Source organism: Enterobacter nematophilus (assembly GCF_026344075.1).
GTDB classification, from domain to species: domain Bacteria; phylum Pseudomonadota; class Gammaproteobacteria; order Enterobacterales; family Enterobacteriaceae; genus Enterobacter; species Enterobacter nematophilus.
This window is the reverse complement of the sequence record NZ_JAPKNE010000004.1, coordinates 115,343-172,578: the sequence shown is the minus strand read 5'-3', so window position 1 is coordinate 172,578 and position 57,236 is coordinate 115,343. Positions and strand designations below refer to the sequence as shown.

Annotated in this window: 52 protein-coding genes and 1 riboswitch (2 of these 53 running past the window's edge); of the genes, 31 read left to right on the top strand and 21 right to left on the bottom strand. The window is 56.7% G+C overall.

Translation table 11 applies throughout. The features are described from left to right. The 4 genes from polB to araB all read right to left on the bottom strand — a co-directional run. Positions 1–2,113, bottom strand: partial view of a DNA polymerase II gene (gene polB / locus OSH03_RS13330; protein ID WP_266179280.1) — the 5' portion only. 245 nt of this gene lie to the left of the window's left edge; 2,113 of the gene's 2,358 nt are visible here — the first part of the coding sequence; the start codon lies at positions 2,111–2,113; its stop codon lies beyond the left edge, outside the window. A gap of 74 nt (positions 2,114–2,187) precedes the next feature. After that, positions 2,188–2,883, bottom strand: a complete 696-nt coding sequence (gene araD, locus OSH03_RS13325; protein ID WP_266179279.1) for an L-ribulose-5-phosphate 4-epimerase — start codon at positions 2,881–2,883, stop codon at positions 2,188–2,190. A 47-nt stretch (positions 2,884–2,930) separates the two neighbouring features. Beyond that, positions 2,931–4,433, bottom strand: coding sequence for an L-arabinose isomerase (gene araA, locus OSH03_RS13320; protein WP_266179408.1), 1,503 nt, complete (start codon positions 4,431–4,433; stop codon positions 2,931–2,933). Between the two features lie 10 nt (positions 4,434–4,443). After that, positions 4,444–6,153: a ribulokinase gene (araB, locus tag OSH03_RS13315; RefSeq protein ID WP_266179278.1), complete on the bottom strand. Its 1,710-nt coding sequence runs from the start codon at positions 6,151–6,153 to the stop codon at positions 4,444–4,446. Positions 6,154–6,490: 337 nt separating this feature from the next. Here araB and araC point away from each other — a divergent pair, with 337 nt between their 5' ends. Both araC and OSH03_RS13305 read left to right on the top strand, forming a co-directional pair. After that, a complete protein-coding gene (gene araC / locus OSH03_RS13310; protein WP_061099250.1) occupies positions 6,491–7,336 on the top strand; it encodes an arabinose operon transcriptional regulator AraC in 846 nt (281 codons plus the stop codon). Positions 7,337–7,464: 128 nt separating this feature from the next. Beyond that, complete coding sequence (locus tag OSH03_RS13305; protein ID WP_266179277.1) at positions 7,465–8,232, top strand: DedA family protein; 768 nt, start codon at positions 7,465–7,467, stop codon at positions 8,230–8,232. Positions 8,233–8,354: 122 nt separating this feature from the next. Here OSH03_RS13305 and thiQ read toward each other — a convergent pair whose 3' ends face one another. From thiQ to sgrR, 4 genes are all read right to left on the bottom strand, one after another. After that, a complete protein-coding gene (gene thiQ, locus OSH03_RS13300; protein WP_266179276.1) occupies positions 8,355–9,056 on the bottom strand; it encodes a thiamine ABC transporter ATP-binding protein ThiQ in 702 nt (233 codons plus the stop codon). Beyond that, positions 9,040–10,650, bottom strand: coding sequence for a thiamine/thiamine pyrophosphate ABC transporter permease ThiP (thiP, locus tag OSH03_RS13295; protein ID WP_266179275.1), 1,611 nt, complete (start codon positions 10,648–10,650; stop codon positions 9,040–9,042). Before thiP ends, thiQ begins: the two co-directional genes overlap by 17 nt. Next, positions 10,626–11,609: a thiamine ABC transporter substrate binding subunit gene (thiB, locus tag OSH03_RS13290; protein WP_266179274.1), complete on the bottom strand. Its 984-nt coding sequence runs from the start codon at positions 11,607–11,609 to the stop codon at positions 10,626–10,628. The genes thiP and thiB overlap by 25 nt, the downstream gene beginning before the upstream one ends. A 31-nt stretch (positions 11,610–11,640) precedes the next feature. Then, a riboswitch (TPP riboswitch) is annotated at positions 11,641–11,741 on the bottom strand. Positions 11,742–11,777: 36 nt separating this feature from the next. Then, positions 11,778–13,433, bottom strand: coding sequence for an HTH-type transcriptional regulator SgrR (gene sgrR / locus OSH03_RS13285; RefSeq protein ID WP_266179273.1), 1,656 nt, complete (start codon positions 13,431–13,433; stop codon positions 11,778–11,780). A gap of 88 nt (positions 13,434–13,521) precedes the next feature. On the opposite strand from sgrR, the gene sgrT reads away from it, so the two are divergent. The 3 genes from sgrT to OSH03_RS13270 all read left to right on the top strand — a co-directional run bounded on the left by sgrT (position 13,522) and on the right by OSH03_RS13270 (position 15,342). Beyond that, on the top strand, positions 13,522–13,674 hold the full coding sequence (gene sgrT, locus OSH03_RS13280) for a glucose uptake inhibitor SgrT (protein ID WP_116342480.1): 153 nt from the start codon (positions 13,522–13,524) through the stop codon (positions 13,672–13,674). A 120-nt stretch (positions 13,675–13,794) separates the two neighbouring features. Next, the gene (locus OSH03_RS13275) at positions 13,795–14,973 is read left to right on the top strand and encodes a sugar efflux transporter (RefSeq protein ID WP_061099243.1); all 1,179 of its coding nucleotides are present in this window, start codon (positions 13,795–13,797) and stop codon (positions 14,971–14,973) included. A gap of 216 nt (positions 14,974–15,189) precedes the next feature. Continuing rightward, positions 15,190–15,342, top strand: a complete 153-nt coding sequence (locus OSH03_RS13270) for a Hok/Gef family protein (RefSeq protein ID WP_042319272.1) — start codon at positions 15,190–15,192, stop codon at positions 15,340–15,342. A gap of 91 nt (positions 15,343–15,433) precedes the next feature. Here the strand turns inward: OSH03_RS13270 and leuD are convergent, their stop codons facing one another. The 5 genes from leuD to leuL all read right to left on the bottom strand — a co-directional run bounded on the left by leuD (position 15,434) and on the right by leuL (position 20,293). Continuing rightward, entirely contained in the window at positions 15,434–16,039 is a 606-nt protein-coding gene (gene leuD, locus OSH03_RS13265) for a 3-isopropylmalate dehydratase small subunit (protein ID WP_003856384.1), read from the bottom strand. Between the two features lie 10 nt (positions 16,040–16,049). Continuing rightward, entirely contained in the window at positions 16,050–17,450 is a 1,401-nt protein-coding gene (gene leuC / locus OSH03_RS13260; protein WP_266179272.1) for a 3-isopropylmalate dehydratase large subunit, read from the bottom strand. A gap of 2 nt (positions 17,451–17,452) precedes the next feature. Continuing rightward, positions 17,453–18,544 carry a 3-isopropylmalate dehydrogenase gene (leuB, locus tag OSH03_RS13255; protein ID WP_266179271.1) on the bottom strand — a complete coding sequence of 364 codons (1,092 nt, stop codon included), beginning with the start codon at positions 18,542–18,544 and terminating at the stop codon, positions 17,453–17,455. Beyond that, positions 18,544–20,115 carry a 2-isopropylmalate synthase gene (gene leuA / locus OSH03_RS13250; protein WP_266179270.1) on the bottom strand — a complete coding sequence of 524 codons (1,572 nt, stop codon included), beginning with the start codon at positions 20,113–20,115 and terminating at the stop codon, positions 18,544–18,546. The genes leuB and leuA overlap by 1 nt, the downstream gene beginning before the upstream one ends. A 91-nt stretch (positions 20,116–20,206) precedes the next feature. Then, entirely contained in the window at positions 20,207–20,293 is an 87-nt protein-coding gene (gene leuL / locus OSH03_RS22200; RefSeq protein ID WP_071786497.1) for a leu operon leader peptide, read from the bottom strand. A gap of 609 nt (positions 20,294–20,902) precedes the next feature. Here leuL and leuO point away from each other — a divergent pair. The 23 genes from leuO (at position 20,903) to mutT (ending at position 48,077) form a co-directional block, all read left to right on the top strand. Further along, positions 20,903–21,847 (top strand): transcriptional regulator LeuO, encoded by a 945-nt coding sequence (gene leuO / locus OSH03_RS13245; RefSeq protein ID WP_061099238.1) that lies wholly within the window; start codon positions 20,903–20,905, stop codon positions 21,845–21,847. Positions 21,848–22,227: 380 nt separating this feature from the next. Beyond that, entirely contained in the window at positions 22,228–23,952 is a 1,725-nt protein-coding gene (ilvI, locus tag OSH03_RS13240; RefSeq protein ID WP_253540694.1) for an acetolactate synthase 3 large subunit, read from the top strand. Between the two features lies 1 nt (position 23,953). Continuing rightward, a complete protein-coding gene (ilvN, locus tag OSH03_RS13235) occupies positions 23,954–24,445 on the top strand; it encodes an acetolactate synthase small subunit (protein ID WP_266179269.1) in 492 nt (163 codons plus the stop codon). Between the two features lie 179 nt (positions 24,446–24,624). Then, positions 24,625–25,632, top strand: coding sequence for a catabolite repressor/activator (cra, locus tag OSH03_RS13230; protein WP_014168621.1), 1,008 nt, complete (start codon positions 24,625–24,627; stop codon positions 25,630–25,632). 598 nt (positions 25,633–26,230) lie between these two features. Further along, positions 26,231–26,689: a division/cell wall cluster transcriptional repressor MraZ gene (gene mraZ / locus OSH03_RS13225; protein ID WP_014882537.1), complete on the top strand. Its 459-nt coding sequence runs from the start codon at positions 26,231–26,233 to the stop codon at positions 26,687–26,689. Between the two features lie 2 nt (positions 26,690–26,691). Continuing rightward, complete coding sequence (gene rsmH / locus OSH03_RS13220; RefSeq protein ID WP_028015503.1) at positions 26,692–27,633, top strand: 16S rRNA (cytosine(1402)-N(4))-methyltransferase RsmH; 942 nt, start codon at positions 26,692–26,694, stop codon at positions 27,631–27,633. Next, positions 27,630–27,995, top strand: coding sequence for a cell division protein FtsL (ftsL, locus tag OSH03_RS13215; protein ID WP_006173860.1), 366 nt, complete (start codon positions 27,630–27,632; stop codon positions 27,993–27,995). Before rsmH ends, ftsL begins: the two co-directional genes overlap by 4 nt. A 15-nt stretch (positions 27,996–28,010) precedes the next feature. After that, positions 28,011–29,777, top strand: a complete 1,767-nt coding sequence (locus OSH03_RS13210; RefSeq protein WP_028015504.1) for a peptidoglycan glycosyltransferase FtsI — start codon at positions 28,011–28,013, stop codon at positions 29,775–29,777. Next, a complete protein-coding gene (gene murE, locus OSH03_RS13205; protein ID WP_266179268.1) occupies positions 29,764–31,251 on the top strand; it encodes a UDP-N-acetylmuramoyl-L-alanyl-D-glutamate--2,6-diaminopimelate ligase in 1,488 nt (495 codons plus the stop codon). The genes OSH03_RS13210 and murE overlap by 14 nt, the downstream gene beginning before the upstream one ends. Further along, positions 31,248–32,606, top strand: coding sequence for a UDP-N-acetylmuramoyl-tripeptide--D-alanyl-D-alanine ligase (murF, locus tag OSH03_RS13200; protein WP_151413491.1), 1,359 nt, complete (start codon positions 31,248–31,250; stop codon positions 32,604–32,606). Before murE ends, murF begins: the two co-directional genes overlap by 4 nt. After that, the gene (mraY, locus tag OSH03_RS13195; protein WP_008501985.1) at positions 32,600–33,682 is read left to right on the top strand and encodes a phospho-N-acetylmuramoyl-pentapeptide-transferase; all 1,083 of its coding nucleotides are present in this window, start codon (positions 32,600–32,602) and stop codon (positions 33,680–33,682) included. The genes murF and mraY overlap by 7 nt, the downstream gene beginning before the upstream one ends. 2 nt (positions 33,683–33,684) lie before the next feature. Continuing rightward, entirely contained in the window at positions 33,685–35,001 is a 1,317-nt protein-coding gene (gene murD, locus OSH03_RS13190) for a UDP-N-acetylmuramoyl-L-alanine--D-glutamate ligase (RefSeq protein ID WP_061099233.1), read from the top strand. After that, positions 35,001–36,245, top strand: a complete 1,245-nt coding sequence (gene ftsW, locus OSH03_RS13185) for a cell division protein FtsW (protein ID WP_061099232.1) — start codon at positions 35,001–35,003, stop codon at positions 36,243–36,245. The genes murD and ftsW overlap by 1 nt, the downstream gene beginning before the upstream one ends. After that, positions 36,242–37,306 (top strand): undecaprenyldiphospho-muramoylpentapeptide beta-N-acetylglucosaminyltransferase, encoded by a 1,065-nt coding sequence (gene murG, locus OSH03_RS13180; protein ID WP_248178389.1) that lies wholly within the window; start codon positions 36,242–36,244, stop codon positions 37,304–37,306. Before ftsW ends, murG begins: the two co-directional genes overlap by 4 nt. Before the next feature lie 56 nt (positions 37,307–37,362). Beyond that, complete coding sequence (murC, locus tag OSH03_RS13175) at positions 37,363–38,838, top strand: UDP-N-acetylmuramate--L-alanine ligase (protein ID WP_028015510.1); 1,476 nt, start codon at positions 37,363–37,365, stop codon at positions 38,836–38,838. Continuing rightward, the gene (locus OSH03_RS13170; protein ID WP_266179267.1) at positions 38,831–39,751 is read left to right on the top strand and encodes a D-alanine--D-alanine ligase; all 921 of its coding nucleotides are present in this window, start codon (positions 38,831–38,833) and stop codon (positions 39,749–39,751) included. Before murC ends, OSH03_RS13170 begins: the two co-directional genes overlap by 8 nt. 1 nt (position 39,752) lies before the next feature. Then, complete coding sequence (gene ftsQ / locus OSH03_RS13165) at positions 39,753–40,595, top strand: cell division protein FtsQ (RefSeq protein ID WP_045259458.1); 843 nt, start codon at positions 39,753–39,755, stop codon at positions 40,593–40,595. Beyond that, positions 40,592–41,848, top strand: coding sequence for a cell division protein FtsA (gene ftsA / locus OSH03_RS13160; RefSeq protein WP_006173845.1), 1,257 nt, complete (start codon positions 40,592–40,594; stop codon positions 41,846–41,848). Before ftsQ ends, ftsA begins: the two co-directional genes overlap by 4 nt. A gap of 63 nt (positions 41,849–41,911) precedes the next feature. Beyond that, entirely contained in the window at positions 41,912–43,063 is a 1,152-nt protein-coding gene (gene ftsZ, locus OSH03_RS13155; protein WP_008501978.1) for a cell division protein FtsZ, read from the top strand. A 101-nt stretch (positions 43,064–43,164) separates the two neighbouring features. Beyond that, positions 43,165–44,082 (top strand): UDP-3-O-acyl-N-acetylglucosamine deacetylase, encoded by a 918-nt coding sequence (lpxC, locus tag OSH03_RS13150; protein ID WP_061099229.1) that lies wholly within the window; start codon positions 43,165–43,167, stop codon positions 44,080–44,082. A gap of 280 nt (positions 44,083–44,362) precedes the next feature. Further along, complete coding sequence (gene secM, locus OSH03_RS13145) at positions 44,363–44,866, top strand: secA translation cis-regulator SecM (protein ID WP_061099708.1); 504 nt, start codon at positions 44,363–44,365, stop codon at positions 44,864–44,866. A gap of 58 nt (positions 44,867–44,924) precedes the next feature. Further along, complete coding sequence (gene secA / locus OSH03_RS13140; RefSeq protein WP_116342514.1) at positions 44,925–47,630, top strand: preprotein translocase subunit SecA; 2,706 nt, start codon at positions 44,925–44,927, stop codon at positions 47,628–47,630. 57 nt (positions 47,631–47,687) lie between these two features. After that, positions 47,688–48,077: an 8-oxo-dGTP diphosphatase MutT gene (gene mutT, locus OSH03_RS13135; RefSeq protein ID WP_061099227.1), complete on the top strand. Its 390-nt coding sequence runs from the start codon at positions 47,688–47,690 to the stop codon at positions 48,075–48,077. Positions 48,078–48,114: 37 nt separating this feature from the next. Here the strand turns inward: mutT and yacG are convergent, their stop codons facing one another. The 3 genes from yacG to coaE are packed head-to-tail and all read right to left on the bottom strand — an operon-like array spanning position 48,115 to position 49,682. Next, positions 48,115–48,309, bottom strand: coding sequence for a DNA gyrase inhibitor YacG (gene yacG, locus OSH03_RS13130; protein ID WP_028015516.1), 195 nt, complete (start codon positions 48,307–48,309; stop codon positions 48,115–48,117). A 9-nt stretch (positions 48,310–48,318) separates the two neighbouring features. After that, complete coding sequence (zapD, locus tag OSH03_RS13125) at positions 48,319–49,062, bottom strand: cell division protein ZapD (protein WP_028015517.1); 744 nt, start codon at positions 49,060–49,062, stop codon at positions 48,319–48,321. Then, complete coding sequence (gene coaE, locus OSH03_RS13120) at positions 49,062–49,682, bottom strand: dephospho-CoA kinase (RefSeq protein ID WP_266179266.1); 621 nt, start codon at positions 49,680–49,682, stop codon at positions 49,062–49,064. Before coaE ends, zapD begins: the two co-directional genes overlap by 1 nt. Positions 49,683–49,910: 228 nt before the next feature. Between coaE and OSH03_RS13115 the strand changes: the two genes are divergently transcribed. After that, on the top strand, positions 49,911–50,954 hold the full coding sequence (locus tag OSH03_RS13115; RefSeq protein WP_061099225.1) for a GMP reductase: 1,044 nt from the start codon (positions 49,911–49,913) through the stop codon (positions 50,952–50,954). Positions 50,955–50,995: 41 nt separating this feature from the next. Here the strand turns inward: OSH03_RS13115 and hofC are convergent, their stop codons facing one another. From hofC to nadC, 4 genes are all read right to left on the bottom strand, one after another. After that, positions 50,996–52,180: a protein transport protein HofC gene (gene hofC, locus OSH03_RS13110; protein WP_266179265.1), complete on the bottom strand. Its 1,185-nt coding sequence runs from the start codon at positions 52,178–52,180 to the stop codon at positions 50,996–50,998. Further along, complete coding sequence (gspE, locus tag OSH03_RS13105; RefSeq protein ID WP_266179264.1) at positions 52,170–53,552, bottom strand: type II secretion system protein GspE; 1,383 nt, start codon at positions 53,550–53,552, stop codon at positions 52,170–52,172. The genes hofC and gspE overlap by 11 nt, the downstream gene beginning before the upstream one ends. 10 nt (positions 53,553–53,562) lie before the next feature. Beyond that, complete coding sequence (ppdD, locus tag OSH03_RS13100) at positions 53,563–54,000, bottom strand: prepilin peptidase-dependent pilin (protein WP_151413496.1); 438 nt, start codon at positions 53,998–54,000, stop codon at positions 53,563–53,565. Positions 54,001–54,174: 174 nt separating this feature from the next. Next, positions 54,175–55,068: a carboxylating nicotinate-nucleotide diphosphorylase gene (gene nadC, locus OSH03_RS13095; RefSeq protein ID WP_266179263.1), complete on the bottom strand. Its 894-nt coding sequence runs from the start codon at positions 55,066–55,068 to the stop codon at positions 54,175–54,177. An 87-nt stretch (positions 55,069–55,155) separates the two neighbouring features. Here nadC and ampD point away from each other — a divergent pair, with 87 nt between their 5' ends. Then, complete coding sequence (gene ampD, locus OSH03_RS13090) at positions 55,156–55,707, top strand: 1,6-anhydro-N-acetylmuramyl-L-alanine amidase AmpD (protein ID WP_266179262.1); 552 nt, start codon at positions 55,156–55,158, stop codon at positions 55,705–55,707. Positions 55,708–55,716: 9 nt separating this feature from the next. Further along, positions 55,717–56,571 (top strand): beta-lactamase regulator AmpE, encoded by an 855-nt coding sequence (gene ampE, locus OSH03_RS13085; RefSeq protein ID WP_266179261.1) that lies wholly within the window; start codon positions 55,717–55,719, stop codon positions 56,569–56,571. Between the two features lie 18 nt (positions 56,572–56,589). Here ampE and OSH03_RS13080 read toward each other — a convergent pair whose 3' ends face one another. After that, on the bottom strand, positions 56,590–57,236 hold the 3' portion of the coding sequence (locus tag OSH03_RS13080) for a glycoside hydrolase family 43 protein (RefSeq protein WP_266179260.1). Its footprint extends 304 nt past the window's final position; only the last 647 of its 951 coding nucleotides appear in the window; the start codon falls outside the window, past its right edge; the stop codon is at positions 56,590–56,592.

The following is a 57,236-nucleotide window of genomic DNA, read 5'->3' as shown; positions in this document are numbered from 1 at the left end:
CGTGCGGAGGAACGTTACGCTGGTACTCCGCCAGTGGGCGGCGCAGGCGTTTGCGATACACCAGCTGGTCATCCAGCTCGCCGGCCATCAGGCTGGCGATGGTGTCGCGCACGTAATCCTGATACGGCTCGTTGCGGAACACCCGCAGGTAGAGCGTCTGCTGGAACTGCTGGGCCAGCGGCGTCCAGTCGGTGCGCACCGTCTCCAGGCCTTTAAAGACCATTCGCTGCTTTTCACCCTCCTGAATCAGCCCGGCGTAGCGCTTCTTGCTGCCCTGGTCCGTACCGCGGATGGTGGGCATTAAAAAGCGAGCGAAATGGGTTTCAAATTCCAGTTCTAATGCGCTGGTTAACCGCTCTTTTTGCAAATGTTCCTGCCACCAGTCGTTTACGAAGGCCACCAGTTCTTTGCCGATTCGCGAGGCGTCGTCTTCGGAATGTGCTCCCTTAAGCCACACAAAGGTTGAATCCGTGTCGCCGTAGATAACGTCATAGCCCCGGGATTCAATCAGCGCTTTGGTCTGACGCATGATGTCGTGCCCGCGCATGGTGATAGACGACGCCAGACGCGGATCGAAGAAGCGGCAGGCGCTGGTCCCCAGCACGCCGTAAAAGGCGTTCATGATGATTTTCAGGGCCTGCGAGAGCGGCTTGTTGCCGTGGCGTTTCGCCTCGTCGCGGCCGTGCCAGATGTTTCCCACAATTTCGGGCAGGCAGTGTTTTTCCCGCGAGAAGCGGGCCCCGAGATAACCTTCGGTGCTGTGCGCATCGTCTGGCTGCGCCATCCCCTCTACAAGCCCCACCGGATCAATCAGAAACGTGCGGATAATCGACGGGTACAGGCTTTTGTAGTCCAGCACCAGCACCGAGTCATACAGTCCTGGGCGGGAGTCCATCACGTAGCCGCCGGGGCTGGCCTGCGGCGGCACGTCTCCGAGGTTGGGCGCAACGTAGCCGGCACGGTGCATTCGTGGAAAATAGAGGTGGCTAAAGGCGGCTACCGAGCCGCCGTGCCTGTCAGCAGCGAGGCCATTCACCGTCGCGCGCTCCAGCAGGAACGGCATGATCTCGGTTTTGTGGAAAATCTGCGTCACCAGCTCGCAGTCTTTCAGGTTATAGGTGGCGAGCGCCGGTTTGTCTTCGTTGAAGCGTCGGTCAATCTCGTCCATGCGGTCCCACGGATTGTCGATGGATTTGCCTTCACCGAGCAATTCCTGCGCTACCGCTTCCAGAGAGAAGGAGGAGAAATTCCAGAAGGCGGATTTCAGCGCCTCGATGCCGTCGATAATCAGGCGGCCGTTGGCCTGCGCAAAGAACACGCCGTTCTTAAAGCCGTGCTCGCGCCACTCCAGCTCCGTATTTCCGCGCCCGAGCATCAGCGGGATGCGATAGCGCTCGGCGTGTTTTTGCAGCACGCGCAGGTCAAACTGCACCACGTTCCAGCCGATCAGCACGTCCGGATCGTGCTCGGCAAACCACTGGTTAAGCTTCTCCAGCAGCTGCGGGCGGCTGCTGACGTACTCAAGCTGAAAATCCAGCGCGGACGCATCGCCGTTCGGCGGCCCGAGCATATAGACAACCCGCTGCCCGCAGCCTTCAAGACCGATGCAGTACAGTTCCCCGTGACGGGTGGTTTCGATATCCAGGGAGACCCACTTTAGCGGCGGTCGATAGTGCGGATTAGGCTTCAGGCGAGCGTTGATGAGGGTGCCGTTTTGCTCAGCGCCGTCTACCCAGACGGGCGCGGTTATAAACCGCTCCATCAGAAAGCGTTCCGGCGGCCGTATATCCGCTTCGTAGAGCGTCACGCCCGCTTCGCGGAGCAGCTTTTCATAGCGCATCAGCTGGCGATGGGCGCGACAGTAGAGGCCGTAAACCGGCTGGCGGTGGAAATCTTTCAGTTCAAGCGGGGTAATGCGCCAGCCGTTTTCGTCGCGCAGCAGCTGCTTCACTTTTTCGACGTGTGCTTCAGGGATAAACGCCACGGATTCCTGCGGCGGCAGCGTAACGTGCAGCGGGCCGTTGTCCGTCGCCAGCCAGAATGCGACCTCGGTGCCCTGAGGGGTATCCCGCCAGTGTCGGGTCAGTAAAAAACCTTCTTGCGCCTGCGCCACGCCGCTATCCCATAAAACAAAACCAGGCCTGATTATAGCCTGGTTGAATGTTTTACGCTGGGGATATATACAGTTTATTGTCCGTAATAGGCCTTCGCGCCGTGCTTGCGCAGGTAGTGTTTATCCAGCAGGGTTTGCTGCATATCCGGCAACTGCGGCGCGAGCTGGCGACAGAAAATCCCCATATAGGCCACCTCTTCGAGCACGATCGCGTTATGCACCGCATCTTCCGCGTTTTTCCCCCAGGCAAACGGGCCGTGGGAGTGCACCAGCACGCCGGGCATCTGCGCCGCGTCGATTCCCTGTTTCTCGAAGGTTTCGACAATCACGTTACCCGTTTCCCACTCGTACTCGCCGCCGATCTCCGCATCGGTCATCAGGCGCGTGCAGGGTATGGTGCCGTAAAAGTAATCCGCATGGGTGGTGCCGGTCGCCGGGATGGACTGACCCGCCTGCGCCCAGATGGTCGCATGGCGAGAATGGGTATGCACAATGCCGCCGATGGTCGGGAATGCCTGATACAGCAGGCGGTGGGTGGGCGTATCGGAGGAGGGCTTTTTGTTACCTTCCACCACTGCACCCGTTTCGATACTGACCACCACCATATCTTCAGCGGTCATCACCGTGTAATCCACGCCGGAAGGCTTGATCACGAACACGCCTTTTTCCCGATCAACGGCGCTCACGTTACCCCAGGTGAGGGTCACCAGGTTGTGTTTCGGCAGCGCCAGGTTGGCTTCGAGCACCTGACGTTTGAGATCTTCTAACATCGTTGTCTCCCTGCCCGGTGAGCGCAGCGCCACCGGGCATTTCGTACTTAGCGTTTTGAACCGTAATAAACTTCGTTCCAGCGCAGCACGTCTTTGAAGGCAGGCAGGCGGGTGTCGTTATCAATCACGGTCAGTTCGATATCGTGCAGCTCGGCGAACTGACGCATGTCGTTAAGGTCCAGCGCGTGGCTGAAGACGGTATGGTGCGCACCGCCGGCCAGGATCCACGCCTCTGACGCGGTTGGCAGGTCCGGCTGCGCTTTCCACAGGGCGTTGGCGACCGGCAGTTTCGGCAGAGAATGCGGGGTTTCAACCGCATCGACGCAGTTCACCAGCAGGCGGAAACGATCGCCGAGATCGATCAGGCTGGCGTTGATGGCCGGGCCGGTACGGGTGTTGAAGATCAGACGAGCCGGATCCGCTTTGCCGCCGATGCCGAGGTACTGCACGTCGAGGATCGGTTTCTCTTCCACCGCAATCGAAGGGCACACTTCCAGCATGTGCGAGCCGAGCACCAGGTCGTTGCCGTTCTCGAAGTGGTAGGTATAGTCCTCCATAAAGGAGGTGCCGCCCTGCAGACCGGTCGACATCACCTTCATGATGCGAAGCAGAGCGGCAGTTTTCCAGTCGCCTTCGCCCGCAAAGCCGTAGCCCTGCTGCATAAGACGTTGTACCGCCAGGCCCGGCAGCTGTTTCAGGCCGTGGAGGTCTTCAAAAGTGGTAGTAAAAGCGTGGAAGCCGCCCTGTTCCAGGAAGCGCTTCATGCCCAGCTCGATGCGCGCCGCATCCAGCACGTTCTGGCGCTTGTCGCCGTTGATTTGTGCCGCAGGGGTCAGGCGGTAACTGCTTTCGTACTCGTCCACCAGCGCGCTCACGTCGCTGTCGCTGATTTCATTTACCACCTGCACCAGGTCGCCCACCGCCCAGGTATTCACGGAGAAGCCGAACTTGATCTGCGCCGCGACTTTATCACCGTCGGTGACCGCCACTTCACGCATGTTGTCGCCAAAACGCACCACTTTCAGGTGACGGGTGTCCTGCTTAGAGACCGCCTGACGCATCCAGGAGCCGATGCGCTGTTGCGCTTTGCCGTCCTGCCAGTGGCCGGTGACCACCGCGTGCTGCTGGCGCATGCGCGCGCCGATGAAGCCGAACTCGCGGCCGCCGTGCGCGGTCTGGTTCAGGTTCATGAAGTCCATATCGATGCTGTCCCACGGCAGGGAAGCGTTGAACTGGGTATGGAACTGCAGCAGCGGTTTGTTGAGGATAGACAGGCCGTTGATCCACATTTTGGCCGGTGAGAAGGTGTGCAGCCACACCACCAGGCCAGCGCATTTATCGTCGTAGTTGGCGTCACGGCAGATATTGGTGATTTCGTCCGGCGTGGTGCCCAACGGTTTCAGCACCAGCCTGCACGGCAGTTTGGCTTCCGCGTTCAGCGCGTTAACCACGTGCTCCGCGTGTTTCGTTACCTGCTGCAGCGCTTCCGGTCCGTACAGATGCTGGCTGCCAATCACAAACCACACTTCATAGTTATTAAAAATGGTCATCATCGTGTCCTTAATGGGTCAGGGTTGCCGTAGTGTCCGCGGTGCTTTTGGCCGGGGCGGCGACAGGGAGATAGTGAAGCTCGGCGCTTTTTGCCCATTGCTGGTAGCGCTGATAAAGCTGTTCAAAGCGTTGTGCCTGCCGTGCACGCGGCTGGAGCGTGTTTTCGACGGCGCTCGCCATATGCCGCTGTGCGGTCGGGATATCGGCATGAACGCCTGCGGCTACGGCAGCGAAAATCGCCGCGCCCAGCGCGCAGCACTGATCGGAGGCCACAATCTGCAGCGGACGGTTCAGCACGTCGCAGCAGGCCTGCATGATCACCGGGTTTTTACGGGCGATACCGCCCAGCGCCATCACGTTATTCACGTCGATACCCTGTTCGGTGAAGCACTCCATAATGGCGCGCGCGCCGAAGGCGGTGGCGGCAATCAGACCGCCGAACAGCGCCGGGGCGTCGGTCGCCAGGTTGAGATCGGTAATCACCCCTTTCAGGCGCTGGTTGGCAAACGGCGTGCGGCGACCGTTAAACCAGTCCAGCACCACCGGCAGATGATCGAGAGTCGGGTTTTTTGCCCAGGCTTCGGTGAGCTGCGGCAGAAGCTGCTTTTTGCTGTCGGCAATCTGGGTTTTCAGTTCAGGATGCGCCGCCGCCAGCTGGTCCAGCGGCCAGCCCAGCACGCGGCCAAACCAGGCGTAGATATCGCCAAACGCGGACTGACCGGCTTCAAGGCCGATAAAGTCCGGCACCACGCTGCCGTCAACCTGGCCGCAGATGCCTTTCACCGCGCGGTCGCCGACGCTGGCTTTATCCGCCGTCAGGATGTCGCAGGTGGAGGTGCCGATAACTTTGACCAGCGTGTTGGGCTGTGCGCCCGCGCCCACGGCGCCCATATGGCAGTCAAACGCGCCGCCGGAGATAGCCACGTTCTGCGACAGGCCGAGGCGTTTTGCCCACTCTTCACAGAGCGTGCCGACCGGAATATCGGCGGTGAAGGTGTCGGTAAACAGCGGATATGTCAGGTTCTTGTTGATGATCGGGTCGAGCTCGTCGAAGAACGCAGCCGGAGGCAGGCCGCCCCAGCTTTCATGCCACAAGGATTTATGCCCGGCGCTGCAGCGTCCGCGGCGGATGTCCTGCGGGCGGGTGGTGCCGGAGAGCAGGGCGGGCACCCAGTCGCACAGCTCAATCCAGGATGCCGCCGCCTGCGCAACGGTTGCGTCGGCACGGGTGACGTGGAGGATCTTGGCCCAGAACCACTCGCTGGAGTAGATCCCGCCGATGTAGCGCGAGTAGTCGGTTTTGCCCGGCTGGTGGCATAAACGGGTAATGGCTTCGGCCTCTTCCACGGCGGTATGGTCTTTCCACAGCACGAACATGGCGTTCGGGTTGTCGGCAAACTCCGGGCGCAGCGCCAGCACGCGGCCTTCGGCGTCCACCGGGGCAGGCGTTGAGCCGGTGCTGTCGACGCCAATGCCCACGACATCGGCCCGCTGTGCGTCCGTCAGTTCGGCCAGTACGGTTTTAATTGCCGCTTCCATCGACTCGATGTAGTCGCGCGGGTGGTGGCGGAACTGGTTGTTCGGCGCATCGCAGTAGCGCCCCTCTTGCCAGCGCGGGTACCACTCAACGCTGGTTGCTATCTCCTGGCCGGACGTACAGTCCACTGCCAGCGCGCGAACCGAGTCGCTGCCAAAATCGAGGCCAATTGCAATTGCCATGGTGTTGCTCCATCCAAAAAACAGGTATGGAAGAACATTAGAGACTGGGGGCGAAAATCGTCAGGCAGGATCCGCTAATCTTATGGACTAAATTGCTGTTACGACGGAAAGTGTGACGCCGTGCAAATATTCAATGTGGACATTTCTGCCGCACTTATAGACACTTTTGTTACTGCTTATCTGCCCGTACTGGCGGAGAAATCAGGGGGAAAGGCTGAAACATGGCGGACGTAAAAGAGGCGTGATGCTTTTGGGATCTTTTCGCGGGCCATTTTTAACCTGCTTTTAGTGATATGGACAATTGGTTTCCTTCAGGACCCTTGGGAGAACTGAATCTATGGCCGAACCGCAAAACGATCCCCTGCTGCCGGGATACTCGTTTAACGCGCATCTTGTGGCGGGACTGACCCCTATCGAGGCTGAGGGATATCTCGATTTTTACGTCGACCGACCGCTCGGGATGAAAGGATATATCCTGAACCTGACCGTGCGCGGGGAAGGGGTGATCAAAAACGGCGATCGGCAGTTTATCTGCCGCCCCGGCGATATGCTGCTGTTCCCGCCAGGGGAAATCCACCACTACGGGCGTCACCCGGACGCCAAAGAGTGGTATCACCAGTGGGTCTATTTCCGTCCGCGCGCCTACTGGCAGGAGTGGCTGTCGTGGCCGGCCATTTTCGCGCAAACCGGTTTTTATCGTCCGGATGAAGTGCATCTGGCACAGTTTCGTGAGCTGTTCGCGCAGATTATTGAGGCGGGGCAGGCCGGGGGACGCTACGCTGAACTGCTGGCGATCAACCTGCTTGAGCAGGTGCTGCTGCGCCGCATGGAGGCCATCAACGAATCCCTTAACCCGCCGCTGGACAACCGCGTCCGCGACGCCTGCCAGTACATTAGCGACCATCTGGCCGACAGCCAGTTTGATATCGCCAGCGTCGCCCAGCACGTCTGCCTGTCGCCGTCACGGCTCTCGCATCTGTTCCGCCAGCAGTTGGGTGTCAGCGTGCTGAGCTGGCGTGAGGATCAGCGCATCAGCCAGGCGAAGCTGTTGCTCAGCACCACCCGGATGCCTATCGCGACCGTCGGACGCAACGTGGGCTTTGAAGATCAGCTCTATTTCTCTCGCGTGTTTAAGAAGTGCACCGGCGCCAGCCCCAGTGAATTCCGCGCGGGATGTGAATAATCGGTAAAAAAAGCTAAACATACAGGTGAATGCAGAAAGCAACCTGTAAACTATTCAGACAATTGTTGCCTTGACGCAGTGCAGGGCGCTAAGCAGAATCGCTGATTCGTTTTCTGACCGGAATAGTTATGCAGGCATTGCTGGAACACTTTATTACCCAGTCCGTTATGTACTCGCTCATCGCCGTGGCGCTGGTGGCGTTTCTGGAATCGCTGGCGCTTGTTGGGTTGATCCTGCCCGGCACCGTGATGATGGCGGGGCTCGGTGCGCTTATCGGCAGCGGCGAGGTCAATTTCTGGCAGGCGTGGCTGGCCGGGATTATCGGTTGCCTGATGGGGGACTGGATCTCCTTCTGGCTGGGCTGGCGCTTTAAGAAGCCGCTGCACCGCTGGTCGTTTATGAAAAAGAACAAAGCCCTGCTGGATAAAACCGAACATGCCCTTCACCAGCACAGCATGTTCACCATTCTGGTAGGCCGCTTTGTCGGGCCGACGCGCCCGCTGGTGCCGATGGTGGCGGGGATGCTGGATCTGCCTGTCGCAAAATTCGTGGTGCCGAACATTATCGGCTGCGTATTCTGGCCGCCGTTTTACTTCCTGCCGGGGATCCTGGCCGGTGCGGCCATTGATATCCCTGACGGCATGCAAAGCGGTGAGTTTAAGTGGCTGCTGCTTGGCACGGCGGTGATGCTGTGGCTGGCTGCATGGCTCTGCTGGCGGCTATGGCGCAGCGCGAAAGCCAGCGTCGATCGCCTGACGCGCTATCTCCCGCGCGCGCGCCTGCTCTGGCTGGCCCCGCTGACGCTGGGCCTTGCGGTGGTGGCGCTGGTGGCGCTGATTCGCCACCCGCTGATGCCGGTGTACGGTGAGATCCTGTTGAAGGTGGTGAGCCGTTAAGGCCTTTTCCCTCTCCCACGGGAGAGGGCATCAGACCGCACAAGGTAAAAGCAAAACGGCAACTGGTTGCCGTTTTTGGTGTTTGTACCCTCTCCCCGTGGGAGAGGGCCAGGGTGAGGGCATCAGACCGCACGAATGCCTAACAATGAAGACGCCCCCGCTTTACCACTCAGAAGCTCTTCCGTTTCCCCATCCCACAAAATACGCCCCTCCGCGATCACCACCGATCGCGGCGCAATCCTTGCGGCATCTTCAATGCTGTGCGACACCATTAGCATCGCGATCTGCTCGCGCTGGCAAACCTCCTCCACCAGCGAGAGCATCTCCTGGCGCAGGGCCGGGTCGAGTGCCGAGAAGGGTTCATCGAGCAGCAGCAGCGGCTGCTCCCGCACCAGACAGCGCGCCAGCGCCACGCGCTGTCGCTGGCCGCCGGAAAGCTCGCCGGGCAGTCTGTCGATGAAGGCGGAAAGCCCCATTTGTTCGGCGATTGCCGCCAGCTTCTGCCGCTGCGCAGCATTGAGTTTTAACCCCGGATCCATCCCCAGCGCGATGTTCTGCCACACCGTAAGATGATTAAACAAATTGTTTTCCTGAAACAGCATTGATACCGGACGTTTAGCCGGAGGGGCGAGGGTGAAATCACGATTATCGATGGCTATCGACCCGCTGGCCGGCTGCAAAAAACCGGCAATTAAATTGAGCAAGGTGCTTTTGCCGGCGCCGCTTGGGCCAAGCACCGCGATCCGCTCGCCCCGCTGAACGGTAAGGGTGAAGCGCATTGGCAGGTGCTCGTAAAGCCAGGTTACATCAGTCAGTTTTAACATCGCGCCCCGGGAGTTTTTCGATAATGGTAAATAAGGCAAAGCACAGCACCAGCAGCAATAGCGCCGTGACCGCGCCATCCTGGCTGCGATAGGAGCCAATTTGCTGGTAAAGCCAGAACGGCAGCGTGCGGAAATCTTCGTTGCCAAACAGGGCTACCACGCCAAAATCGCCAATCGACAGCACGCAGGCGAAGGCCAGCGCCTGGGCGAGCGGCCGCTTCAGGGCGCGCAGCTCTACCACTTTCAGCCGCCGCCAGCCCGTAATGCCAAGGGACTGACACAGGATGCTGTACCGGCTGTTCACATCCCGCATCGGGTTTTCCAGCACCTTAAGCGCATACGGGATGGCCATTAAGGCGTTGGTAAATATAACGATGCCGTCGGCCCTTTCCGGCAGGCCGATGGTGCTGTTAAACAGCAAAAAGAAACCGGTCGCCAGCACAATACCCGGCATCGCCAGAATCAGCATGCCCGTCAGCTCCAGCGCTTGTCCGGCTTTACGAGCATGACGCGCGTAGAGCTCGCGGCTGCTCCACAACAGCATCATGGTCAGGATCACACAGACCAGCCCGGCTGCCAGCGCGATGTGTAGCGAGGTCCACGTCGCTTGCCACAGGACGGGCTGTTGCAGGACGGACATAAGATTAAGGTTTAAACCATCAACGATGACGGCCAGCAGCGGCGGCAGCAGTAGCAGCAGCGCCAGCGCGATCAGTATAAAATCCGAGATGCGGCTGTGCAGGCTGTCCTGCGGATCGCGCCAGCCGGTGATTTGATTACTGCCAGCGGGAATGGCTTTGCTCAGACGCTGGCTCAACAGCACCAGCGCCAGGCAGCACGCCATCTGCACCATCGCCAGCAGCGCGGCGCGGCCCGGATCGTAGTCGTAGCTTAAGGCCTGATAGATCGCCAGCTCAATGGTGGTAGCCTGCGGTCCGCCGCCGAGCGAAAGCACGGTGGCAAAGCTGGCGAAGCAGAGCATAAAGATCAGCGCGGCAACAGGGGCAATCTGGCGTCGCAGCCACGGCCATTCGACAAAGCGGAAGAACGACCAGCCGCGCATGCCGAGCTGGGCGGCAATCTGGCGCTGCTCGCCGGGTATGTTCTCCAGCGCCTGCAAAAAGAGGCGCGTCGCCATCGGCATATTGAAGAAAATGTGTGCCAGCAGAATGCCCTTCAGCCCGTAGGGAGAGAAGGTCCACTCCAGCCCCAAAGATGCGAAGAGCGAGGCCAGCCAGCCCTGACGACCGTAGACGCTCAGGATGCCAAAAACGGCCACCAGAACCGGCAGGATCAGCGTCATAGCGCACAGGCGAAGCAGAGCCTGCCTGCCGGGAAAACGCCGTCGGTATAGCGCCCGCGCGAGGAAAATGGCCGGGATCGCAGACAGCAGCGCAGAAAGAAACGCCTGCCAGAAGGAGAACAGGATAACGTGCCAGAGATAGCTGTCGTGCCAGAGCGCGAGCAGGTCGCTCTCTGGCGCGTTAAACCACAGTGCAAGAAATGCCCCCAGGCTGACCACCACCATCAGCATGGCGGCGAGCAGGCCGGGGATTAACCAGCCGGGAATTAACGGCTGACGGCGCGTTGCCATTCACTTACCCATGCTGCACGCTGCGCGGCGACCTGCTGCGGCGTAAATTCCAGCGAGGTTGTTGGCTTGGTCAACAGCTCGAAGCCTGCCGGTAGCGCAACGTTGGTGACCGGATACATCCAGTTGCCCGCTGGAATGGCGTTCTGGAACGCCGGTGAAACCATAAATTTCAGGAACTTCTCCGCCAGTTCAGGCTGTTTGCTGGCGGCGGTGCGGGCCGCCACTTCCACCTGCAGATAGTGCCCTTCAGCAAAATTCGCGGCGGCGTAGTTGTCTTTCTTCTCGGCGATAATGTGGTAGGCCGGAGAGGTGGTGTAGCTCAGCACCAGGTCGCTTTCCCCTTTCAGGAACAGGCCGTAGGCTTCGCTCCAGCCTTTGGTGACGGTGACGGTTTTAGCGGCTAGCTTCTGCCACGCTTCCGGCGCGTTATCCCCATAGACTTTCTGCATCCACAGCAGCAGGCCCAGGCCCGGCGTGCTGGTGCGCGGATCTTCGTAAATCACGCGCCACTTCTGGTCGCTTTCCACCAGCTCTTTCAGGCTTTTCGGCGGGTTTTTCAGCTTATTTTTGTCGTAAACAAAAGCAAAGTAGCCGTAGTCGAACGGCACGAAGGTGTCATTTTTCCAGCCGCCCGGCACGTTGACGGCATCTGCCGCCACGCCGCTTTTGGCAAACAGTTTGGTTTGCGTCGCGGCTTCCAGCAGGTTGTTATCCAGCCCAAGCACCACGTCGGCCTTGCTGTTTTTCCCTTCCATGCGCAGACGGTTGAGGAGCGATACGCCATCTTCCAGCGCCACGAACTTCAGTTCGCAGTCGCAGTCGGCTTCAAAGGCTTTTTTCATCACCGGGCCAGGGCCCCAGTCGGCGGAGAAGGAGTCGTAGGTGTAGACCGTCAGGACGGGTTTCGCGAAAGCAGGCAGCGCAAACAGCGCCAGCAGGGGAAGAACGTTTTTTAACACTTTGCACCTCAGGGTTGAGTGGCAAAGGATTTTGAGCGACAGCCTCAAATCCCTTCGCCGGCGTTATCCGGATCAGGTTCGACGGGTATTATCTCAGCGCACATCTGTGATGCAGCACCCCGTTGAGAACGGCGCTATTGTAATGATTTGGTGAATATTACGAAAGCGTTATGGCTCCGGCGGCGCAAACCAGGCGGATTTAAAATCAAACCAGCCCAGGGTGTTCATCCGCAGGCCGCGCATGCTGCGCTGTCCCTGGATCAGCAGCCAGTGGTGGATCAACGGTACGATCGTCTGTCCGGCCAGGAGCTCCTGGCACCACGCGGCCAGATCCATTTCGCCTGCCCGCCACTTCGCGGCGTCCTGCTGCCAGTCCCGCTTGATACAGTGCTGAATGAGGGGCACTTCGTACAGGTGAGAAAAGAGCGAGAAATCCAGCGGCAGCGTAAAGTTGGCGCTGTTGAGCCAGATATCGCTGACGACATCCCCGCGGTGCCATTCATCGTAATCGACTTCCTGAATCGCCAGCGTCACGCCTTCGGCCGCCAGCAGCTTGCTCATGATCTTCGCGATAAAACGGTGCTCAATGTGATCGCGATAGTAGCTGAGGGTAATGGTCTCCAGCCCGGCGGGTTTTTCACTGCGCACCGGCTGAGCATGGTGCCAGCGCGGAAGCAGGCCATATGCCGGGAACCACCAGGTCTGGTATTGATCCTCGGCGTGATAAATCAGGTTCGCCGGGGCCAGAACATGGCTGATCCACCTGCGGACGTCGTGGTTTGCTCCGCGGTGGCTGCGGCTGTCAAAGAGCAGGTAGTAACAGCCCTCCTCCAGGCGACTTTCGAACGCCTTTTCGCTTGTTGTGGGCCCCTCCAGCGTCAGGCCGGCGCTCAGCTCTTCGTTGAGATCCGGTAACACCCAGACGTTCACTTCGTCGATCAGCGCCCGATAGCCAAAGTAGTCATCAAAGGCGCGGATCTTGAGCTGATTGTTGTTATTGCGCGACACGGCGTAGGGGCCCGTGCCAATCGGCAGGCTGGCAAAATTGTTCAGCGATCGCCATTCGCCGGGCAGGATCATTGAGGGCACATAGCCCAGCAGCCACGGCAGCCATTTGTCCGGCTGAGACAGTTCAATGTCCAGCGTCCAGGCCGTGGGGGAGTGGAGCCGCGAGACGTGCGAATAGAGCGGAAGCGTGCGGGCGCGCTCCAGAGAGGCGATGACGTCACTCATCTCCAGCTCGCGGCCATGGTGGAAGTGAATGCCCGGGCGTAAAAAGAAACGCCAGTGCAGGGGGGAAAGCTGCTGCCAGTGGTGCGCGATATCCGCTTCCAGTTCCCCATTTTCCTCATTTATTTTCGTCAGACCGCTGAATATCTGCCGGGCCATGTGGGTTTCAGAACGTCGCAATGCCGTGCCGGGCAACAGGTTTTTCATCGGCCGATAGTAGAGCACCCGCAGAATGTGGCGGCCCTGACGAAAGCTGCGCCCCAGATGCGAGACCAGCATCTGGCGCACGGCGGCCTTGTCGCCCACCAGCTGCACCAGCTGATCGATGCGGTCCTGCTCCAGCAGATCCTCCGCCCGCTGCTGCTGTAGCGCCAGACCGGTATAGAGGAAGGTCAAGCGTGAGCGCTTGCCGCGTCCGGCCTCGGCCTCCCAGCTTAGCCAGCCTTGCTGCTGCATGGTGTTGAGTAACGTGCGCATATGGCGGCGAGAGCAGTTGAGGAGTTCTGCCAGCTCGTTAAGCGTGGTCTCCTGCGATTGACCCTCGCAGCACTGCCACAGGCGGATGAATTGTTGTTGCAGTCGACCGGATGGCATAAAAGAGGAACACCTGACAAAAAATCAGCAATTTATTAATCCCTATATTAAGCCAATAATTCTTCCCGATGAAGTGAGGAGGTAAATTATGAAGAGGTCTACCGCACGTCAGTTTTATCAGCAGTACTTTTCAGCGACAAAAGGATCGTCCTGGCTGGCCCGCCAGTGTGCAGAGCAACGGCTGAAAATATTGGAAGAACTGATGCAGTGGGACGTTACGAAACCGACCTCTTCCCGCTAACTCGCCTCGATCATGTGTGACTGAGTATTGGTGTTTATCACCCGCCAGCAAAATGTTTTTGCTGGCTTTTTTCGTTTATTCTTTCACCCAATTTCGATTCGCTTTCACAAGGACTTGCGCATGCTGTGGTTGATGACGATGGGGCGCCGCCTGAATGGCGTATATGCCGCTTTTATGCTGGTGGCCTTTATGATGGGCGTGGCGGGGGCCCTACAGGCGCCGACGCTGAGCCTGTTTCTCAGCCGCGAGGTGGGGGCGCAGCCGTTTTGGGTTGGCCTGTTTTATACCGTCAACGCGATTGCCGGGATCCTCGTAAGTCTGGGGCTGGCGAAACGATCGGACAACCAGGGCGATCGCCGCAGGCTGATCCTCTTTTGCTGCGCGATGGCCGTGGGCAACGCGCTGCTTTTTGCCTTCAATCGTCATTACCTGACGCTTATCACCTGCGGCGTGCTGTTGGCCTCTCTGGCGAACACTGCCATGCCGCAGCTGTTCGCGCTGGCCCGTGAATACGCCGACAGCTCGGCGCGAGAGGTGGTGATGTTCAGCTCGGTGATGCGCGCGCAGCTCTCGCTGGCGTGGGTCATCGGCCCGCCCCTGGCGTTCATGCTGGCGCTGAACTACGGCTTTACGGTCATGTTTTCTATCGCGGCAGGCATTTTTATTATCAGCCTGGCGCTGATTGCCTTTGCGCTGCCGTCTGTCGCCCGGGTTGAGCAGACGACGGATAAGCCCATCACGCAGGTGAGCGGCTGGCAGGATAAAAACGTGCGGATGCTGTTTATCGCCTCCACGCTGATGTGGACCTGCAACACCATGTACATCATTGATATGCCGCTGTGGATCAGCAGCGATCTGGGCCTGCCGGACAAGCTTGCAGGGATCTTAATGGGGACCGCTGCCGGGCTGGAAATTCCGGCAATGATTCTGGCGGGATACTACGTTAAGCGCTTCGGAAAGCGTCGGATGATGATCGTTGCCGTGGCGGCCGGGGTGCTGTTCTACGCGGGGCTGCTCCTTTTCCATTCGCGTGAAGCGTTGCTGGTGCTGCAGCTGTTTAATGCCGTGTTTATTGGGATCGTTGCCGGGATCGGCATGCTCTGGTTCCAGGATCTCATGCCCGGCCGCGCCGGCTCCGCGACTACGCTGTTCACCAACAGCATTTCGACGGGCGTTATTCTGGCGGGGGTGATTCAGGGCGCGCTGGCGCAAAGCTATGGCCATGCCTCGGTTTACTGGATGATTGCGGCGATTTCGGTGGTGACGCTTGGGCTGACCTGCCGGGTCAAGGATGTTTGATTCTGGAAGGCGGCTTCACGAAATGAAACGATTTTCTGACAGGAGCAGAGAAGGCGCATAAAGTGCGTGGCGGGTGCTTGAGGCTGTTTGCCTCAGGCTTTCGCAAGAGGCAAACAGTGGAGAGTCCCACATCAAAAAACTGATGGGGAGACCAACTTCACAACCCACATTGCGAGGTTAGTCTCTTCATTGCCGAAAAGCAATAAGGAGGCTGGAATGCCAAAACGTGCTCTGCTGTTAGGTTTGTTTCTGATCTGTACGACGCTATTGATCTTCACCTGGATGGTGCGTGATTCGCTGTGTGAGTTGCACTTCAGACAGGAGAAAACAGAGCTGGCGGCAGTGTTGGCTTACGAAGCAAAACGTTAGCGGTATTGGCGGGGAGATTTCCCCGCCTCTCCAGAGTGGTTGAGCCTCAACGCACCCTTATCAATGGCCCGCATCCTGCGGGCCATTGCCTTTAGCCCATAAACGCAGGCTGTTTTTTCTCGTACGCTGAGATGGCGTCCTCGTGCTGGAGCGTCAGGCCAATGCTGTCCAGACCGTTCAGCATGCAGTGGCGACGGAAGGCATCAATGCTGAAGCTGTAGGTCTTATCCCCGGCTTTCACCACTTCCGCTTCCAGATCCACCTCAAACGATATGCCCGGATTTGCCTGCACCAGCGCAAACAGCTCATCGACCTGCTCGTCGCTCAGCGTCACCGGCAGCAGCTGGTTGTTGAAGCTGTTGCCGTAGAAGATATCCGCGAAGCTCGGGGCGATAACTACCTTAAAGCCGTAGTCGGTCAGCGCCCAGGGCGCATGCTCACGCGAGGAGCCACAGCCGAAGTTTTCCCGCGCCAGAAGAATTGATGCACCTTTGTATTCCGGGAAGTTCAGGACGAACTCCGGGTTTGGCACTTCGCCTTTGTCGTCCAGAAAACGCCAGTCGTTGAACAGGTGTGCGCCAAAACCGGTGCGGGTCACTTTCTGCAAAAACTGCTTAGGAATGATCGCGTCCGTATCGACGTTAGCGGCGTCCAGCGGGACAACACGGCCCGTATGTTGGGTAAATTTCTCTGCCATGATTGTCTCCTTATTTCAGGCTGCGAATATCGGCGAAATGACCGGTTACTGCCGCAGCGGCGGCCATTGCCGGGCTGACCAGGTGGGTGCGTCCACCCCGGCCCTGACGGCCTTCAAAGTTACGGTTGCTGGTGGAGGCGCAGCGCTCGCCCGGATTCAGGCGGTCGTTGTTCATCGCCAGACACATTGAGCAGCCCGGCAGACGCCATTCGAAGCCTGCTTCGATAAAGATCTTATCCAGTCCTTCCGCTTCCGCCTGGGCTTTCACCGGACCGGAGCCTGGAACCACCAGCGCCTGTACGCCCGGCGCCACTTTGCGGCCTTTCGCAATCTCTGCCGCCGCGCGTAAATCTTCGATGCGGGAGTTTGTGCAGGAACCGATAAAGACTTTATCAATGGCGACGTCGGTCAAAGGTACGCCTGGCTTCAGCCCCATGTAGGCCAGCGCTTTTTCCGCGCTGGCACGCTCGACCGGATCGGCGAAGGACGCCGGGTCCGGGATGCTGTCGTTGACGGAAATCACCTGGCCCGGATTGGTACCCCAGGTGACTTGCGGCGCAATCTCTTCCGCCTGCAGCGTGACAACGGTATCGAAGGTCGCTCCGTCGTCGGTCTTCAGGGTTTTCCAGTACGCGACCGCGTCGTCAAAATCCTGACCTTTCGGCGCGTGCAGACGGCCTTTCACATAGTTGAAGGTAGTTTCGTCCGGTGCGACCAGGCCTGCTTTAGCGCCCATCTCAATAGCCATATTGCACAGGGTCATACGACCTTCCATGCTCAGCGCCTGAATGGCTTCACCGCAGAATTCCACCACGTGACCGGTACCGCCTGCGCTGCCGGTTTTGCCGATGATGGCGAGAACGATGTCCTTCGCGGTAATACCCGACGCGGCTTTACCCTTCACTTCAATTTTCATGGTTTTGGCGCGGCCCTGTTTCAGGGTCTGCGTCGCCAGAACGTGCTCAACTTCCGAGGTGCCGATGCCGAACGCCAGCGCGCCAAATGCGCCGTGGGTCGCGGTATGGGAGTCACCGCAGACGATGGTCATACCCGGCAGGGTAATACCCTGCTCAGGCCCCATCACGTGGACAATGCCCTGATACGGATGGTTCAGGTCGTACAGCTCAACGCCAAACTCGTTGCAGTTCTTAATCAGCTCCTGCATCTGGATACGCGCCATTTCACCGGACGCATTGATGTCTTTGGTTTCGGTCGAGACGTTGTGATCCATGGTCGCGAAGGTTTTACCCGGCTGGCGCACCGGGCGCTTGTGCGCGCGCAGGCCGTCGAAGGCCTGCGGAGAGGTCACTTCGTGCACCAGGTGGCGGTCAATGTACAGCAGCGGGGTTTCGTTTGGCGCCTCGTAGACAACGTGGGCGTCAAATAACTTTTCATATAAGGTCCTGGCCATGATTACACCCCTTCAGCGACATAGCGGGCAATGATGTCGCCCATTTCATCAGTACTAACTGCTGCCGTACCGCGCGCTAAGTCACCGGTACGGACGCCTTCTTCTAACGCCCGGTTAATGGCGTTTTCAATTGCGGTTGCTGCGTCGCCTGCATCGAGGCTGTAGCGCAGCAGCAGAGCCAGAGAGAGGATCTGCGCAATCGGGTTCGCAATGTTTTTACCGGCGATATCCGGCGCGGAGCCGCCCGCCGGCTCGTACAGGCCAAAGCCTTCTTCGTTCAGGCTGGCGGATGGCAGCATGCCCATAGAGCCGGTAATCATCGCGCACTCGTCAGACAAAATATCGCCGAACAGGTTGGAGCAGAGCAGCACGTCAAACTGGGACGGATCCTTAATCAGCTGCATCGTTGCGTTGTCGATGTACATGTGCGACAGCTCAACGTCCGGGTACTGCTTAGCGACTTCACTGACGATCTCGCGCCACAAAATGGACGACTGCAGCACGTTCGCCTTATCAATAGAGGTCACCTTATGGCGGCGCTTGCGCGCAGACTCAAAGGCGATATGGGCGATACGTTCAATTTCGAAACGGTGATACACCTCGGTATCAAACGCTTTCTCATGCTGGCCGTTGCCTTCGCGACCCTTTGGCTGACCAAAATAGATGCCGCCCGTCAGCTCACGCACGCAGAGAATGTCGAATCCGTTGGCCGCGATATCCGCGCGCAGCGGGCAAAACTCTTCCAGCCCCTGATACAGCTTCGCCGGACGCAGGTTGCTGAACAGCTTAAAATGTTTACGCAGCGGCAGGAGCGCGCCGCGCTCTGGCTGCTCTGCCGGCGGCAGATGTTCCCATTTCGGGCCACCGACGGAGCCAAACAGCACGGCATCGGCATTTTCGCAGCCTTCAACGGTGGCTTTCGGCAATGGCGTTCCGTGGTTATCAATCGCAATACCGCCCACGTCGTAGTGGCTGGTGGTAATCTTCATCGCAAAACGCGAGCGAACGGCTTCCAGTACTTTCAGCGCCTGTGCCATCACTTCCGGGCCAATACCGTCACCCGGCAACACAGCAATATGGTAATTCTTCGACATTACACGGTTTCCTTGTTGTTCTCTTTATTCTGAGCTTTGCGTTGCAACTCTTTTTCGACTTCAGCGGCGCGCCAGATGTTGTTCAGGACATGCACCATCGCTTTCGCGGAGGATTCGACAATATCCGTCGCCAGGCCCACGCCGTGGAAGCGGCGGCCGTTATAGTTGACGACGATATCCACCTGACCCAGCGCGTCTTTACCGTGGCCTTTCGCCGTCAGGTCATACTTCACCAGCTCAACGTCGTACTCGGTGACGCGGTTGATCGCCTGATAGATAGCATCGACGGGGCCGTTGCCGTTTGCCGCTTCCGCTTTAATTTCCTCACCGCAGGCCAGCTTAACCGAGGCGGTGGCGATGTCGCTGGAGCCGGACTGCACGTTGAAGTAGTCCAGACGGAAGTGCTCTGGCTCTTCCTGCTGCTTGTTGATGAAGGCCAGCGCTTCCAGGTCGTAATCGAACACTTGCCCTTTTTTGTCGGCCAGCTTCAGGAACGCGTCGTACAGCTGATCCATGTTGTAATCGCTGTCCTGATAGCCCATCTCTTCCATCCGGTGTTTCACCGCCGCGCGACCGGAACGGGAGGTCAGGTTCAGCTGCACCTGGTTCAGGCCTATGGATTCCGGAGTCATGATTTCGTAGTTTTCACGGTTTTTCAGCACGCCGTCCTGGTGAATGCCGGAGGAGTGGGCGAAGGCGCCGGTGCCGACAATCGCCTTGTTGGCCGGAATCGGCATGTTGCAAATCTGGCTGACGGTCTGGCTGGTGCGCCAGATTTCATTGTGATTGATGCGGGTGTGCACGTTCATGATGTCTTTGCGTACTTTGATCGCCATGATCACTTCTTCCAGGGAACAGTTACCCGCGCGTTCGCCGATACCGTTCATCGCGCCTTCTACCTGACGTGCACCTGCGTGGACGGCCGCGATGGCGTTGCCCACGGCCAGACCCAAATCATCATGGGTGTGAACGGAGATAATCGCTTTATCAATATTGGGTACGCGGTCATACAGGCCGGTAATGATGTTGGAGAACTCAAACGGCATGGTGTAGCCGACGGTATCCGGGATGTTGATGGTTTTCGCGCCCGCGTTGATGGCGGCTTCTACTACGCGCGCCAGGTCTTCAATCGGCGTACGGCCCGCATCTTCACAGGAGAATTCAACGTCATCGGTGTAATTGCGTGCGCGCTTAACCATGTACACCGCGCGTTCAATGACCTCATCCAGCGTGCTGCGCAGCTTGGTTGCGATGTGCATGGGTGAGGTTGCAATAAAGGTATGAATACGAAAGGCTTCGGCCACTTTCAGCGACTCAGCAGCAACGTCGATGTCTTTTTCTACGCAGCGTGCCAGACCGCACACGCGGCTGTTTTTAATGGTGCGGGCGATAGTCTGTACGGATTCAAAATCACCCGGAGATGAGACCGGGAAACCGACCTCCATCACGTCGACGCCCATACGTTCGAGAGCCAGCGCAATCTGCAGTTTCTCTTTTACACTCAGGCTTGCCTGTAATGCCTGTTCACCGTCACGTAAAGTAGTATCGAAAATAATGACTTGCTGGCTCATGGGTTAGGTCCTTGTCAGTCTTAGGGCGCCTTGCTACGAGCATAAAAAAACCCGCGCAGTGGCGCGGGTTTTTAGTCTTACTGGTGACGATTCAACGCTGAATTTCGCCCGCCAGTCTACCGCGCACAGTGGATGCGTTTAGTAGTAGTAGACCGGTGAAACGAATGGTGCGTGTCATGAATCGTGCTCCGTTAAATTCAATATGCTTTTAGTGGTACTGGATACGGCTGTTCATGTCAACCCCTGATGGCAAAAACGGCCCCAGAAGGCGTAACAGACAGGATGTGTTGTTTAGCTTATTGTGCTGGATTTTAGATTTTTGACTTAACTAATTGTCTATTTTTGGACTTAAAAAACATTTGCACAAACGAATAAACATAACGGATATTTTTCAGGCAATTATGTCGTCACGAATACTTTCCCTTTAAACTGTTTTAATATCATTAGCTTATCATTTTGAAGAGACCTTTTTCTCTATTCAAGAATAATCATCGATAACAGGTTATTAACTTAATTCTGCTCAAAATTGATAACAGTTTAATTATACTTAAGTCATCCTTAACTGGATGGTTGTTGTATATTGATTTGGTTTATGGTTTCATTCTATCACTAAAGTTAAACATATCCTTTGTGTCCATTTTTTATTTTAGCATTATTGTGTGATCTTTATATATTCCGATTTTTAAACAATTTTCTTTCGCTGGTCCTATTTGCATGGTAAATCATATTTTCCGAAATTATTACAGTGCGTTGGCGAAGGGAGTGTAGCGTGACAGTGGAGTCAGAAGTGCCAGAAAATAATATTAAACAACCACAAGTTACTGATGGGATTAAACCGCAGTTGCGCACGGTGGATCTTAATCTACTGACGGTGTTTGATGCTGTCATGCAGGAGCAGAATATCACCCGGGCGGCACAAACGTTGGGAATGTCACAACCCGCGGTAAGCAACGCGGTTGCCAGGCTTAAAGTGATGTTCAACGATGAGTTATTCGTTCGTTATGGCAGAGGGATCCAGCCTACAGCACGGGCTTTCCAGCTTTTCGGCTCCATCCGCCAGGCGCTGCAGCTGGTGCAAAATGAGCTCCCGGGCTCAGGCTTTGAACCCTTAAGCAGTGAGCGAGTATTCCATCTCTGCGTCTGTAGTCCATTAGATAATTATCTGACATCAATTATTTATAATAAAGTTGAAGAGATCGCACCTAATATTAATCTCGTCTTTAAATCGTCCTTAAATCAAAACACCGAACACCAGTTACGTTACCAGGAAACCGAATTCGTCCTGGGGTATGAAGAGTTCCGCCGTCCTGAATTTTCCTGTGTACCGCTGTTTAAAGATGAAATGGTGCTGGTTGCAAGCAAAAAACATCCGCGACTGAATGCGCCGTTACGTGAAAATGACGTTTATAGCGAACAGCATGCCGTTGTTGCGCTCGACAGATATGCCTCCTTTAGCCTGCCCTGGTACGACACTGCGGAGAAACAGGCGAGCGTGGCTTATCAGGGGATGGCCATGGTCAGCGTATTAAACGTCGTTTCCCAGACGCAGCTGGTGGCAATTGCGCCACGCTGGCTGGCAGAAGAGTTCTCTGGCGCGTTAAATCTGCAAATTTTGCCTCTGCCGCTCAAGCTAAATAGCCGCACCTGCTATCTCTCCTGGCATGAGGCCGCTGGACGGGATAAAGGACATCAGTGGATGGAAGAGCTACTTATTAGCATCTGCCGTCGATAATCGAATCAGGATAAATTGCATCTTTGCATGTGATTTGTCCTGGTTTTGTTTCTTTTATTAATATTTTGTTCTGCTGCGTATTTTGTCTGGCGGTTGCCAGGCGTGTAAAAATAGATGATTTTCTACATCGCCGCGCTTTTCAGCGATGATTTATCATCTCATCCTCTAATTTCAGATGAATTAACCATATCCTCTGACAATGCCTGTTTTTTCTGCTTTCACGGCCTCTTCTCTCTCCTGGTTTGCGAATTGCCTGCCTCATAACGAGCGGTTAAGGTAAGTATCACTCTGCAAAATAGAAGACGGGTTCATCCCGATCGCAAGACGGTGCGGAAATGAATTCTGCGGTCCGTCTATAACAAAATGCCTGGAGGCAAAGCATGGAGATGTTGTCTGGCGCGGAAATGGTCGTCCGGTCGCTGATCGATCAGGGCGTAAAGCAAGTGTTCGGCTATCCTGGCGGTGCGGTTCTTGATATTTATGATGCGCTGCATACGGTAGGAGGCATTGACCATGTGCTGGTACGCCATGAGCAGGCGGCGGTACATATGGCAGATGGCCTGGCGCGTGCGACGGGTGAAGTGGGCGTGGTCCTGGTCACGTCGGGGCCTGGTGCGACAAACGCCATTACCGGCATTGCGACCGCGTACATGGACTCTATTCCGCTGGTGATCCTTTCCGGACAGGTCGCGACATCCCTGATTGGTTATGATGCGTTCCAGGAGTGCGACATGGTCGGGATTTCGCGTCCCGTTGTGAAGCACAGCTTCCTGGTCAAGCAAACCGAAGACATTCCTGGCGTGCTGAAGAAAGCGTTCTGGCTGGCGGCAAGCGGGCGCCCGGGGCCGGTGGTGGTCGATCTCCCTAAAGATATCCTGAACCCGGCAAACAAGCTGCCTTATGTCTGGCCGGAATCGGTGAGCATGCGCTCTTACAACCCAACAACGCAGGGCCACAAAGGTCAGATCAAACGCGCGCTGCAGACGCTGCTGGCTGCTAAAAAGCCGGTGGTCTATGTCGGTGGCGGAGCAGTCAATTCAGCGTGTGAGGCACAGCTTCGTGAACTGGTTGAAAAGCTCAATCTTCCTGTTGCGTCATCGCTGATGGGACTCGGAGCGTTTCCCGCCACCCACCGTCAGGCGCTCGGCATGTTGGGTATGCACGGTACCTATGAAGCCAACATGACGATGCATCATTCTGACGTCATCTTTGCCGTCGGCGTGCGTTTTGACGATCGTACGACCAACAATCTGGCGAAGTACTGCCCGAATGCCACCGTGCTGCACATTGATATTGATCCAACCTCGATTTCAAAAACGGTGTCTGCCGATGTACCTATCGTCGGTGACGCTCGTCAGGTCCTTGAACAAATGCTGGATCTGCTGGCCCTGGAGAACGCAGCGCAACCGCTGGATGAGATCCGCGACTGGTGGCAGCAAATTGAGCAGTGGCGCGCGCGGCAGTGTCTGAAATATGACGCCCAAAGCGAGCATATTAAGCCGCAGGCGGTCATCGAAGCGGTGTGGCGGCTGACGAAAGGCGACGCGTATGTGACCTCTGACGTGGGCCAGCATCAAATGTTTGCCGCTCTCTATTACCCGTTTGATAAACCGCGTCACTGGATCAACTCGGGGGGATTAGGCACGATGGGCTTTGGCCTGCCTGCCGCGCTGGGCGTGAAGCTGGCGCTGCCAAATGAAACCGTCGTCTGCGTGACCGGAGACGGCAGTATTCAGATGAACATTCAGGAACTCTCCACCGCGCTGCAGTATGAGCTGCCGGTACTGGTGCTCAACCTCAATAACGGCTATCTCGGTATGGTGAAGCAGTGGCAGGATATGATCTACTCGGGCCGCCACTCTCAGTCATACATGAAATCGCTGCCGGATTTTGTTCGTCTTGCTGAAGCTTACGGTCATGTGGGGATGCGGGTGACCGATCCGGCTGAACTGGAAACGAAGCTTGCAGAAGCGCTTGAGCACGTTAAAAACAACCGCCTCGTCTTTATGGATGTCATCGTTGATGGAACCGAGCACGTTTATCCGATGCATATTCGCGGCGGCGGTATGGACGAGATGTGGTTAAGCAAAACGGAGAGAACCTGATATGCGCCGGATATTATCGGTATTACTGGAAAACGAGTCTGGCGCACTGTCGCGCGTCATTGGGCTTTTTGCGCAGCGCGGCTATAACATTGAAAGCCTGACCGTTGCGCCAACGGACGATCCGACGCTGTCGCGTATGACGATTCAGACCGTTGGCGACGCCAAGGTAATTGAGCAGATCGAGAAACAGCTGCATAAGCTGGTCGATGTGCTGCGCGTGAGCGAGCTGGGGCAGGGCGCTTACGTTGAGCGTGAGGTCATGCTGGTAAAAATTCAGGCCAGCGGTTACGGGCGCGAAGAGGTCAAACGCAATGCGGACATTTTCCGCGGGCAGATCATTGACGTCACGCCTTCTCTTTATACAGTTCAGCTGGTCGGAACCAGTGACAAGCTGGACGCTTTTCTGGCATCCGTGCGGGATGTAGCAAAAATTGTTGAGGTGGCGAGATCGGGGATCGTTGGTCTGTCACGCGGCGATAAAATCATGCGGTAGTTGTTAAAAAGGTTCGCCTCTTTCAGCCCGGTCACCAAAGCCGGGCTTTTTTTTGCGTAATCAGCCGACAACGCAGATAAAAGCGGTTGCCGCGAAGGCTTTTCTGCGTTTAGATGTTAAAAGATTTAACCATAACCTTGACAGGGCCATGGACTCTTTTCTTTTTTTAAGGGGCAATTGTGAAACTGGATGAAATCGCCCGGCTAGCCGGCGTGTCACGAACAACGGCCAGCTATGTGATTAACGGCAAAGCAAAGCAGTACCGCGTCAGCGATAAGACCGTTGAAAAAGTTATGGCGGTGGTTCGTGAGCATAATTACCATCCGAATGCTGTCGCCGCCGGCCTGCGTGCCGGGCGCACCCGCTCTATTGGTCTGGTGATCCCGGATCTGGAAAACACCAGCTATACCCGTATCGCCAACTATCTTGAACGTCAGGCTCGCCAGCGCGGTTACCAGCTGCTGATTGCCTGTTCTGAAGACCAGCCCGATAACGAGATGCGCTGCATTGAACACCTGCTCCAGCGGCAGGTCGATGCCATCATCGTCTCGACCTCCTTACCGCCGGAGCATCCGTTCTACCAGCGCTGGGCGAACGATCCTTTCCCTATCGTTGCGCTGGACCGCGCGCTCGATCGTGAGCATTTCACAAGCGTAGTGGGTGCCGATCAGGATGACGCGGAAATGCTGGCCGCTGAGCTGAGAACTTTCCCCGCTGAAACGGTGCTGTATCTTGGCGCGCTGCCCGAGCTTTCCGTGAGCTTCCTGCGTGAGCAAGGGTTCAGAACCGCCTGGAAAGACGATCCGCGTGAAGTCCACTATCTCTATGCCAACAGCTACGAACGCGAAGCCGCTGCGCAGCTGTTCGAAAAATGGCTGGAGACGCACCCGATGCCCCAGGCGCTGTTCACCACGTCGTTTGCTCTTCTGCAGGGGGTGATGGATGTCACCTTACGTCGTGAAGGTAAGCTTCCCTCCGACCTGGCGATTGCCACGTTCGGGGATAATGAGCTTCTCGATTTCCTTCAGTGCCCGGTGCTGGCGGTGGCCCAGCGTCACCGCGATGTAGCTGAGCGCGTCCTGGAGATTGTTCTGGCGAGCCTGGATGAGCCGCGGAAACCGAAGCCGGGTCTGACGCGTATCAAACGTAATCTCTATCATCGCGGAATTTTGAGCCGCCATAAATGAAATGACGGGGCGGTGAAAACCGCCCCTTTTTACTGAAATAATTCGCCGAGTTAATTCCCTCAATGAAATTAGGATAATTCTTGAGAGATCGTAATCTACTATTTTTCTTAATTCATTTTGCCGTTTTAAATGGTCCTTAAAGAATCACGAAGCCATTTTAAAAGCCTCTCTTTGTATTATTTTGTTACAAACCCTCTTCGGTCGATGAATATTCAGACGTTTTTCCTTCACCCCGACTGGCCAGCAACGCAACCGCCGCTCCCACCGACCGCTTGAGTGAATCTGGCGCTGTTATCCCCTGACAATCTGTCATAAAATGCTGCCCGCGTCGCAAACTGACACTTTATATTTATCTGCGATGATATTGAGTGAGCCTTAACGCTAGTGTGCATATTCGGTTTTTTTCTTACAAATATTCATAACGTTAATTTTGCCTCGCCAGTTGTGCAGTTATTAACCAGGACTGTTTATCTCTGTAAATAGAGGGCTTTCGGGTCCTTACAGGGAGAGTCCTGGCTTGACAAGCTTTTCCCTCGCTCCGTAAACTCCTTTAGGTGGGAATTTGTGGGTTAAAGTGGTGAGGAGGGGTGAGACTGGCATGTTCCGTGGAGCTACGTTAGTCAATCTTGACAGCAAAGGGCGTTTATCGGTCCCAACCCGATACCGCGACCAGCTGATTGAGAATGCTTCGGGTCAAATGGTTTGTACCATTGACATCAACTCCCCCTGCCTGCTGCTTTACCCCTTACCTGAATGGGAAATTATTGAGCAAAAGCTGTCGCGACTGTCGAGCATGAACCCGCAAGAGCGCCGCGTGCAGCGGCTGTTATTGGGACATGCCAGTGAGTGTCAGATGGATAGCGCCGGGCGATTACTGATTGCGCCCGTGCTGCGGCAACATGCCGGTCTGACCAAAGAAGTGATGCTGGTCGGGCAGTTCAACAAGTTTGAACTGTGGGACGAAACGACCTGGTATCAACAGGTCAAGGAAGATATCGACGCTGAGCAGTCTGATTCCGCAACTTTATCGGAACGGCTGCAGGACTTGTCTCTATAAATATGATGGAAAATTATAAACATAAAACGGTGTTGCTGGACGAGGCCGTGAACGGCCTGAATATTCGTCCGGATGGCATCTACATTGATGGCACGTTTGGTCGCGGTGGTCACTCGCGTTTGATCCTCTCCCAGCTTGGAGAGGAAGGGCGTCTGCTGGCAATCGATCGCGATCCGCAGGCGATTGCCGTTGCACAAACCATCAATGACCCACGCTTTTCCATCGTGCACGGACCTTTCTCTGCGCTCGCGGATTACGTTGCCGAGCGCGATCTTACGGGCAAGATCGACGGGATTCTTCTCGATCTTGGCGTATCTTCTCCCCAGCTTGATGATGCAGAACGCGGCTTCTCCTTTATGCGCGACGGTCCGCTGGACATGCGTATGGACCCGACGCGCGGCCAGTCTGCCGCCGAATGGCTGCAGACCGCTGACGAAGCGGATATCGCCTGGGTGATCAAAACCTTCGGTGAAGAACGTTTTGGCAAACGGATTGCGCGCGCCATCGTTGAGCGCAACCGCGTTGAGCCAATGACCCGCACCAAAGAGCTGGCCGAAGTGATTGCGGCGGCAACGCCGGTGAAGGATAAGCACAAACATCCCGCGACCCGTACCTTCCAGGCGGTTCGCATCTGGGTAAACAGTGAACTGGAGGAAATAGAGCTGGCGCTAAAAAGCTCGCTCGACGTGCTGGCCCCGGGTGGGCGGTTATCCATCATCAGCTTCCATTCGCTGGAAGACCGCATTGTGAAACGCTTTATGCGTGAACAAAGCCGCGGTCCACAAGTACCAGCGGGGCTGCCGATGACGGAAGAACAACTCAGGAAGCTGGGTGGCCGTCAGTTGCGAGCATTAGGCAAGTTGATGCCGGGCGAAGAAGAGGTGGCAGAGAATCCACGCGCCCGTAGTTCAGTGCTGCGAGTTGCAGAGAGGACGAACGCATGATCGGCAGAGTGACAGAAACCCTAAGCAAAGTTAAGGGATCGTTAGGAAGCAACGAGCGCCATGCCTTGCCTGGCGTGATCGGCGACGATCTTTTGCGGTTCGGGAAACTGCCACTCTGCCTGTTCATTTGCATCATTGTTACGGCAGTTACGGTGGTGACCACAGCTCACCATACACGTTTATTGACTGCGCAACGCGAGCAGCTGGTGCTGGAACGCGATGCGCTGGATATTGAATGGCGAAATCTGATCCTTGAAGAAAACGCGCTCGGCGATCACAGCCGGGTTGAACGGATCGCAACGGAAAAGCTGCAACTGCAGCATGTTGATCCTTCCCAGGAAAATATCGTAGTACAAAAATAAGGGAAAACGCGACGCATGAAAGCAGCGGCAAAAACGCTAAAACCAAAACGTCAGGAAGAACAGGCCAACTTTATCAGTTGGCGTTTTGCGTTGCTTTGCGGCTGCATTTTACTGGCGCTGGGTTTCCTGCTGGGGCGCGTGGCGTGGCTGCAAATCATCGCCCCTGACATGCTGGTACGCCAGGGAGACATGCGCTCCCTTCGCGTTCAGGAAGTGTCGACTTCTCGCGGAATGATAACCGACCGTTCAGGCCGCCCGCTGGCGGTGAGCGTACCGGTGAAAGCAATCTGGGCCGACCCGAAAGAGCTGCACGACGCCGGTGGCATCACGCTTGATAACCGCTGGAAAGCGCTGTCAGATGCGCTAAAAATGCCGCTGGATCAGCTTGCCTCCCGCGTCAACGCGAACCCGAAAGGGCGTTTTATCTATCTGGCGCGCCAGGTTAACCCTGACATGGCGGACTATATTCGAAAACTGAAGCTGCCGGGCATTCATCTGCGTGAAGAATCCCGTCGTTACTATCCGTCCGGCGAAGTAACCGCTCACCTCATTGGTTTCACCAACGTCGACAGCCAGGGGATTGAGGGCGTTGAAAAAAGCTTCGATAAGTGGCTGACCGGCCAGCCTGGCGAGCGTATCGTACGTAAAGACCGCTACGGGCGCGTCATCGAAGATATCTCCTCTACGGACAGCCAGGCGGCGCACAACCTGGCCCTGAGCATTGACGAGCGCCTGCAGGCGCTGGTCTACCGCGAGCTGAACAACGCCGTGGCGTTTAACAAGGCAGAATCCGGCAGCGCCGTGCTGGTGGACGTCAGCACTGGCGAAGTGCTGGCGATGGCCAACAGTCCGTCCTACAACCCGAACAACTTTACCGGCACCGCAAAAGATGCGATGCGCAACCGGGCTATTACCGACGTGTTCGAACCGGGCTCCACGGTGAAACCAATGGTGGTGATGACGGCGCTTCAGCGCGGTATCGTCAATGAAAACACGGTCCTGAACACGATCCCTTACCGTATTAACGGCCACGAGATTAAAGACGTGGCGCGCTACAGCGAATTGACCCTGACCGGGGTGCTACAGAAGTCGAGTAACGTCGGTGTTTCAAAGCTGGCGTTAGCGATGCCGTCCTCAGCGTTAGTAGAGACTTACTCACGTTTTGGACTTGGAAAGGCGACCAATTTGGGGTTGGTCGGAGAACGCAGTGGCTTATATCCTCAAAAACAACGGTGGTCTGACATAGAGAGGGCCACCTTCTCTTTCGGCTACGGGCTAATGGTAACCCCGTTACAGTTAGCGCGAGTCTACGCAACGATTGGCAGCTACGGCGTCTATCGCCCGCTGTCCATCACCAAAGTTGATCCACCGGTTCCGGGCGAGCGTATCTTCCCGGAATCTATCGTTCGTACCGTTGTGCACATGATGGAAAGCGTGGCGCTGCCGGGCGGCGGCGGCGTGAAGGCGGCCATCAAAGGCTACCGCATCGCCATTAAAACCGGTACGGCGAAAAAGGTGGGGCCAGACGGTCGCTACATCAACAAATACATTGCCTATACCGCAGGCGTTGCGCCTGCAAGCAATCCGCGTTTTGCGCTGGTGGTCGTCATTAACGATCCACAGGCGGGTAAATACTACGGCGGCGCCGTCTCCGCGCCCGTGTTCGGGGCCATCATGGGCGGCGTGTTACGCACCATGAACGTTGAACCGGATGCGCTGGCGACGGGCGAAAAAAGTGAATTTGTAATTAATCAAGGCGAGGGTACAGGTGGCAGATCGTAATTTGCGCGACCTTCTCGCTCCGTGGGTGCCAAATGCACCGGAGCGAGCACTGCGAGAGATGGTACTGGACAGCCGCGTGGCTGCTTCTGGCGATCTTTTTGTGGCGGTGGTTGGTCATCAGGCGGACGGGCGTCGTTATATCCCGCAGGCGATTGCGCAAGGTGTGGCTGCCATTATTGCTGAGGCTAAAGACGAGGCAACCGACGGCGAGATCCGTGAAATGCACGGGGTGCCGGTTATCTACCTCAGCCAGTTGAATGAGCGTCTCTCTGCACTGGCAGGACGTTTTTATCATGAACCTTCCGACCAGCTGCGTCTGGTTGGCGTGACGGGCACGAACGGAAAAACCACCACCACGCAGCTGATGGCGCAGTGGGCCCAGCTGCTGGGTGAAACCGGCGCGGTGATGGGTACCGTGGGTAACGGCCTGCTGGGCAAAGTGAGCCCGACGGAAAACACCACCGGCTCGGCGGTTGACGTACAGCACGTGCTTGCCGGTCTGGCAGGGCAGGGGGCGACCTTTGCCGCGATGGAAGTTTCTTCGCACGGTCTGGTACAGCACCGCGTCGCGGCCCTGAAGTTTGCTGCTTCAGTGTTCACCAACCTGAGCCGCGATCACCTTGATTATCATGGTGATATGGAGCATTACGAAGCCGCGAAATGGCTGCTGTTCTCTACTCACCATTACGGCCAGGCCATCATCAACGCCGACGACGAAGTGGGCCGCCGCTGGCTTGCGAAGCTGCCAGACGCGGTAGCGGTGTCGATGGAAGACCATATCAATCCGAACTGCCACGGCCGCTGGCTGAAGGCCGTTGACGTTAACTATCACGACAGCGGGGCGACGATCCGCTTTGCCTCTTCCTGGGGGGAAGGTGAAATTGAAAGCCGCCTGATGGGGGCGTTTAACGTCAGCAACCTGCTGCTGGCGCTGGCCACGCTGCTGGCGCTGGGGTACCCGATGGACGAACTGCTGAAAACGTCAGCGCGTCTGCAGCCGGTTTGCGGCCGTATGGAAGTGTTTAGCGCGCCGGGCAAACCGACCGTGGTTGTCGATTATGCCCACACGCCGGATGCGCTGGAAAAAGCGCTGGAAGCGGCACGTCTGCACTGCATCGGTAAGCTCTGGTGCGTCTTCGGCTGCGGCGGCGATCGTGATAAGGGCAAACGTCCACTGATGGGCGCCATTGCGGAGCAGTTCGCGGACATTCCGGTTGTGACCGATGACAACCCGCGTACTGAAGAGCCGCGCGCCATCATCAACGACATTCTGGCGGGTATGCTGGACGCCGGTCGCGCCCGCGTGATGGAAGGCCGCGCGGAAGCCGTGACGAACACCATCATGCAGGCAAAAGAAAACGACGTGGTTCTGCTGGCCGGTAAAGGCCATGAAGATTATCAGATTGTTGGCAACCGTCGTCTGGATTACTCCGACCGCGTAACGGCAGCGCGTCTGCTGGGAGTCGTCGCATGATTAGCATCACCTTAAGCCAGGCCGCGTCAGTCCTGCACGGCGAGCTGCTGGGCCCGGATCTCACCATTGATGCCGTCACGACCGACACGCGGAAAGTGACCGCAGGCTGTCTGTTTGTGGCGCTGAAAGGCGAGCGTTTCGACGCGCATGATTTTGCCGGACAGGCCAAAGAAAACGGCGCTGGCGCGCTGCTGGTCAGCCGCAGGCTCGATGTCGATCTGCCGCAAATTGTGGTGAACGATACGCGTCTCGCGTTCGGTGAACTGGCCGCCTGGGTTCGTCAGCAGGTGCCTGCTCGCGTTGTCGCACTGACCGGGTCATCGGGCAAAACGTCAGTGAAAGAGATGACGGCGGCCATCCTCAGCCAGTGCGGCAATACGCTTTATACCGCAGGCAACCTCAATAATGACGTTGGCGTGCCGATGACATTACTTCGCCTGACCAAAGAGCATGAATTTGCGGTGATCGAGTTAGGGGCAAACCACCAGGGCGAAATCGCCTGGACCGTGAGCCTGACTCGCCCGGAAGCGGCGCTGGTAAATAACCTCGCTGCTGCGCACCTGGAAGGCTTTGGCTCGCTGGAAGGCGTGGCGAAAGCGAAAGGCGAAATCTATACCGGTCTGCCCGCTGACGGCATTGCCATTCTCAATGCCGACAATAACGACTGGCTGAACTGGCAGAGCATCATTGGCTCGCGTAAAACCTGGCGCTTTTCGCCGAACGCGGCCAACAGCGACTTTACCGCGACCAATATCCATGTGACGTCGCACGGTACGGAATTCACGCTCGCTACCCCAACGGGTGACGTAGACGTGCTGTTACCGCTGCCGGGACGCCATAACATCGCCAATGCGCTTGCGGCGGCGGCCTTGTCGACGGCGGTAGGTGCTTCGCATGAGGCGATTAAAACCGGGCTGGCGAATTTGAAAGCCGTGCCGGGACGCCTGTACCCGATCCCGCTTGCAGAAAACAAACTGCTGCTGGATGACTCCTACAACGCGAACGTCGGCTCAATGACGGCGGCGGTGCAGGTGCTATCTGAAATGCCGGGCTACCGCGTCATGGTGGTCGGCGACATGGCGGAGCTGGGCGATGAAAGCGAAGCCTGCCATACCCAGGTGGGTGAAGCGGCGAAAGCCGCGGGGCTGGACTGCGTGCTGAGCGCAGGAAAACTGAGCCAGGCGATTAGCCGTGCCAGCGGCGTTGGCGAACATTTTGCCGACAAAGCCGCGTTGATTGAGCGCCTTAAGGCATTAATTACAGAAAAACAAATTGTGACAGTGTTAGTGAAAGGTTCACGTAGTGCCGCCATGGAAGAGGTTGTGCACGCATTACAGGAGAACGGGACATGTTAGTTTGGCTGGCCGAACATTTGGTCAAATATTATTCAGGCTTTAACGTCTTTTCGTATCTGACGTTTCGCGCCATCGTCAGCCTGCTGACTGCGCTGTTCATCTCGTTGTGGATGGGCCCGCGCATGATTGCCCGTCTGCAAAAGCTCTCTTTCGGCCAGGTCGTACGTAACGACGGTCCGGAGTCGCACTTCAGCAAGCGCGGTACGCCGACGATGGGCGGGATCATGATCCTGACCGCGATCGTCGTTTCTGTGCTGCTGTGGGCCTATCCGTCTAACCCGTACGTCTGGTGCGTGCTGACCGTACTGGTGGGCTACGGCATTATCGGGTTTGTGGATGATTACCGCAAAGTCGTCCGCAAAGACACGAAGGGCCTGATTGCCCGCTGGAAGTATTTCTGGATGTCAGTGATTGCGCTGGGCGTGGCCTTTGCGCTGTATCTGGCAGGGAAAGACACCCCCGCTACCGAGCTGGTGGTGCCGTTCTTTAAAGACGTGATGCCGCAGCTGGGGCTGTTCTACATCCTGCTGGCCTACTTTGTGATTGTTGGCACCGGTAACGCCGTTAACCTGACCGATGGTCTGGATGGCCTGGCGATTATGCCAACCGTCTTCGTGGCGGCAGGGTTTGCGCTGGTGGCGTGGGCGACCGGTAACATGAACTTTGCGAACTATCTGCACATCCCTTATCTGCGTCACGCGGGTGAGCTGGTGATCGTCTGTACGGCGATAGTCGGCGCGGGGCTGGGCTTCCTGTGGTTCAACACCTATCCGGCGCAGGTCTTTATGGGCGACGTCGGTTCTCTGGCTTTAGGCGGCGCGCTGGGCATTATCGCCGTGCTGCTGCGTCAGGAGTTCCTGCTGGTGATCATGGGCGGCGTGTTTGTGGTTGAAACCCTGTCGGTGATTTTGCAGGTCGGCTCCTTCAAGCTGCGCGGTCAGCGCATCTTCCGTATGGCGCCGATTCACCACCACTATGAACTGAAAGGCTGGCCGGAGCCGCGCGTGATTGTGCGCTTCTGGATTATTTCGCTGATGCTGGTGCTGATTGGCCTGGCAACGCTGAAGGTACGTTAATCATGGCAGATTACCAGGGCAAAAAAGTCGTTATCATCGGGTTAGGCCTCACTGGCCTCTCCTGCGTGGACTTTTTCCTTGCGCGCGGCGTGACGCCGCGCGTGATGGATACGCGTGTCTCTCCGCCGGGTCTGGACAAGCTGCCGGAACAGGTTGAACGCCACCTTGGTGGTCTGAATGATGACTGGCTGCTGGCAGCCGATCTGATTGTCGCCAGCCCGGGAATGGCGCTGGCGCACCCTTCGCTGAGCGCTGCTGCGGATGCGGGCGTTGAGATTGTCGGCGATATCGAGCTGTTCTGCCGCGAAGCGCAGGCGCCGGTTATCGCGATCACCGGTTCTAACGGCAAAAGCACCGTCACCACCCTGGTGGGTGAAATGGCGAAAGCCGCAGGCATGAACGTAGGAGTAGGCGGCAATATCGGTCTGCCCGCGCTAATGCTGCTGGACAAAGGCTGCGAGCTGTACGTTCTGGAACTTTCCAGCTTCCAGCTTGAAACCACCTCCAGCCTGCATGCGGCGGCGGCAACGATCCTCAACGTGACTGAAGATCATATGGATCGGTATCCATTTGGTCTGCAGCAGTACCGCGCGGCCAAGCTGCGCGTTTACGAAAACGCCAAAGTCTGCGTGGTTAACGCCGACGACGCGCTGACCATGCCGGTGCGCGGCGCGGACGAGCGCTGCATCAGCTTTGGTATCACCATGGGTGATTATCATCTGAACCGCCAGCTGGGCGAAACCTGGCTGCGCGTAAAAGGTGAAAAAGTGCTGAACGTGAAGGAGATGAAGCTTTCCGGCCAGCACAACTACACCAACGCCCTGGCGGCGCTGGCCCTGGCAGATGCCGTAGGGCTGCCGCGCTCTTCCAGCCTGAAAGCGTTGACCACGTTTTCCGGCCTGGCGCACCGTTTTCAGCTGGCGCTAGAGCATAACGGCGTGCGCTGGATTAATGACTCCAAAGCAACCAATGTGGGAAGCACGGAGGCCGCGCTGAACGGCCTGCACGTTGACGGTACCCTGCATCTGCTGTTGGGTGGCGACGGCAAATCCGCTGATTTCTCCTCCCTGAAGCAATACCTCACCGGCGATAACATCCGCCTGTACTGCTTCGGTCGTGACGGCAGCGAGCTGGCTGAGCTGCGCCCGGAAATTGCCGAGCAAACTGAAACGATGGAACAGGCGATGCGCCTGATTGCCCCGCGCGTGCAGCCTGGCGACATGGTTCTGCTCTCCCCGGCGTGCGCCAGCCTCGATCAGTTTAAGAATTTCGAACAGCGTGGCGATGTCTTTACCCGCCTTGCGAAGGAGTTAGGCTGATGCGTTTATCTCTCCCTCGCCTGAAAATGCCGCGCCTGCCAGGATTTGGAATTCTGGTGTGGCTGTTTGCGGCGCTGAAAGGCTGGGTGATGGCTTCACGGGATAAAGATTCCGATAGCCTGATTATGTACGACCGCACCCTGTTCTGGCTGACGCTGGGGCTGGCGGCGATCGGCTTTATCATGGTGACCTCAGCCTCCATGCCTGTCGGACAGCGTCTGGCTAACGATCCCTTCCTGTTCGCCAAGCGTGACGGGCTGTACATCATTCTGGCGTTTTGCCTGGCAATGGTGACGCTTCGTCTGCCGATGGCGTTCTGGCAGCGGCACAGTACCGCGATGCTGATCGCCTCCATTATCATGCTGCTTATTGTACTGGTTGTCGGGAGCTCCGTTAACGGGGCATCGCGCTGGATCGCCTTCGGCCCGCTGCGTATTCAGCCGGCGGAATTTACCAAGCTTTCACTGTTCTGCTATCTGGCGAACTACCTGGTGCGAAAAGTCGATGAGGTGCGTAACAACCTTCGCGGCTTCTTAAAGCCGATGGGCGTGATTCTGGTGCTGGCGATCCTGCTGCTGGCGCAGCCTGACCTCGGTACCGTTGTCGTACTGTTTGTTACGACGCTGGCGATGCTGTTCCTGGCAGGGGCCAAGCTGTGGCAGTTCATCGCCATTATCGGAATGGGTATTTCAGCGGTAGTGCTGCTGATCCTCGCTGAGCCTTACCGTATCCGCCGCGTGACCTCGTTCTGGAACCCGTGGGAAGATCCCTTCGGCAGCGGCTATCAGCTGACGCAGTCGCTGATGGCGTTTGGCCGCGGTGAAGTCTGGGGGCAAGGCCTAGGTAACTCGGTACAGAAACTGGAGTATTTACCGGAAGCACACACTGACTTCATCTTCTCCATTATTGGGGAAGAACTGGGTTATATCGGTGTGGTATTGGCGCTATTAATGGTATTCTTCGTCGCTTTCCGCGCCATGTCGATTGGCCGAAAAGCGCTGGAGATCGATCACCGCTTCTCAGGCTTCTTAGCCTGCTCAATTGGTATCTGGTTTAGCTTCCAGGCGCTGGTTAACGTCGGGGCCGCAGCGGGTATGCTGCCGACCAAAGGTCTGACGTTGCCGCTGATCAGCTATGGTGGTTCGAGCCTGTTGATCATGTCGACGGCCATTATGTTTTTGTTACGCATAGATTATGAGACGCGTCTGGAGAAAGCCCAGGCGTTTACACGAGGTTCACGATGAATCAACCGAAGCGGTTAATGGTGATGGCAGGCGGTACCGGTGGACACGTGTTCCCGGGGCTGGCGGTTGCGCACCATTTAATGGAGCAGGGCTGGCAGGTACGCTGGCTGGGAACCGCAGACCGCATGGAAGCCGACCTGGTGCCGAAGCACGGTATTGAGATCGACTTTATTCGTATTTCCGGCCTGCGGGGCAAAGGCCTCAAGGCCATGCTGCTGGCGCCGGTGCGTATTTTTAACGCCTGGCGTCAGGCGCGCACCATTATGAAGCGCTTTAAGCCCGATGTGGTGCTGGGCATGGGCGGCTATGTTTCTGGTCCCGGCGGGCTGGCCGCGTGGTCGTTAGGCATTCCCGTTGTGCTGCATGAGCAAAACGGTATTGCCGGTCTGACCAACAAGTGGCTGGCGAAAATCGCCACCAAAGTGATGCAGGCGTTTCCCGGCGCGTTTCCAAAAGCGGACGTGGTGGGTAACCCGGTGCGCGTAGACGTGCTGGCGCTGCCGCTGCCGGATGCCCGCCTGGCGGGACGCGAAGGCCCGGTTCGTGTTTTGGTCGTTGGCGGTTCTCAGGGGGCGCGCATCCTGAACCAGACAATGCCGCAGGTGGCGGCAAAGCTAGGTGATGCCGTCACTATCTGGCACCAAAGCGGTAAAGGCGCTCAGCAGACCGTTGAGCAGGCTTACGCAGATGAAGGCCAGCCGCAGCATAAAGTGACGGAATTTATTGACGATATGGCCGCAGCCTATGCCTGGGCCGATGTCGTGGTCTGCCGCTCCGGCGCGCTGACGGTGAGCGAAATCGCCGCCGCCGGCTTGCCCGCGCTGTTCGTGCCGTTCCAGCACAAAGACCGACAACAGTACTGGAATGCGCTGCCGCTTGAGAAAGCCGGCGCGGCGAAAATTTTTGAGCAGCCACAATTTACCGCCGATGCGGTCGCCACCACCCTGGCGGGCTGGAACAGAGACGCACTGCTGGAGATGGCACAGCGCGCGCGCGCTGCCGCTATCCCGGATGCGACAGAACGGGTGGCAAAAGAAGTGAGCCTGGCAGCCCAGGCTTAACCCTCGCAGCGCGTGTTGCGCTGCACGAATTTTAAGTAGTCGATGGCGTTTAGAGAATGAATACACAACAACTGGCAAAACTGCGTTCAATCGTGCCCGAGATGCGTCGCGTCCGGCACATTCACTTTGTTGGCATCGGTGGTGCTGGCATGGGCGGTATTGCCGAAGTGTTAGCTAACGAAGGCTATCAGATCAGCGGGTCTGACCTGGCGCCAAACCCTGTCACGCAGCAGCTGGCGTCGCTTGGGGCGACTATCTATTTCAACCATCGCCCGGAAAACGTGCGCGATGCGAGCGTGGTGGTGGTCTCAAGCGCCATCTCCTCTGACAATCCGGAAATTGTTGCCGCGCACGAAGCGCGCATTCCGGTGATCCGCCGCGCAGAAATGCTGGCGGAACTGATGCGTTTCCGCCACGGCATCGCGATTGCCGGCACCCACGGTAAAACCACGACCACGGCGATGGTTTCCAGCATTTATGCGGAAGCGGGTCTCGACCCGACGTTCGTTAACGGCGGTCTGGTGAAAGCCGCAGGCGTGCATGCGCGTCTGGGCCACAGCCGTTATCTGATTGCGGAAGCGGATGAGAGCGACGCGTCGTTCCTGCACCTGCAGCCGATGGTGGCGATTGTCACCAATATCGAAGCCGACCATATGGATACTTACCAGGGCGACTTCGAGAACTTAAAGCAGACCTTCATTAACTTCCTGCACAACCTGCCGTTCTACGGACGCGCGGTGATGTGCGTGGACGATCCGGTGATCCGCGAGCTGCTGCCGCGCGTTGGTCGTCAAATCACCACCTACGGCTTCAGCGAAGACGCTGACGTCCGTGTGGAAGAGTACAAACAGATTGGTGCGCAGGGGCATTTCACTCTGGCGCGTCAGGATAAAGAGCTACTGCACGTCACGCTGAATGCGCCAGGACGCCATAACGCGCTCAATGCCGCAGCAGCAGTGGCTGTTGCGACGGAAGAAGGCATTGATGATGAAGCTATTCTGCGCGCGCTGGAAAGCTTCCAGGGTACGGGGCGTCGCTTCGACTTCCTTGGCGAGTTCCCGCTGGATGCGGTGAACGGTAAGCCAGGTACCGCGATGCTGGTGGACGACTACGGTCACCATCCGACCGAAGTGGACGCGACCATCAAAGCCGCACGCGCGGGCTGGCCGGAGAAGAATCTGGTGATGATCTTCCAGCCGCACCGCTTCACGCGTACCCGCGATCTGTATGACGATTTCGCCAGCGTGCTGTCACAGGTGGATACCCTGCTGATGCTGGATGTTTACGCCGCCGGCGAAACGCCAATTCCAGGCGCAGACAGCCGTTCCCTGTGTCGTACCATTCGCGGGCGCGGTAAAGTTGACCCTATTCTGGTTTCAGACCCGGCACAGGTGGCGGAAATTCTGGCACCTGTCCTGACCGGTAACGATCTGATCCTGATTCAGGGTGCGGGAAATATCGGCAAAATCGCCCGTACCTTAGCTGAAATCAAACTGAAGCCGCAAACCCAGGAGGATGAGCATCATGGCTGATAAGATTGCAGTCCTCTCTGGCGGCACTTCCGCTGAACGCGAGGTTTCTCTTAATTCCGGTGCTGCCGTGCTGGCGGGCCTGCGAGAAGGCGGCGTAAACGCGCATCTGGTCGATCCAAAAGAGGTCGACGTGACGCAATTAAAAGCGATGGGCTTCGATAAGGTCTTTATCGCGTTACATGGTCGTGGCGGTGAAGACGGAACCCTGCAGGGGCTTCTGGAGTTGATCGGCCTGCCTTACACCGGCAGCGGCGTGATGGCATCCGCCATCTCTATGGATAAACTGCGCAGTAAGTTACTCTGGCAGGGAGCGGGTTTACCCGTTGCGCCGTGGGTGTCGCTGACGCGCGGCGAATTTGAATTGGGCCTGTCGGACAGCGTTAATACACGCATTGCGGCACTGGGCTTACCGGTTATTGTAAAGCCGAGCCGGGAAGGGTCGAGCGTCGGGATGTCAAAGGTCGATAAAGCTGAAGATTTAACATCTGCTTTAGCGCTGGCATTTCAACATGATGAAGAAGTTCTGATTGAAAAATGGCTCAGCGGGCCGGAATTTACCGTCGCGATGCTTGGCGAAGAAATTTTACCGTCAATTCGCATCCAACCCGCCGGAGTCTTCTATGATTATGAGGCGAAGTATCTCTCTGATGAGACGCAATATTTCTGCCCTTGTGGTCTTGAAGCAGAGCGTGAAGCCGAATTACAGTCTCTGGTGCTTAAAGCCTGGAATGTATTGGTCTGCAGCGGCTGGGGACGCATTGATGTGATGCAGGACAATGACGGGCAGTTTTATCTGCTGGAAGCCAATACCTCACCGGGAATGACCAGCCACAGCCTTGTGCCGATGGCGGCGCGTCAGGCGGGAATGAGCTTCTCGCAGTTAGTCGTACGTATTCTAGACCAGGCGGGCTGATATGTCTCAGGCTGCATTGAACACGCGCAACCGCGATGACGAAGAAGAATACACTTCTTCACGCCGGAGTAATGGAACGCGTCTTGCAGGGATAATTTTCCTGCTCGGGGTGCTGTGCACCGTGTTTATCAGCGGCTGGATGGTGCTGGGCTGGATGGAAGATGCACAGCGGTTGCCGCTGTCAAAGCTGGTGGTGACCGGCGAGCGTCACTACACGCGTAACGATGATATTCGCCAGTCTATTCTGGCGCTGGGATCGCCCGGCACCTTTATGACGCAGGACGTCAATATTATCCAGAGCCAGATTGAACGTCTGCCATGGATAAAACAGGCGAGTGTCAGAAAACAATGGCCTGATGAATTGAAGATTCATCTGGTTGAATATGTGCCCATTGCGCGTTGGAATGATCAGCACATGGTTGACGTAGACGGAAATTCCTTCAGCGTCCCGAGCGATCGTGTCAACAAGCAAAATTTACCGATGTTGTATGGCCCTGAAGGCAGCGAAAACGAAGTATTGCAGGGTTTTCGTGAAATGGGGCAGGTGCTGGCGAAGGACAGGTTTACGTTAAAAGATGCTGCAATGACGGCGCGCCGCTCCTGGCAGCTGACGTTGACGAACGGCATTAAGCTCAACCTGGGACGCGGCGACACAATGAAACGTCTTGCGCGTTTTGTAGAACTTTACCCGGTTTTACAGCAGCAGGCGCAGGCGGACGGCAAACGGATAAGCTACGTTGATTTGCGCTATGACTCAGGCGCAGCAGTCGGTTGGGAGCCGGCTCCGGTCGAGGAACCTAATCAGCAACAGAATCAGGCACAGGTACAGGCAGAACAACAATGATCAAGGCGACGGACAGAAAACTGGTAGTTGGACTGGAGATTGGCACTGCGAAGGTTGCCGCTTTAGTAGGGGAAGTTCTGCCCGACGGTATGGTCAATATCATTGGCGTGGGCAGTTGCCCGTCCCGTGGTATGGATAAAGGTGGGGTAAACGACCTTGAGTCGGTGGTGAAATGCGTACAGCGCGCCATCGATCAGGCTGAATTAATGGCGGATTGCCAGATCTCTTCTGTCTATCTGGCCCTTTCTGGTAAGCACATCAGCTGCCAGAACGAAATCGGTATGGTGCCGATTTCTGAAGAAGAAGTGACGCAGGAAGACGTTGAAAACGTTGTGCATACGGCTAAGTCCGTGCGCGTTCGCGATGAGCATCGCGTGCTGCACGTGATCCCGCAGGAATATGCGATTGACTACCAGGAAGGGATCAAGAACCCGGTTGGTCTGTCTGGCGTGCGTATGCAGGCAAAAGTGCACCTGATCACATGTCACAACGATATGGCGAAGAACATTGTAAAAGCCGTTGAACGTTGTGGCCTGAAAGTTGACCAACTTATTTTCGCCGGTCTGGCGGCAAGTTATTCCGTGCTGACCGAAGACGAACGTGAACTGGGTGTCTGTGTGGTCGATATCGGTGGTGGTACAATGGACATGGCCGTGTATACCGGCGGTGCGCTGCGCCACACCAAAGTGATCCCGTACGCAGGGAACGTTGTGACCAGCGATATTGCTTACGCTTTTGGTACGCCACCGAGCGATGCAGAAGCGATTAAAGTACGCCACGGCTGTGCGCTGGGGTCTATCGTTGGTAAAGATGAGAGCGTTGAAGTGCCGAGCGTGGGCGGTCGTCCGCCGCGTAGCCTGCAGCGCCAGACGTTGGCAGAGGTAATTGAGCCGCGCTATACCGAGCTGCTCAACCTGGTCAACGAAGAGATTTTACAGCTTCAGGAACAGCTTCGTCAGCAGGGTGTTAAGCATCATCTTGCGGCGGGGATTGTATTAACCGGCGGTGCAGCGCAAATTGAAGGTCTTGCGGCCTGCGCTCAGCGCGTGTTCCATACGCAGGTGCGTATTGGTGCGCCGCTGAATATTACCGGTTTAACGGATTATGCTCAGGAGCCGTATTATTCAACGGCAGTGGGCCTGCTCCACTACGGGAAGGAATCTCATCTCAGTGGTGAAGCAGAAGTGGAAAAACGCGTTTCAGTGGGGTCGTGGGTCAAACGACTGAACAACTGGCTGCGAAAAGAGTTTTAATTTTTTAAAGAGACCGGAGAGAATTAGCGGTCTCGGGCGACAGGCACAACGGAGAGAGAAATTATGTTTGAACCTATGGAACTGACCAACGACGCGGTGATTAAAGTCATCGGCGTCGGTGGCGGCGGCGGTAACGCCGTAGAGCATATGGTGCGTGAACGCATTGAAGGTGTTGAGTTCTTTGCAGTTAACACCGATGCGCAGGCACTGCGTAAGACGGCAGTTGGCCAGACTATCCAGATCGGCGGTGGCATCACCAAAGGGCTGGGCGCTGGGGCTAACCCGGAAGTCGGTCGCAACGCGGCTGAAGAAGATCGTGAAGCCCTGCGTGCTGCACTGGAAGGTGCGGACATGGTCTTCATCGCAGCAGGCATGGGCGGCGGTACCGGTACCGGTGCAGCACCTGTCGTCGCTGAAGTGGCAAAAGATTTAGGTATCCTGACCGTTGCTGTCGTGACCAAGCCTTTCAATTTCGAAGGCAAAAAGCGTATGGCTTTCGCGGAGCAGGGTATCACCGAGCTGTCCAAGCATGTGGACTCGCTGATCACCATCCCGAACGACAAGCTGCTGAAAGTTCTGGGTCGCGGTATCTCCCTGCTGGACGCCTTCGGCGCAGCAAACGACGTGCTGAAAGGCGCGGTTCAGGGTATCGCAGAACTGATTACCCGTCCTGGCCTGATGAACGTTGACTTTGCAGACGTTCGCACCGTGATGTCCGAAATGGGCTACGCGATGATGGGCTCTGGCGTGGCGAGCGGTGAAGACCGTGCAGAAGAAGCGGCTGAAATGGCTATCTCTTCTCCGCTGCTGGAAGATATCGATCTGTCTGGTGCGCGCGGCGTGCTGGTCAACATTACCGCTGGCTTTGACCTGCGTCTGGATGAGTTCGAAACCGTGGGTAACACCATCCGTGCGTTCGCCTCTGACAACGCGACCGTGGTAATCGGTACTTCCCTTGACCCGGAAATGAACGACGAGCTGCGTGTTACCGTTGTTGCGACCGGTATCGGTATGGACAAGCGTCCTGAGATCACCCTCGTGACCAACAAGCAGACTCAGCAACCGGTAATGGATCGTTACCAGCAGCACGGTATGTCTCCTCTGACTCAGGAGCAAAAACCGGCCGCGAAAGTGGTGAACGACCCAACGCCGCAAACGGCAAAAGAGCCAGATTATCTGGACATCCCGGCGTTCCTGCGTAAGCAAGCTGACTAAGAATTGGCTGGAATTTGGGGATTTGCGCTCTTTGTGCTAAACTGGCCCACCGTTAGTGATATACACTCTCGGTTGGATAGTTAATTTGGCGAGATTATACGATGATCAAACAAAGGACACTCAAACGTATCGTTCAGGCGACGGGTGTCGGTTTACATACCGGCAAGAAAGTCACACTGACGTTACGCCCTGCGCCGGCCAATACCGGGGTCATCTATCGTCGCACCGACTTGAATCCACCGGTAGATTTTCCGGCCGATGCCAAATCTGTGCGTGATACAATGCTCTGTACTTGTCTGGTGAACGAGCATGACGTGCGGATTTCTACCGTAGAGCACCTGAACGCCGCCCTGGCGGGTCTGGGTATCGACAACATTATTGTTGAAGTCGATGCGCCAGAAATCCCGATTATGGATGGTAGTGCTGCGCCGTTCGTTTATCTGTTGCTGGATGCCGGCATCGAAGAACTGAACTGTGCGAAGAAATTTGTTCGCATCAAAGAGACCGTTCGCGTCGAAGATGGCGACAAGTGGGCTGAATTCAAACCGTACAATGGTTTCTCGTTGGACTTTACCATCGACTTTAACCATCCGGCGATTGATGCCAGCACCCAACGCTATGCGATGAACTTCTCTGCTGATGCGTTTATGCGCCAGATCAGCCGCGCACGTACGTTTGGCTTCATGCGTGATATCGAATATCTGCAGTCCCGCGGCCTGTGCCTGGGCGGCAGCTTCGATTGTGCCATCGTTGTTGACGATTATCGCGTACTGAACGAAGACGGCCTGCGTTTTGAAGATGAATTCGTTCGTCACAAAATGCTGGACGCGATCGGCGACCTCTTCATGTGTGGTCACAACATCATTGGTGCATTTACCGCGTTTAAATCCGGTCATGCACTGAACAACAAACTGTTGCAGGCCGTCCTGGCAAAACAGGAAGCCTGGGAATATGTGACCTTCGAAGACGAAGCTGAACTGCCGCTGGCGTTCAAAGCGCCGACTATGGTCCTGGCGTAACGGTTAACGCCGTTTCGTAAGAAAAGCGACTGGTTCACCTGGTACTCTCTCCGACCAGGGAAGCCAGTCGTTTTTATTTCTGCCTTTCTTTGATTTGTCCCTCTACTCCCTGATCTCTGTCGGGTGCCGAATAACGGTGTGTTCGCTGCATTATTGACCGTTTTTACCTGCTGCAAGGTGTCATTCCTGCTGCTGCGTATTGGCTTTAGTGGTAATATCTGGGCGCTAAAAAAGAATAATTGAACTCAGCCTGCACTGGCGGGCGAATGTGGTGGAGCAAGTGAGCGGAATACTGACGCGCTGGCGACAATTTGGCAGACGTTACTTCTGGCCGCATCTCTTATTAGGGATGGTCGCGGCGAGTCTCGGCTTGCCTGTGCTCAGCAACAGTGCGGAAGCGGCGACGCCAGCACGTTCCACGACAACTAAACACGATCTCTCGACGCGGGTTAACTTTACTAATCTCGCGTGGCTTGAAGCCAGCCGTCGTCCTAATTTCTCCGTTGATTACTGGCAGCAGCACGCCATCCGCACGGTTATCCGTCATCTGTCGTTCGCGATGGCGCCGCAGACGATGCCTGTTGCTGAAGAGACGCTGCCGGTTCAGGCTCAGCATCTTGCCCTGCTCGATACGCTTAATGCGCTTCTGACGCAGGACAACCAGCCGCCTGTGACCGTGAGTCAGACGGCGCAAACCTGGTTTGTTCCCCCTGTATCATTCTCCGTTTCGACATGGATTAGCCAGGTTCACGGCATCCGTGCCGGGCCTCAACGCCTCAGCTAAATTAACCTTTTTCAATACCTTAATTTATCTGCCCGTCTGGGGCGTTTGAGAATTTATTATGCTAATCAAATTATTAACCAAAGTTTTTGGTAGTCGTAACGATCGTACCCTGCGCCGTATGCGCAAAGCTGTAAACGTCATCAACGGTATGGAACCGGCGATGGAGAAGCTCTCTGATGACGAGCTCAAAGCGAAAACCGCGGAATTCCGCGCGCGCCTGGAAAAAGGCGAAACCTTAGAGAGCCTGATCCCGGAAGCTTTCGCCGTTGTGCGTGAAGCGAGTAAACGTGTGTTCGGCATGCGTCACTTCGATGTTCAGCTGCTGGGTGGTATGGTGCTTAACGAGCGCTGCATCGCGGAAATGCGTACCGGTGAAGGTAAAACCCTGACCGCAACGCTGCCGGCTTATCTGAATGCACTGACCGGTAAGGGCGTTCACGTCGTTACCGTCAACGATTATCTGGCCCAGCGTGATGCCGAAAACAACCGTCCGCTGTTCGAGTTCCTCGGCATGACCGTCGGCATCAACATGTCCGGCCTGCCGGCACCCGCCAAGCGCGAAGCCTACAACGCGGACATCACCTACGGCACCAACAACGAATACGGCTTCGACTACCTGCGCGACAACATGGCGTTTAGCCCGGAAGAGCGCGTCCAGCGTAAGCTGCACTATGCGCTGGTGGATGAGGTTGACTCCATTCTTATCGATGAAGCGCGTACCCCGCTGATCATCTCCGGCCCGGCCGAAGACAGCTCTGACATGTACCGTAAAGTCGACAAAATCATTCCACACCTGCTGCGCCAGGAGAAAGAAGACTCCGATACCTTCCAGGGTGAAGGCCACTTCTCCGTTGACGAGAAGGCGCGCCAGGTGAACCTGACCGAACGCGGTCTGGTGAAAATCGAAGAGCTGCTGGTGGCTGAAGGCATTATGGAAGAGGGCGAGTCTCTGTACTCTCCGAGCAACATTATGCTGATGCACCACGTGACCGCCGCGCTGCGCGCCCACGCGCTGTTCACCCGTGACGTTGACTACATCGTGAAAGACGGTGAAGTCATCATCGTCGATGAACACACCGGTCGTACCATGCAGGGCCGTCGCTGGTCTGACGGTCTGCACCAGGCCGTTGAAGCGAAAGAAGGCGTGGATATCCAGAACGAAAACCAGACGCTGGCCTCTATCACCTTCCAGAACTACTTCCGTCTCTACGAGAAGCTGGCGGGGATGACCGGTACCGCAGATACCGAAGCGTTTGAATTCAGCTCCATCTACAAGCTGGATACCGTGGTTGTGCCAACCAACCGTCCGATGATCCGTAAGGATATGCCGGACCTGGTGTACATGACCGAAGCGGAAAAAATTCAGGCGATCATCGAGGATATTCGCGACCGTACTGCCAATGGCCAGCCGGTGCTCGTGGGGACCATCTCCATCGAGAAATCCGAAGTGGTTTCCAATGAGCTGACCAAAGCGGGCATCAAGCACAACGTTCTGAACGCCAAATTCCACGCCAAAGAAGCGGATATCGTTGCTCAGGCGGGCTATCCGGCTGCCGTGACCATCGCCACCAACATGGCGGGTCGTGGTACCGATATTATGCTCGGCGGTAGCTGGCAGGCTGAAGTCGCAGAGCTGGAAAACCCAACGCCAGAGCAGATCGCGCAGATCAAAGCCGACTGGCAGGTGCGTCACGACGCGGTGCTGGCATCCGGTGGTCTGCACATCATTGGTACCGAGCGTCACGAATCTCGTCGTATCGACAACCAGCTGCGCGGCCGTGCGGGCCGTCAGGGTGATGCCGGTTCTTCCCGCTTCTACCTGTCTATGGAAGATGCGCTGATGCGTATTTTCGCCTCCGACCGCGTGTCCGGCATGATGCGTAAACTGGGCATGAAGCCAGGCGAAGCCATCGAGCACCCGTGGGTGACTAAAGCGATCGCTAACGCCCAGCGTAAAGTGGAAAGCCGTAACTTCGATATTCGTAAGCAGCTGCTGGAATACGATGACGTTGCCAACGATCAGCGTCGTGCGATCTACACCCAGCGTAACGAACTGCTGGACGTGTCCGACGTGAGCGAAACCATCAACAGTATCCGCGAAGATGTGTTCAAAGCCACCATCGACGCGCATATTCCACCGCAGTCTCTGGAAGAGATGTGGGATGTTGAAGGCCTGCAGGAACGCCTGAAAAACGACTTCGATCTCGATCTGCCAATCAAAGAGTGGCTGGACAAAGAGCCTGAGCTGCATGAAGAGACCCTGCGCGAACGTATCTTTGAAACCGCGCTGGAAGTTTATAAGCGTAAGGAAGAAGTGGTTGGCGCTGAGATGATGCGTCACTTCGAAAAAGGCGTGATGCTGCAGACCCTGGACTCCCTGTGGAAAGAGCACCTGGCTGCGATGGACTACCTGCGTCAGGGGATCCACCTGCGCGGCTATGCGCAGAAAGATCCGAAGCAGGAGTACAAGCGTGAATCCTTCTCCATGTTTGCGTCTATGCTGGAGTCACTGAAGTACGAAGTGATCAGCACCCTGAGCAAGGTTCAGGTGCGCATGCCGGAAGAAGTGGAAGCGATGGAGCAGCAGCGTCGTGAAGAAGCTGAGCGTCTGGCGCAGATGCAGCAGCTGAGCCACCAGACTGACGAAAGCGAAGCCGCAGCGGCGATCGCCGCGCAGACCGGCGATCGTAAAGTGGGTCGTAACGATCCGTGTCCATGTGGTTCCGGTAAAAAATACAAGGCCTGCCACGGCCGTCTGAACTAAGTTCATAAAAAAATGAAAAGGCGCAGACATCTGCGCCTTTTTTATGGAAGTGACACTATGAAAATACTGCAAATTGCCGTCGGGATTATTCGCAACCCGCAAAACCAAATCTTCATCACCCAGCGCGCTGCTGACGCCCATATGGCGAACAAGTGGGAGTTTCCTGGCGGGAAAATCGAGTCAGGAGAAACGCCGGAAGAGGCGCTGGTGCGTGAGCTGCAGGAAGAGGTGGGGATTACCCCGCTTGGCGCCACGCTGTTCGATAAGCTGGAGTATCAGTTTCCCGACAGGCACATCACGCTGTGGTTCTGGCTGGTGGAAAGCTGGGAAGGTGAACCCTGGGGAAAAGAGGGACAGCCGGGTAACTGGGTGGAACTTCAGGCCAGCGATGCCGACAAATTCCCGCCAGCCAATGAGCCAGTGATCCGCCGCTTAGCGGCACAATAGCAGGCCTGCCGGGCGAAGCGCCAGCAGGCTTTGAACGTTACTGCTGGCTTTCGCTCCAGTCATCGCTATCCGAGAGGTCGCCTTCGCTCGGAATACGTTTCTCTTCCGCCGCCCATTCGCCCAGGTCAATGAGCTGGCAGCGCTTGCAGCAGAATGGGCGGAATGGACTCACTTCGCCCCAGACAACGGTTTTGCCACAGGTGGGGCAGTTTACGGTGGTGACGTCAGACATTGGCACTCCTTAACAACAGGCCAGTTCAAAATCGAGGCGTTCCGGCACGGTGCCATTTTCACTGTCCAGCGGCATAAAGCGGATCGCGAAACGGCTTTTATGCCCGGAAATTTGCGGATAAAGCTGCTCGCCAAGAGACAGATTCAGGCGCAGAAGATCGGCGTCGTCGCCGTTGTCCTGATAAAAACCGTTGAGACTGGTTTGCTTGCGGAACGGGGCAGAGTTACGCACAAGATCGAGGATCAGCGATAGCGTCTGATTCATCGGCTCCAGGCTGCCCAGCCAGCTGTTTACCTGACGATCGCGCTGTTCCTGCGGCATATGCAGCCACATGTGCAGCGTTGGCAGGTCAAAGCTACAGCAGCCGCCCGGTATGCTCAGGCGCTGGCGCACCAATGCAATCAAACGGTCTTCGCGTAGATATTGCCCAACGCGCGGCGCGGCCATCAGCGTCGTGCTGCTGTTTTTCAACTGCTGACGTAAGGCGTCAATTCGGCTTTGATCCACGCCCGGCACTTCGGCCCAGGCCTGTAATTTACGCTGCTGGCGCTCCAGCTCTTTCAAAAGCTCCGTGCGGACATCGCCGCGCTCAATCACATCCAGCAGATCGCCTACGTTGCGGAAGAAGTGCAACGCCGTGGCATGATCGTTAACGGGCAGATGTTGTGAAAGCTGTTGGATGAGAAATTCAATGCGCAGCCAGGTACGCATTTTTTCATTAAGCGGGTGCTCAAAAAGGATGTGAGTGGACATTATGGTTTTTCCTGTGCAACGGCCTGCGCGGCGAAGGTCAGATACTGCGCGTGCAGACGGGCAACATCCGATGCAATGGCATCTGGTGCGCCGTTATTATCAATAACATCATCCGCAACGGCAAGGCGCTGAGCGCGCGTGGCCTGAGCGGCAAGAATTTGTTCAGCATGTTCACGCGAGACGTGGTCGCGCGTCATGGTTCGCTGGATTTGCGTTTCGGGTGTGACATCAATCACCAGTACCCGATTGGCTTTCTTATGCAGCTGGTTTTCCACCAGGAGCGGAACCACCCACAGGACATAAGGAGAGCGGGCTGCGGCTATCTGACGCTGAGTTTCCTGGTGGATAATGGGGTGGAGCAGGGCATTAAGCCAGGCTTTTTCCGCAGAATCGGAAAAAATATATTCGCGAAGCTGACGGCGGTTCAGCGTGCCGTCGGCATTGATGATTGCCTGACCGAAATGGTCTGCGATGGCCTTTAGCGCGGGTGTATTGGGCTCTACCACCTGACGGGCAATAATATCAGCATCAATAATCGCGATGCCGAGACGAGAAAATGCGCCCGCAACGGTACTTTTGCCACTACCGATGCCGCCGGTTACTGCGACGATATACCCCATTAAATCAAATCCTGGGAATTATTCATTATGAAAATCAGTTGCTTAAAAAACAAACGTGCGACAGTAATTGTTTGATTCTCTTTACCGGCTTTTTACCAGGTAAATTTATAGGATTGTAGCGTAAAAAAAGAGAATTTCGCAGTCTTGCGGAGCAGGTATTAGTGCGTATGATAGCGTCACTGGAGTTGTGCTTTTAACATATTTGCCTCTAACCCCAGGAATCCGCACATGCGTATCGAAGAAGATCTGAAGTTAGGTTTCAAAGACGTTCTTATCCGCCCTAAACGCTCTACACTGAAAAGTCGCTCAGACGTTGAACTCGAACGTCAATTCACCTTTAAACACTCCGGTCAGACCTGGTCTGGCGTGCCAATCATTGCTGCCAACATGGATACAGTCGGTACCTTTGAGATGGCAACGGCGCTGGCTCAGTTCGATATTCTTACTGCAGTTCACAAGCACTACAGCCCTGAAGAGTGGAATGCGTTTGTTGCGTCCGCCTCTGCTGACGTGGTGAAGCACGTGATGGTCTCCACCGGTACTTCTGACGCCGATTTCGAGAAAACCAAACAGATCCTGAACGCCAACCCGGCGCTTAACTTCGTTTGTATCGACGTGGCGAACGGCTACTCCGAGCACTTCGTGCAGTTCGTTAGCAAGGCGCGCGAAGCCTGGCCGAACAAAACTATCATCGCGGGCAACGTGGTGACCGGTGAAATGTGTGAAGAGCTGATCCTTTCCGGTGCCGACATCGTGAAAGTGGGCATTGGCCCGGGCTCCGTATGCACCACTCGCGTTAAGACCGGCGTTGGTTATCCGCAGCTTTCCGCGGTCATTGAATGTGCCGATGCGGCGCACGGCCTGGGCGGCCAGATCATCAGCGATGGCGGTTGCACCATGCCGGGCGATGTCGCAAAGGCCTTTGGCGGCGGCGCGGACTTCGTGATGCTCGGCGGTATGCTGGCAGGCCACGAAGAGAGCGGCGGCACCGTGGTGGAAGAGAACGGCGAGAAATTCATGCTGTTCTACGGTATGAGCTCTGAATCCGCGATGACCCGCCACGTTGGTGGCGTGGCAAAATACCGTGCGGCTGAAGGCAAAACCGTGAAGCTGCCTCTGCGCGGCCCGGTTGAAAACACCGCGCGAGACATCCTGGGCGGCCTGCGCTCAGCCTGTACCTACGTGGGTGCATCCCGCCTGAAAGAGCTGACGAAACGCACCACGTTTATTCGCGTTCAGGAGCAGGAAAACCGCGTTTTCAATAGCCTGTAATGGCTTTCGCTGGCGCATGTTCGTGCGCCAGCGCTGCTGCACTACCCCGCGCTCATCGCATCTCCCAGATGGAAAATCGGCAGATACATTGCCACCACCAGCGTGCCGATGATGACCCCCGTAACAACCAGGAGCAGCGGCTCCAGAAGCGCCGCCAGGTTGTCTGCTCGTTGAAAGGTCTGTTCCGTGTGATGGCGGGCAAGGTTTGCCAGCATAACGTCCAGCGAACCAGACATCTCGCCGGTTCGTAAAAGCTGAATACAGAGCGGGGTAAACATTGCCGCCTTCTGAAAGGACGACCAGACGGGGAGACCTTTTTCAATGTCCTCGCGTATGCTGCGGAGTATTCCCTGCCAGTACCGGCTTTCAACAGTCTCTTCTGCACTTTCAAGACCCTGTAAGAAGGCAATGCCCGCCTGCTGCGTGAGCGACAGTACGGTGAAGATTTGCCCCAGCTTTTGCCCTTTTGCCAGCGCTCCCATTACGGGAATATTCAGCAGCATACGCTGCCAGCGAGGATGGTGTCGCAGAGCCCAGGCTGCGGTTACAGGAAGAAGCAGCATCGCGAACAGCACCAGGGCATATAACTGCATAAACGCGGCTATCCCCATCACTATTCGCGTCAGCGCCGGAAGCGGGGTGTTAAACGTTTTGTAGATCGCGGCAAACTCGGGCAAAACCAGGGTGACCATTGCCAGCACGACGAGTACGGCCAGCGTCAGGACGATCGCCGGGTAGCGCAGCGCTTTTTTCACTTTCGCGCTGAGCTGCTGCTGCGCTTTTTGCTGCTCTGCAAGCTCCCGGCAGCACGCTTCAAGCTTCCCCGTTAGCTCTCCGGTCTTCACCATTGAGATATGCAGTGGGCTAAAGACCGCAGGCCACCGTTTGAGCGCCTCAGAAAAAGGAGACCCTTCGCTGAGCTCATCGGCAACGCTTTGCAGTAGCCCCCGCCATGGCTCCACCGGATGCTGGTCTGCCAGCATTTTCAGACTATGCGCAAGCGTCAGCCCTGCCTGCAAAAGCGTTGCGAGCTGACGAAACATCTCATAGCAGTGATGTGGACGCCAGCGGTGCCTTTGAGCGCATCGGGTCAGTGCCAGAGGATGGAGGCCGTTACGTACCAGCCTGGTGAAGGCGGCGTTGCGGTCTGTGGCCCAGAGAACCCCGCTTCGGGGTTCTCCTTCAGCGGAGATTGCTCGCCAGCGCCAGAGTTGATTAGCAGCCATCGGGCATACCCAGAACGCGCACTAGCTCTTCAAGCGTGGTCATCCCTTGTTCAACGGCCATGCAGCCGTGTTCAAACAGCGAGATGAGTCCCGCCTGTCGGGCGCTGGCTTCAATGACCTCGGTGCCTGCCCCGCTGGCAATCGCCTGGCGCAGGGGATTATCGATCGTAAGTACCTCAAAAATGGCCACACGGCCGTAAAAACCGTGATAACAACGATCGCAGCCTGCGGGCTGCCAGCGAGGAAGTTGCCGCGGCCAAACCGAGCGCGGCAGGTCCGTATGCTCCCCTGTTTTCTGTCGGCAGTGCGGACAGAGGCGCCGAACCAGCCGCTGGGCAATCACCATCGAGAGCGCGGAAGAGATCATCCAGCGCGCCACGCCCATCTGCTCCAGACGAATGAGGGTTTCCGTCGTTGAGTTGGTGTGCAGCGTCGACAATACCAGATGCCCGGTCTGCGCGGCTTTGATGGCAATTTCTGCCGTTTCACCATCGCGAATTTCCCCGACCATAATGATGTCCGGATCCTGACGGAGCAGCGCTCTCAGTACGCTCTGGAACGTTAATCCCGCGCGGGGGTTAACCTGCGTCTGATTTAACCCCACAAGCGGGATCTCGATGGGATCCTCCACGCTGCAGATGTTGACGTCAGGGGTGTTACGCGCCTGCAACGCGCTGTAGAGCGTTACGGTTTTTCCGCTGCCCGTCGGGCCGGTGACCAGAATTAGCCCCTGAGGCTGGTGGAGCACCTCATTAAAACAGGCCAGCTGTTTAGCGCTCATGCCAAGCGCGTTCGGTTCCAGCGCCTGCTGAACCTGATGCAGCAAACGCAGCACAATTTTCTCACCGCCGTTGCAGGGAAGCGTGGCGATACGAAACGAGACCGGCTCGTTTGTCAGCTCAATCGTAAACTGACCGTCCTGCGGCAAGCGGCGTTCCGCAATATCCAGATTACCCAGCACTTTTAACCGGGCGCTGAGCATCGTCGCCAGCGCGGCGGAAAGGGGAGGCTGCGGATAAAGTACCCCGTCGATACGTAAGCGGATCAGGCACGCGTGCTCCATCGGTTCGATATGGATGTCAGACGCGCGCTGGTTTACTGCCTGCTGCAGCGTGTGGTTGAGGATATCCACCGCGGAGTGGGGTTGCGAAACGACGGGCAGATGCGATTGCGCGGTTAACTGCCTGTGCTTTTCCATGCGTTCAGCGCTCCAGCATTCGATATCAATCCGCTTCTGGGTGGCGAAGCGCAGGGCCTCCATCAGTTCAGGCGCGGGGGTTCCCACGACGGCGATGCTAATCATGTCGCTGTCGCTGGTGAGCAGCAGCGCATGGTGGCGAAGACAAAGCGCCACGAGTTGATCGGTGTTCATTATCCGCTCCTCAGTGAGTGTCGAAGCGGAAGACGTCTTCGCAGGCCTGCTTAAGCGCGCTGTCAGCACTGATATTGCAGTCACGCGTCCAGCCCGTCATGCCGTTGCCGTTGCTCCACTGTGGCGTCATGGTTACCGTCAGCCCGTTCAGGCTCTCCTGGCCTGTTAAGGTGACGACACCTTTCGCCACGCTCATCCCCGAGACGTAACGCGTCGTGGCAGGAGAGGGTATACCGTTACTGCCCGCATCGCAGCTTTCTACGCCACCATGATCCAGCGCGCAAAGCTCAATGGCTGTGCGATAGGGAACGAAAGTTTGCAGCATATCGGTGAGGGCTGCTTTACGCAGGTAGTTCTGATAGGCGGGAACGCCGATGGCGCTCAGAATCGCAATAATGCCAATGACCACCATCAGCTCAATGAGTGTGAATCCTTGTTGTCTGTCCATATCTGCTCCTTATGCAAAGTGGCGCTACTTTGTCAGCGGGACAGGGCAGAAACGAGGGGCAAATAAGGGAACGAGAAAGGAGCTTCAGAGAATTCATTCCGTTTTGCAGAGAAGGACAATGGATTTGCGAGCGAGGCTGAAATTCCCCTCTCCGGGCAGAGAGGGGAGCGGGCGTTATTTGAAGCGCATTGAGAGATCGAGGGCGCGAACGTGCTTGGTCAGCGCGCCAACGGAAATGTAATCCACGCCGGTTTCGGCGAACTCACGGATCGTGTCGAAAGTGACGTTTCCGGACACCTCAAGCTGGGCCCGGCCGTTGGTCAGTTTCACCGCCTCGCGCATCTGCTCTGTTTCGAAGTTATCGAGCATGATGATATCGGCCCCGGCCTTGATCGCCTGCTCCAGCTCTTCCAGGCTTTCGACCTCCACCTCAACAGGCACATCCGGATGCAGCCAGAAGGCTTTCTCCACCGCCTGACGCACGGAGCCAGAAGCAATAATGTGGTTCTCTTTAATCAGGAAGGCGTCGGATAGACCCAGACGATGGTTAGCGCCGCCACCGCAGAGCACCGCGTACTTCAGCGCAGTGCGCAGGCCCGGCAGCGTTTTGCGGGTATCCAGCAGTTGGGTTCGGGTACCGGCCAGCAGGTCAACGTAGAGGCGCACTTCACTGGCGACGCCAGAGAGCGTCTGGACAAAATTGAGCGCGGTACGTTCGCCGGTCAGCAATACGCGGGAAGGACCGTCCAGTTCGAACAGCGGCTGATTGGCTGTCACCGCATCACCATCATCAACGTGCCATGTCACCTGTACATCGTCACCCGCCAGCTGAGTAAAAACCTCTTCAACCCAACGCTTGCCGCAAAAAACGCCCTCCTCACGGGTGATAATGACCGCGTGCGAGCGTGTCTCTTTTGGCAACAATTGTGCGGTAATATCCTTTTCAGCGTTAACGTCACCCCCCAGATCTTCTTTCAACGCATGGGCGACGCTTGCCGGAATATCCATATTAATACGTTCCAGAAGCGCTTCACGTCGGTGGTCGGGGTTGTAGCGGCGAGGCGGCATGATAAAACTCCAAATTGGTAACGAATCATAATATTGAAACATGCTACTCTGAACCGAGTCATTGCACCATACAGAAGGAGTTCCAGCATGTTGTTAGAAAACGGATGGCTGGTGGATGCGCGGCATGTGCCCTCGCCGCACCACGACTGCCGCCCGGAGGATGAAAAGCCCACACTGCTGGTGGTTCATAATATTAGCCTCCCGCCGGGTGAGTTTGGCGGCCCGTGGATCGATGCGTTATTCACGGGAACGATAGATCCCAATGCCCATCCTTTCTTCGCTGAGATTTCGCATTTGCGCGTGTCGGCACACTGCCTGATTCGCCGTGATGGTGAGGTGGTTCAGTATGTTCCTTTTGATAAGCGCGCCTGGCATGCCGGGGTATCGATGTATCACGGGCGCGAACGGTGCAACGATTTCTCGATTGGGATCGAGCTGGAAGGCACGGACACTACCCCCTACACCGATGCCCAGTATCAGCAGCTGGTTGCTATTACCCACGCGCTTATCGGACTCTACCCGGCAATCGCCGACAATATTACCGGGCACAGCGATATCGCTCCGGCGAGAAAAACCGATCCCGGCCCGGCATTTGACTGGCCGCGGTTTCGCGCCATGCTTGCCGCGTCGTCAGAATAAGGAGATACCATGACGTTGTTTACCATGCTGCTGGTTATCATCGCTGAACGCCTGTTCAAGCTCGGCGAACACTGGCAACTGGATCACCGGCTGGAGGTGTTATTCCGCCGCATCAAGCACTTTTCCATGCTGCGCACGCTGCTGATGATGGCGGGCGTCATGCTTATTACCTTCCTGCTGCTGCGCTCGCTGTACGGACTCTTTTTCAACGTGCCGCTGCTGGTGGTGTGGATCCTGCTCGGCGTGCTGTGCATTGGTGCGGGCAAGGTGCGTTTGCACTATCACGCCTACCTGAAAGCCGCTTCCCGTGACGATGCCCACGCGCGCAATGCTATGGCGAGCGAGCTGACGATGATCCACGGCGTGCCGCCGGACTGCGACGAGCGCGAGTTCCTGCGCGAGCTGCAAAACGCGCTGCTGTGGATTAACTTTCGCTACTACCTGGCACCGCTGTTCTGGTTTGTGGTGGGCGGCCCGTGGGGGCCGGTGCTGCTGATGGGCTATGCGTTCCTGCGCGCCTGGCAGACCTGGCTTGCCCGTTACCTGACGCCGCATGAGCGTTTGCTTTCGGGCATTGATGCCATCCTGCACGTGCTCGACTGGCTCCCGGTGCGTCTGGTGGGCGTGGTGTACGCCTTAATTGGGCACGGTGAAAAAGCGCTGCCCGCATGGTTCGCTTCTCTTGGGGACCGCCATACGTCCCAGTATCAGGTGTTGACGCGCCTGGCGCAGTTCTCGCTGGCGCGAGAGCCGCATACCGACAGGATCGAAACGCCAAAAGCTGCCGTTTCAATGGCGAAGAAAACCTCGTTTGTGGTGGTAGTGATTGTGGCGCTGCTGACCATTTACGGCACGCTGGTTTAACCCAGCGCGCCGTAAACGCTATAACGTATCCGCAGGCGGGATGCCGAAATCAGGCATCCCGTTTTCGTCCCAGCGGACAAGCTTCAGGCGGGTATGACGGTTCGGATCGTAGAGCGGATCGCCTTCAATTTCGGTGTAATTTCTTGCGTGGTACACCAGCACATCTTCGCCTTCCGGCGTTTGCGTAAAGCTGTTGTGGCCTGGCCCGTACTGGCGATTCTCGTAGCTGGTGACGAAAACCGGGCGAGGGGATTTGTGCCAGTTTGCCGGGTTTTGCGGATCGGCGTTCAGGTCTATCCACAGTAACCCCATACAGTAGTTCTCATCGGTCGCGCTGGCGGAGTAGCTGATAAACAGCTTATCGCCGTGAACCAGCACCGCCGGACCTTCGTTGACCCAGAAGCCGCGGCATTCCCAGTCGTATTCTGGCTTGCTGAGCATCACCGGCTCGCCTTTCAGCGTCCACGGGTTCTCCATTTCGCACAGATAAAGATTGGAGTTACCGGAAATATCCGGGGCTTTTTGCGCCCACAGGTACCAGCGTTTGCCCTGATGGACAAAGGTGGTGGCATCCAGGGCGAAGGTGTCGAACGGAATGCTGATTTGACCTTTCTCGATCCAGGTACCTGTGAGCGGATCGCGGTCCGCACACTCAATCGCAAACA

What these genes read in the sequence shown, in the direction of transcription:
- ppdD (WP_151413496.1), bottom strand. Translation starts at nt 54,000, where the DNA reads ATGGACAGACAACAAGGATTCACACTCATTGAGCTGATGGTGGTCATT.
- OSH03_RS13170 (WP_266179267.1), top strand. Translation starts at nt 38,831, where the DNA reads ATGGCTGATAAGATTGCAGTCCTCTCTGGCGGCACTTCCGCTGAACGC.
- mutT (WP_061099227.1), top strand. Translation starts at nt 47,688, where the DNA reads ATGAAAATACTGCAAATTGCCGTCGGGATTATTCGCAACCCGCAAAAC.
- ampD (WP_266179262.1), top strand. Translation starts at nt 55,156, where the DNA reads ATGTTGTTAGAAAACGGATGGCTGGTGGATGCGCGGCATGTGCCCTCG.
- leuL (WP_071786497.1), bottom strand. Translation starts at nt 20,293, where the DNA reads ATGACACGCACCATTCGTTTCACCGGTCTACTACTACTAAACGCATCC.
- OSH03_RS13210 (WP_028015504.1), top strand. Translation starts at nt 28,011, where the DNA reads ATGAAAGCAGCGGCAAAAACGCTAAAACCAAAACGTCAGGAAGAACAG.
- secA (WP_116342514.1), top strand. Translation starts at nt 44,925, where the DNA reads ATGCTAATCAAATTATTAACCAAAGTTTTTGGTAGTCGTAACGATCGT.
- ftsW (WP_061099232.1), top strand. Translation starts at nt 35,001, where the DNA reads ATGCGTTTATCTCTCCCTCGCCTGAAAATGCCGCGCCTGCCAGGATTT.
- rsmH (WP_028015503.1), top strand. Translation starts at nt 26,692, where the DNA reads ATGATGGAAAATTATAAACATAAAACGGTGTTGCTGGACGAGGCCGTG.
- murC (WP_028015510.1), top strand. Translation starts at nt 37,363, where the DNA reads ATGAATACACAACAACTGGCAAAACTGCGTTCAATCGTGCCCGAGATG.
- lpxC (WP_061099229.1), top strand. Translation starts at nt 43,165, where the DNA reads ATGATCAAACAAAGGACACTCAAACGTATCGTTCAGGCGACGGGTGTC.
- ftsA (WP_006173845.1), top strand. Translation starts at nt 40,592, where the DNA reads ATGATCAAGGCGACGGACAGAAAACTGGTAGTTGGACTGGAGATTGGC.
- ampE (WP_266179261.1), top strand. Translation starts at nt 55,717, where the DNA reads ATGACGTTGTTTACCATGCTGCTGGTTATCATCGCTGAACGCCTGTTC.
- araC (WP_061099250.1), top strand. Translation starts at nt 6,491, where the DNA reads ATGGCCGAACCGCAAAACGATCCCCTGCTGCCGGGATACTCGTTTAAC.
- sgrT (WP_116342480.1), top strand. Translation starts at nt 13,522, where the DNA reads ATGAAGAGGTCTACCGCACGTCAGTTTTATCAGCAGTACTTTTCAGCG.
- araA (WP_266179408.1), bottom strand. Translation starts at nt 4,433, where the DNA reads ATGACCATTTTTAATAACTATGAAGTGTGGTTTGTGATTGGCAGCCAG.
- thiP (WP_266179275.1), bottom strand. Translation starts at nt 10,650, where the DNA reads ATGGCAACGCGCCGTCAGCCGTTAATTCCCGGCTGGTTAATCCCCGGC.
- OSH03_RS13275 (WP_061099243.1), top strand. Translation starts at nt 13,795, where the DNA reads ATGCTGTGGTTGATGACGATGGGGCGCCGCCTGAATGGCGTATATGCC.
- sgrR (WP_266179273.1), bottom strand. Translation starts at nt 13,433, where the DNA reads ATGCCATCCGGTCGACTGCAACAACAATTCATCCGCCTGTGGCAGTGC.
- hofC (WP_266179265.1), bottom strand. Translation starts at nt 52,180, where the DNA reads ATGGCTGCTAATCAACTCTGGCGCTGGCGAGCAATCTCCGCTGAAGGA.
- leuC (WP_266179272.1), bottom strand. Translation starts at nt 17,450, where the DNA reads ATGGCCAGGACCTTATATGAAAAGTTATTTGACGCCCACGTTGTCTAC.
- araB (WP_266179278.1), bottom strand. Translation starts at nt 6,153, where the DNA reads ATGGCAATTGCAATTGGCCTCGATTTTGGCAGCGACTCGGTTCGCGCG.
- ftsZ (WP_008501978.1), top strand. Translation starts at nt 41,912, where the DNA reads ATGTTTGAACCTATGGAACTGACCAACGACGCGGTGATTAAAGTCATC.
- leuA (WP_266179270.1), bottom strand. Translation starts at nt 20,115, where the DNA reads ATGAGCCAGCAAGTCATTATTTTCGATACTACTTTACGTGACGGTGAA.
- nadC (WP_266179263.1), bottom strand. Translation starts at nt 55,068, where the DNA reads ATGCCGCCTCGCCGCTACAACCCCGACCACCGACGTGAAGCGCTTCTG.
- ftsQ (WP_045259458.1), top strand. Translation starts at nt 39,753, where the DNA reads ATGTCTCAGGCTGCATTGAACACGCGCAACCGCGATGACGAAGAAGAA.
- leuD (WP_003856384.1), bottom strand. Translation starts at nt 16,039, where the DNA reads ATGGCAGAGAAATTTACCCAACATACGGGCCGTGTTGTCCCGCTGGAC.
- murF (WP_151413491.1), top strand. Translation starts at nt 31,248, where the DNA reads ATGATTAGCATCACCTTAAGCCAGGCCGCGTCAGTCCTGCACGGCGAG.
- mraZ (WP_014882537.1), top strand. Translation starts at nt 26,231, where the DNA reads ATGTTCCGTGGAGCTACGTTAGTCAATCTTGACAGCAAAGGGCGTTTA.
- murD (WP_061099233.1), top strand. Translation starts at nt 33,685, where the DNA reads ATGGCAGATTACCAGGGCAAAAAAGTCGTTATCATCGGGTTAGGCCTC.
- yacG (WP_028015516.1), bottom strand. Translation starts at nt 48,309, where the DNA reads ATGTCTGACGTCACCACCGTAAACTGCCCCACCTGTGGCAAAACCGTT.
- gspE (WP_266179264.1), bottom strand. Translation starts at nt 53,552, where the DNA reads ATGAACACCGATCAACTCGTGGCGCTTTGTCTTCGCCACCATGCGCTG.
- OSH03_RS13270 (WP_042319272.1), top strand. Translation starts at nt 15,190, where the DNA reads ATGCCAAAACGTGCTCTGCTGTTAGGTTTGTTTCTGATCTGTACGACG.
- zapD (WP_028015517.1), bottom strand. Translation starts at nt 49,062, where the DNA reads ATGTCCACTCACATCCTTTTTGAGCACCCGCTTAATGAAAAAATGCGT.
- ilvI (WP_253540694.1), top strand. Translation starts at nt 22,228, where the DNA reads ATGGAGATGTTGTCTGGCGCGGAAATGGTCGTCCGGTCGCTGATCGAT.
- coaE (WP_266179266.1), bottom strand. Translation starts at nt 49,682, where the DNA reads ATGGGGTATATCGTCGCAGTAACCGGCGGCATCGGTAGTGGCAAAAGT.
- araD (WP_266179279.1), bottom strand. Translation starts at nt 2,883, where the DNA reads ATGTTAGAAGATCTCAAACGTCAGGTGCTCGAAGCCAACCTGGCGCTG.
- ftsL (WP_006173860.1), top strand. Translation starts at nt 27,630, where the DNA reads ATGATCGGCAGAGTGACAGAAACCCTAAGCAAAGTTAAGGGATCGTTA.
- ilvN (WP_266179269.1), top strand. Translation starts at nt 23,954, where the DNA reads ATGCGCCGGATATTATCGGTATTACTGGAAAACGAGTCTGGCGCACTG.
- murG (WP_248178389.1), top strand. Translation starts at nt 36,242, where the DNA reads ATGAATCAACCGAAGCGGTTAATGGTGATGGCAGGCGGTACCGGTGGA.
- leuB (WP_266179271.1), bottom strand. Translation starts at nt 18,544, where the DNA reads ATGTCGAAGAATTACCATATTGCTGTGTTGCCGGGTGACGGTATTGGC.
- OSH03_RS13115 (WP_061099225.1), top strand. Translation starts at nt 49,911, where the DNA reads ATGCGTATCGAAGAAGATCTGAAGTTAGGTTTCAAAGACGTTCTTATC.
- thiQ (WP_266179276.1), bottom strand. Translation starts at nt 9,056, where the DNA reads ATGTTAAAACTGACTGATGTAACCTGGCTTTACGAGCACCTGCCAATG.
- mraY (WP_008501985.1), top strand. Translation starts at nt 32,600, where the DNA reads ATGTTAGTTTGGCTGGCCGAACATTTGGTCAAATATTATTCAGGCTTT.
- OSH03_RS13305 (WP_266179277.1), top strand. Translation starts at nt 7,465, where the DNA reads ATGCAGGCATTGCTGGAACACTTTATTACCCAGTCCGTTATGTACTCG.